This window comes from Streptosporangium sp. NPDC000396 (assembly GCF_042898655.1).
Lineage (GTDB): Bacteria > Actinomycetota > Actinomycetes > Streptosporangiales > Streptosporangiaceae > Streptosporangium.
Map to the genome: position 1 here is coordinate 57,672 of NZ_JBIAZA010000011.1, position 56,571 is coordinate 114,242.

The following is a 56,571-nucleotide window of genomic DNA, read 5'->3' on the forward strand; positions in this document are numbered from 1 at the left end:
AGACGATCCGGGAAGCCGCCGAGGTGCCCAGCACCTCCTTGGTCTGCCCCTCGAACTGCGGCTCGGGCACCCGGACGGTCACCACCGCGGTGAGACCCTCCAGGATGTCCTCCCGGGTGACCGGGGCGTCGCCGTTCTTCAGCAGGCGGGTCTCGCGCAGCTGCTCGTTCAGCGTGCGGACCAGGGCCCGCTCGAAGCCGTTGACGTGGGTGCCGCCCTTGGGGGTGGCGATCACGTTGACGAAGGACCGGACGGTGGTGTCGTAACCCTTGCCCCAGCGCAGCGCGACGTCCACGGTGAGCTCGCGCTGGACCTCGGTGGGGGTCATGTGCCCCAGATCGTCGAGGACCGGCACGGTCTCGTGGAAGTGGCCGACGCCCTGCAGGCGCAGCACCTCGCAGACGGCCTCGTCGCGGGCGAGGAACTCGGTGAACTCCGAGATGCCGCCGTCGAAGTGGAACTCGTCCTCGACGGCCTCCTCGCCACGGCTGTCCCGTACGGCCAGGGTCAGGCCGGGGACCAGGAACGCGGTCTGGCGGAGGCGGACGTGGATCTCGTCGAGGGAGACCTCGGCATCGGGCAGGAAGATCTGGCGGTCCGCCCAGAAGCGGACGCGGGTGCCGGTGACCTTGCGGGCGAGCTTGCCGCCGTCGCGCAGGCCGGACTTCTTCTTGAACTTGGCCGTGGGCCCGTCGCCGTCGAAGGCGCCGGGGACGCCCCTGCGGAAGCTGATCTCGTGGATCTTGCCGTCACGGTCGACCTCGACGTCCAGCCGGGAGGACAGGGCGTTGACCACGGAGGCGCCGACACCGTGCAGACCGCCCGAGGCGCCGTAGGAGCCGCCTCCGAACTTTCCGCCCGCGTGCAGCTTGGTGTAGACGAGCTCGACTCCGGCCAGACCGCTCTTGGGCTCGATGTCCACCGGGATGCCACGGCCGTTGTCGCGGACCTCGATCGAGCCGTCGGCGTAGAGCTCGACCTCGATGCGAGTGCAGTAACCGGCCAGGGCCTCGTCGACCCCGTTGTCCACGATCTCCCAGAGGCAATGCATGAGACCGCGACTGTCGGTGGACCCGATGTACATGCCCGGGCGCTTGCGGACGGCTTCGAGACCCTCCAGCACCGACAGATGACGAGCTGTGTAACTCGTCTCCGCGCTAACTGCGGTCACACCCACTCCCACTCTGCTCGAACACGTGTGCGCAGCTTACCGTTCTTCGCGCCGTGGCGCGTACAAGCTTGCCATCAGGTCGCTAACAGTGTTACTTCCGGCGTGCTCGCCGTTACCTCCGGCCACTTTCCGCTCTCGGCGTAGCGAGGGGCCGGTTGGGAACGTTCGCATCCGGTTAGATGTTCTCTCAAGTGACTGACGCCAGATCCTCCATACGGGGATGACCTGAAAGGCGATACGTGACTGGAACCCTCGCCCCCGCCAAGCAGCTGAAGGCCACGGACCGCTGTGACCGGTGCGGCGCCCAGGCTTACATCCGCGCGACCCTGCCCGTAGGTGGAGAGCTGCTTTTCTGCGCCCACCACGGGCGCCAGCACATAGCCGTGCTGAGAGACAAGGGCGCCGACATCCAGGACGAGTCGGCACGCCTCAGCGACACCCCTTCTACCGCGAGCAACGACGAACGGTAGGGGTCATCGGACCCGATAGTGATATCGGGCCGACACCGTGAACCCCTGCCGCTCGTAGAGCGACCGGGCCTCGGTGTTCGACTCCACCACAACCAAATATGCCTGCCGCGTGCCCTGCTCCCGTGCGTACGAGAGCAGGGCGCGCAGTATCTCCCGCCCGTGGCCCTGGCGCCGCGCGTGCGGCATTACGGCCATGCAGTAGATCCCGAACCACTCCCCCTGCACCACGCCCCGTCCTACGGCCTGCCGGCCCAGCGAGGCGTACACGCCGGGCACACCGGTGAGGATCCGGGCGGCCGTCGTCAGACCGTCGTCGCCATGCCTGCCGTCCACGCTCCACCAGGTGTCCAGCCATGCCTGTGACGGCGCCCGCGTGAGCGTGACCTCTTTTTCTTCGGCTTTCCCATCAGCCGGTACGGCGGGCCCCAACGGCGCCGTCATCACCAGCGTGGGGTCGACCATCCGATAACCGCGCACCCGCAGTGAGGCGTCCAGCCCGGTGGTCGCGCCCATGCCCATGGAGAACACGCACGGCAGCCCCCGGGCGGCGTAGAACCGCTCCGCCTCGTCGATGGCCGCTTCCATGTCTTCCCGCTCCCCGAGCGGCAGCACCGAGTTGGCGCGTTTGGTCACTCCGCCCGCGGCGCGCAGGGTCCAGCCGCCCGCATCCACCCGCTGGACGGCCGGCCACGCCTGGTCGACAAGCCTGTCGAAGGTTTCATCAGCCATGCCGGGGGATCCTAGCTCCCGGCTGCCGCACTACGCTCGGTGACCGTGCTTATTCTGCTACCCCCGTCGGAAGGGAAAGCCGGGCTGGGCAACGGCCCCTCCCTCGATCTGTCCCGTCTGAGCTCGCCATCTCTGACCCCCGCCAGGGAAACCGTCCTGGAGGCGCTCATCGCGCTGTGCGATGGGCCCGAGGCTCAGGCCGTGCTCGGGCTGTCGCAGGGGCAGCTCGGCGAGATCGGCAAAAATCGTGATCTGCGGACCGCGCCCACACTGACGGCCGCCGAGCTCTACACCGGAGTCCTCTACGACAATCTCGGCCTGGCCTCGCTGTCCCGCGAGGCGGCCGAACGCGCGGCGCGGAGCATCCGGATCTTCTCCGGGCTCTGGGGGCTGCTGCGGATCACCGACCGGGTACCGCCGTACCGGCTGTCCATGGGCGTGAAGCTGCCGCCGATCGGCGGGCTGGGGGCCTACTGGCGCCGATCGATCACCCCGGTCCTCGACGCCGAACCCGGCCTGGTCGTGGACCTGCGCTCCAGCACCTACGCGGCGGCCTGGCAGGCCGGCGACCGGTCGATCGCCGTGCGAGTGCTCAAGGACGGCAAGGTCGTCAGCCACATGGCCAAGGCCACCCGGGGTGCGATCGCCCGCTCCCTCCTGGAGGGAGGCTGCGATCCGCAGACGCCGGAGGAGTTGGTCAAAGTTCTGGACAGCCTTGGTCATGTTGTCGCCCTCGGCGCGCCGCCCGGCGGCAGGCGGCCGTGGACCCTCGACGTCATGGTCTGATCTTCGAGCGCGTTCCGGCCCGATCGCCCCCCGCAACGGCACAGGGCTCACGCCGTACGACGTGAGCCCTGTGCCGGAGGAGATATCTCAGTCCAGGTAGTCGCGCAGGACCTGGGACCGGGACGGGTGGCGCAGCTTGGACATGGTCTTGGACTCGATCTGCCGGATGCGCTCACGCGTCACCCCGTAGACCTTGCCGATCTCGTCCAGGGTCTTCGGCTGGCCGTCGGTGAGGCCGAACCGCATCGAGACCACGCCCGCCTCGCGCTCGGACAGCGTGTCCAGAACGGAGTGGAGCTGCTCCTGGAGGAGCGTGAAGCTGACCGCGTCGGCCGGGACGATCGCCTCGGAGTCCTCGATGAGGTCACCGAACTCGCTGTCGCCCTCCTCACCCAGGGGGGTGTGCAGGGAGATCGGCTCGCGGCCGTACTTCTGGACCTCGACGACCTTCTCGGGGGTCATGTCGAGCTCGCGGGCCAGCTCCTCCGGAGTGGGCTCGCGGCCGAGATCCTGCAGCATCTGCCGCTGCACGCGGGCCAGCTTGTTGATCACTTCGACCATGTGGACCGGGATGCGGATGGTCCGCGCCTGGTCGGCCATGGCACGGGTGATCGCCTGCCGGATCCACCAGGTGGCGTAGGTGGAGAACTTGTAACCCTTGGTGTAGTCGAACTTCTCGACCGCGCGGATCAGACCCAGGTTGCCCTCCTGGATCAGGTCCAGGAACAGCATGCCGCGGCCGGTGTAGCGCTTGGCCAGCGAGACCACCAGGCGGAGGTTGGCCTCCAGCAGGTGGTTCTTGGCCCGGCGGCCGTCCTCGGCGATCCACTCCAGCTCCGCGCGCACGTCCACCGGAAGCTTGTCGCCGTCGGAGCCGAGCTGCTCCTCGGCGAACAGGCCGGCCTCGATCCGCTTGGCCAGCTCGACCTCCTGCTCGGCGTTGAGCAGGGGGACCTTGCCGATCTGCTTGAGGTAGTCCTTGACCGGGTCGGCCGTGGCACCGGCGGCGGCGACCTGCGGCACGGGGGCGTCGTCATCGTCGTCGGAGAGGATGAGGACCTCGTCCTCGTTCTGCCCGACGGCCTCGGCCTTGGGCTCTTCCTCTTCGGCTTCGACCTCGATCTCGGCGTCGACCTCGACTTCGGCGTCGACCTCGGCTTCCAGGTCGAAGTCCTCGATCTCGACGTCCTCAAGATCGATGACCTCGTCGTCCTCACCCTCGGCCGGCTTGGGCTTCGGTTCGGACTTGAGCGTGGGCGAAGCGGCCTCGGGCCCGGCCTTCTTCGGCGGGGCGGGGACCGGCTTCTTGGCAGCCGGGGCGACCTTCTTGGCCGGGGCCGCCGGCTTCTTGGCCGCGGGGGCAGGCTCGGAGCCGCCGACGACCGCGGTGACGGTCTCCGGCTGCTCCTTTGCCGCCGCGGCGGTCTTGGTCTTCTTGACTGGGGCGGGAGCGGCGGGGGTACGGCGCTTGGTCGAAGTCCGAGACTTCTTGGGAGCCGCGGAGTCCTCAGCAGTCAGTCGTACGGTGATGCCCTCTTTGCTGAGGCTGCGCAGGATTCCAGCGACCTGCGCCATCGGAATGTCCGCTTCCTCGACGGCCTTGCGGACATCCTCGGACTCGAGGAACCCCTGCGAGCGTCCCCGCTCCATCAGCTGCTGAATGACGGGCTCGTTCAGCTCGGATGGCTTCGAGCGAGTCGAACTTGCAGGCGACACGAACACCTCTCGAAGGAAAGCGTGACGAGAATGGACCCAGATGCCCTCTAGGGGCAGCTACCTCTAGTTGTGATGGACGAGGCCGCGCGAACCGCGACGCACCTGTCCAGCATTGTGACACGACACCGTGATCCATACGGCCGCCTCCTGGCGGTTGCCCTCCACCCTAGGCCGACCAAGAGAGTAGTGCGTACGGAAGCGAGGCACCGATACCCGAAAGCAACCGTTATGACTGTTTCATTCAGTCACTCTTCGTGGTTGGAGGAACATGAATCGCTAGCACCGTGACGTCATCATCCTGCTCATATCCCGACAGCATCCGATCAACCAGGAAATCCAGCAACATATGAGGACTTCCAACAACTTCCGGCGGCGCTTCGGTAACAACAGAGCAAAGATCAGCGAGTCCGGCATCCAGCCCACGCTTCCGGTTCTCCACCAGACCATCCGAATACAGGACGGCGGTGTGTCCGGGCGGGACGCAGAACCGGAACTGCCTGCGGCTGGTCGGCCAGCCGAGCGGGGTGCCCGGCTCGCCCTCGCACAGCGAGGGCACGCCCTGCGGGGAGACCAGCAGGGGCGGCGGGTGACCCGCCAGCGCCAGCGTGCCCTCGCCCGTGCCGGGCTCCACGACCATGTAGGCGAGGGTGGTGACCTGCTCTTCCTCCTCCGTGGCCTCGAAGACCCTGTCCAGGCCGGTGAGAACGGCCGCGGGCGGCGGATTGGTCAGCGCCAGGGCCCGCATGGCGTTGCGGATGCGGCCCATCCCTGCCGCGGCCTTGACGCCCTTGCCCATGACGTCGCCGACCACCGCCGCGACCCGGCCGTCCTGCAGCACGAACGCGTCGTACCAGTCGCCGCCGACCTGCACGTGGCGGCTTCCCGAGCGGAAGCGCTGGGCCAGCACCAGGCCGCGCACCACCGGCAGGCGGTCGGGCAGCAGGCTGCGCTGGAGCGTCTCGGCGGTGCGGTGCTCCCGCTCGAACAGGGTGGCCCGCTCGACGGCCAGGGCGCACTGGCCCGCGAGCGCCTCCAGGAATACGCCGTCCTCCTGCGAGATCTTCTGCGGGCGGGTGAAGGAGAACCTCAGCGCGCCGAGCGCGCGTCCCGCGGCCAGCAGCGGCAGGCCCACCCAGGCTCGCTCGTCGCTGTGGTCGATGAAGCCGATGATGGCCTCGTCGTCGCCTCCGGCGTCCACGAGCTGGGAGCGCAGGCTTTCGGGCGACTCGGCGAAGACCGGACGGCGGCTGTTCACCGCCATGGTCATCACGCTGGAGTGCGACAGCGGGATCTCGTCGCCCGGCGCGCCGGGGACATCGGGTATGCCACCGCTGTTGACCAGCTTCAGAGCCGCCCGCTCGACGTCGAGCAGGGCCACGGCCGAACGGTCGGCGGCCAGCGCCGTACGGCCCACGTCGATGATGACCTGGACGACCTGCTCGACGGTGAGCGCCTCGGCGAGCAGCGCGGTGGCACCCTGCAACCGCGCCGTCCGCAGGGCGGCCGCGCCGAGCTGGTCGGTGAGCCGGCCGCGCATCTCCTCGGCCTCGCGCTGCGGGGTGACGTCGGTGTTGGCGCCCACCCACTCGACCACCCGGCCGTGCCGGATGATCGGAACCGCGCGCACCTCGAAGTGGCGATAGCCGCTGGCCCGGGTGCGGACCCGGTAGTTCCACTCGAACATGGTCCGGCCGCGCAGCGCCTCGCGCCAGGCTTCCTCGGTGTGCGGGCGCTCGTCGGGGTGGACGGCCTCCAGCCAGCCATGAGCGAGATATTCTTCCAGGCCCTGGCCGGTGATCGCGCGCCATTGCGGCGCGTCCTCCATCACGGCTCCGGTGGGAGCCGTGATCCACACGAGCTGGGACTGGGCTTCGACCAGGGAGCGGTAACGTTCTTCGCTGCGCCGCAGGTCTTCCTCGACCTGCCTGCTTTCGGTGATGTCGACGCCGACCAGGCAGATCGCGCGAAGCGCGCCTTTGTCATCGCGAACCGGGGAGAACGTGAGCGACCAGTGGTGGGTGCTTCCGTCGGCCGTGCGCACCCGGATCCGCTGGTCCGCCTCGACCTCGGCCCCCGCGGCGATGCCGCGGAGCGAACCCTCCAGGAGCGCGGCGAGGTCGGCGGAGAGCACCTCGCCCGGAGTCCGGCCGACCAGGCGCTCGGCGGGAAGGCCGACCACGCCGGCGAAGACCTCGTCAACCCGCTGGAAGCGGCCGTCAGGATCGAAGAACGCGAAGGCGAACGGCGACTGCAGCAGCAGGCCCTGTAACAGGTTGGAGTCCGAGATGTCCACACCCGACTCCCGGGGACGGGGCACGGAGGTCTCGGCGCTCATGGTCGGCACCTCCGTCGCGTGCCAGTGTCTCCCACGAGGCACATCTCCAAACTTGCGAATTGGCGTAGCGCAGCTCCGGGGGACCGGATCCTGCAGTACATCATCGGCGATGGGTACGTGCGGACGGAAGCCCCGCCCATGATGCGGTCAATGCATCCTGCGAACCTCTCCGGTCCGGAGGCCAGGGTCTCCACGCTAACGCGCCGGATGCCCGGTGCGGGCATCGCCCGACCGGCATCCCGCCGAAGCCGGAGGGGGGCGCCGTCCTTCGCCGACCGGAGCCCGACGTCGCTCCCACCGCCTTCCCGAAACGCCAGCCTGATCACCGCTGACGCCTTCGAACGTTTGCGGCCAGGACCCTAGCAGGATCAAGCCGGACCGTCCCGACAACTGCCCACCTCGTCTCCGCCGACGCCCCAAACAAGATCAGGCTACTGACTCGCCCCCGATTTGGCTTCCCCTTCGCGGACACTCGTTTACCGCCCTGTCGACAAATCCAGTCAAGGTATGGGTCAACCTGGCATGTCGCTCTTGGAAAGGGTTGACACTGGCGCGATAAGTTGTGGAATGAGAACGCACGTCCGCGCCGTCCATCCGGGGGATGTCCTCCCGGAAAACCGGAGGAAATGCGACGCCCATGCCCGCTCTCGCCATCCGCTTCACCGGCGGTACAACGACGTTCCATGATCCGGTGAGCGCCCGTTTGGCCGCCGAGTTCCTCACCGTTCCCTCCGGCACCGTGGCCCGGTGCGTGGCCGACGTATGGGCCTGCGCCGAGCACCTGGGCGTCGAGGCCACACCCGAGGTGGTCGAACGCGTCGCCCGCGAGCATCTGCTCGCCCTTGTCAACTCCGCGCCGCCACCGCGAAGTCCCCGGTAACATCGGGATCACCGGGCCGCGTCCTACGCACCGTTTAGCCCGGGAATGCGAGAAGGTTGGGACGTGAGCGAGCGGAGCGAGCGAGCCAATCAGCGCAGCGGCACTGGGCTCATACGGCCGACGGAGGAGGCTGCTTGAGCCGGCGACACCGTCGAGGCCCCAGAGAGAGCCAGTCTCCGGACGAGGTGTTCTCCGAGATGTTGCTCGCTGCTCGCGAGCTGCTGGCCGTGCGCAGCCCGCTGGACGCCGAGCTCATGGTCTCGGACATGGTCGGGGCCTGGTGGGGACGCCGGTTGAGGGGCGGGGACGCCGAGCAGGTCCTCGGTGAGGGTCTGGTCGACTACGCGGCCAAGGCCGGATCCCCGGCCGCGCTGACCCTGCTGATCGCGCTGGCCTATCTCGGCACCGCCCGCCAGGCCGCCAAGGCCGAGGGCGCGGCGCTGGCGCTCATGGAGCGAGACGTGGCCAGGCCCCGCTGGGCCGACCGGCTGGGTGTGGTCAAGCCGACCGGCTGCTTCGTCTCCCGCGACGCCTACGGCGACCAGGACACCGTGGTGTGCACTTTCGGCTACCGGGGCGCCGACAGCGGCGAGGAGCGGCACGCGCTGGTCATGGTCGTGGACTACAACATGCGGGGCATCGCCCGCGACACCTGGGTCTCCTCACACGTGGACAAGCTGCTGGCGCAGGCCAGGGCCGAGGCCGAGGCCAACCCGATGCTCAGGTTCGAGGAGATCGAGCCGCAGCAGGCCAGAGCGCTGCTCGAATCGGCCATGAAGGCCACCGTGGAGTACGGCAACCGCAAGACGACCGCGCCGGTCAGCGAGAGCTACAGCGCCTACCACGCCTTCGCCCGCTCCCGGATCAAAGCGCTGCCGCCCGGCCGTAAGCGCCCGGCCCCGCTGCACAGCGAGGCCCCCTACAGCCGCGACCGCAGGGCGATGCTGGCGGCGGAGTTCCTCTCCTCGGACGCGGCCGAGCACCTTTCGGACCCCTCTGCGGCCTCGCGATGCGCCGACCACATCATCGACTACGGCTGTGACCAGGATTTCGGCCGCCCGTTGCGGGTAAGCCCGACCAAGTGTGAGACGTTCCTGCTCGACTGGCTGCCGCGCAAGGTGATGCTCAGCCCCGCCGAGCAGGAGGCGATGCCGTACGTGCTGGGCGCCTGGGCGCGTTTCGCGGCGCGCCGGAGCGGGCTGTCCGACGAGGGCCTGCGCGCCACGCTCGACGGGATCTGGGAGGCGACGGCCCGGTTCGCCGAGGCCTACCGCGACCCGACCACCTTCGGTCTCGACCGCGACCTGCTGGAGCGGCTGCTGCCCGACGGCGACCTGTCGGCGCTGGCCCGGCGGGTGTTCGCGTTCCCGTTCCTGCAGGGCACGCACGGCGAGATCAAGCTCGACCTGCTCAACCCGGCCGACGAGGCGGACCGGCGGATCCTGCTGGGGATCGACCACGGCGGCGAGCTCGACCGGCCGGACTACGACGAGCACCTCGCCTGGCACGAGGAGATCGCCGGCCGGCTCTGGGAGGGCGACCCCCCGCAGCTGTGGGAGGCCGCCCAGCGGCTGCTGGATCTCGGTCACGACCGGCACGAGGTGCTGCACGTGCTGATCGAGATCGCCGAGCGGATCGGCGACGACCCCGAGGAGCTGGCCATCGCCCTCGACGACATCGCGGACATTCCCGACGAGCCTCCTGTGTAGGTGAGCCATGATGATCGACCTCAATGCTGACCTGGGTGAAAGCTTCGGCATCTGGCGACTGGGCGACGACATGGCCCTGCTCGACGTGGTGACCAGCGCGAACATCGCCTGCGGGTTCCACGCCGGTGACCCGTTGACCATCCGGCGCACCTGCGCGGCCGCGGTGGACCGGGGCGTGCTGATCGGGGCCCAGGTGTCCTACCGTGACCTGGCCGGATTCGGGCGGCGCGAGATGGAGATGGATCCCGAGGAGCTCTGCGCCGAGGTGCTGTACCAGCTGGCCGCGGTGGACGGGATCGCCAGGGCGATGGGCGACCGGGTCTCCTACGTCAAGCCGCACGGCGCCCTCTACAACCGGATCCACCGCGATCCCGAGCAGGCCGAGGCGGTCGTGGCGGCCGTGGCCGACTACGACCGCAGCCTCCCGGTGCTCGCCCTGCCAGGCTCGGCCGTCCACCACATCGCCGCCAGGGAAGGCGTCACCACCGTCGTCGAGGCCTTCGCCGACCGCGCCTACACCGCCACGGGCGCCCTGGTCTCCCGCCGCTCTCCCGGCGCGGTGCTGCACGACCCCGACACGGTCGCGGCCCGGGCCGTGCGCATGGCCACCGAGCGGATGGTGACCGCCGTGGACGGCTCCCAGGTCCCCGTGGAGGCCCGTTCGATCTGCGTGCACGGCGACACCCCTGGGGCCGTGCTGCTGGCGCAGGCCGTCCGTGACGGCCTCGTCGCGGCCGGGGTGACGCTCAAGGCGTTCGCTTGACGTCCCCGGAACATCCGGTGATCCGCCGAGCCGGCGAAGACGCCCTGCTGGTGGAGACCGGCTCGCTGGAGGTCTCCCACCGGCTGGACGCCCTCCTGCGGGCCGAGCGGCCGGCCGAGGTGGTCGAGATCGTGCCCGGGCCCGCGACCGTCCTCGTCACCGCGCCCGGTGCCGACCTGTCCGGGCTCCGGTCCCGGCTCTCCGGTCTCCTGGGTACGGCACGCGCCGCCGGCGCCGGGAGCGCCGCGCCCGGCAGGACCGTGACGATCCCGGTGGTCTACGACGGTGCCGACCTCGATGACGTGGCCGCGCTGAGCGGGCTGCCGGCGGAGGAGGTGGTCCGGCGGCACACGGGGCGGGAGCTCGTGGTGGGCTGGCTGGGCTTCGCCCCGGGGTTCGCCTATCTCGTCGGGCTGGATCCGGTGCTGCACGTGTCCCGGCTGCCCACCCCGCGGACCTCGGTGCCCGCCGGGGCCGTGGCGATCGCCGGGCCGTACTCGGCGGTCTACCCCTCGGCCTCGCCGGGCGGCTGGCGGCTGCTCGGCCGCTCCCTCATGACGGTGTGGGACGTGACGGCCGATCCGCCCGCCGTGCTCACCCCGGGCACGCGGGTGCGTTTCCAGGCGGTCACCGGCCCATGATCGAGATCATCTCGCCGGGACCGTACGCCACGGTGCAGGATCTCGGCCGCCCGGGCTACGGCCACCTGGGTGTGCCTCGCTCCGGGGCCGCCGACGCGCCGAGCCTGCGGCTGGCCAACCGGCTGGTCGGCAATCCGGAAAGCGCCGCCGGGATCGAACTGACCTTCGGCGGTGCCCGGTTGCGCTTCACCGCCGGGGCCTGGGTCGCCGTCACCGGCGCGCCCTGCCTCCTGGAGTCGCTGCCCGCCGGCCGGACCGCCTCACCCGGGATGGGCGCGCCGTTCTGGGTTCCGGCCGGTGGCGAACTCCTGACGGCGATCCCCTCCACCGGGCTGCGGACCTATGTCGCCGTCCGGGGCGGCGTCGACGTGCCCGTCGTCATGGGGAGCCGGTCGACCGACTCGCTCTCCGGTCTCGGCCCTCCCCCGCTCCGTCCCGGCACGATCCTGCCCGTGGGGCCGGCCGGCACCCTGCCTTCCATCATCGTGGACGCGGCGCCGCCGCCCGGAGCTCCGACGAACGTGCTGCGGGTCCTGCGGGGCCCCCGCGACGACTGGTTCGCCCCCGGCGCGCTGGCCGTCCTGTGCGCCGGGCCGTACGAGGTGAGCCAGGACAGCAACCGGGTCGGCGTACGGCTGAGCGGCGCCTGCCTTGAGCGCTCCCGCCAGGGGGAACTGCCCAGCGAGGGGATGGTCGCCGGGGCCGTGCAGGTGCCGCCCAGCGGTCAGCCGATCGTGTTTCTCGCCGATCACCCGCCGACGGGCGGTTATCCGGTCATCGCCGTCCTCATCTCGGCGGATCTCGCCAAAGCCGCTCAGCTCCGTCCCGGCGACCAGATCCGTTTCCACCTCGGCTGACCGGCCGGCGCCTTCGTGATCACATCGCCCGGCCATGGGGCGGATCAGGCGCGGCCGGGCTCCAGCAGCCGCTGTTCGTCCGCGACCCTGGTGTCGTAGTCGGACCGGGCGGCCGCGATCTCGTTCTGGTGCTCCTCGGTCCATATGACCAGCGACTTGATGACCTCATGCAGCGTCATGCCGAGCGGGGTCAGCTCGTAGTCCACCCGGGGCGGCACGACCGGGTAGACGGTCCGGCGCACGAGGCCGTCGCGCTCCAGCTGGCGCAGAGTGACCGTGAGCATGCGCTGGCTCACCCCGTCGATCTCGCGGCGCAGCTCGGTGAAGCGCATGGTACGGCGGTCCAGCAGGGCGATGACCAGAAGCGACCACTTGTCCGCGATGCGGTCGAGGATCTGGCGGACATCGCAGTCGGCCCTGGTGTCCCACTGAATGACCTGGTCGTTCTCGGTTCCCGTGCAGTAACTCGGTGCCTTCGAAGTGCCATCTTCCATGCTCATCAATGGTGACGCATGATGCTCTCGGTTACAAGAAAGAACCGACCTCATCTTCAGGAACTGGAAATCGAGCCATGTCCTCCATCGTGGAATCTCCACCGCTCCCCCGTATGACCGCGCGCACCTGGGGCATGCTTCTCGTGCTGTGCGGCGCGATCTTCCTCGAAGGCATCAACGTCGCCATGCTCAACGTCGCCCTCCCGGCGATCAGAGCCGATCTGGGCCTGTCCACCGGTGAGCTGCAGTGGGTGATGAGCGCCTACGTGCTCGGCTACGGCGGTTTCATGCTGCTCGGCGGCCGGGCCGCCGACCTGTTCGGCCGCCGCCGGATGTTCCTGCTCTGGCTGGCGGTCTTCCTCGTCGTCTCCGCTCTGGGCGGCCTGGCGAGCGAGGGCTGGATGCTCATCGCGGCCCGGTTCGTGGCGGGTGTCGCGGCGGCGGTCATGACTCCGGCCGGACTGTCGATCATCACCACGAGCTTCGAGGAGGGCCCGCAGCGCAACCAGGCACTCCTGGTCTACTCCGGCACCGCGGCCGGTGGCTTCTCGCTGGGGCTCGTGCTCGGCGGACTGCTCGCCGCGGCCGACTGGCGATGGGTGCTCTTCGCGCCCGCCGTACTCTCCCTGCTCATCCTGCTCGCCGCGATGCCGCTGATCCCCAGGACCGACCGCGAGCACCCCACAGAGCAGCGGGTCGACCTGGCGGGCGCGATCACCGTCACCGGCGCGATCATGCTGCTGGTCTTCGGCGTCGAGCGGGCCACCCACACGAGCGCGGGCTGGACCGCCGCCACGATCGTCTCCGGGCTCGCGCTGTTCCTGGCCTTCATCGCGATCGAGCGCAGGTCTCCGGCTCCGCTGGTACGGCTCGGCATCTTCCGCTCGGCACCGCTCCTCCGCGCCAACCTGGCCGGACTGCTGTTCGCCGCGAGTTTCTTCGGATTCCAGTTCGTCGCCGTGCTCTACCTGCAGGAGCTGCGCGGCTGGACCTCGCTGGAGACGAGCCTGGCCATGCTGGCGATCGGCGCCGACGCGATCCTCGCCCCCACCCTGACCCCCAGACTGGTCAACCGCTTCGGCAACCCCACGGTGATCCTGGGCGGCCTGCTGCTCGCCGCGCTGGCGTACGCGCTGTTCCTGCCGATCGGCCTGGACTGGACCTACGCCGCCATGTTCCCCACCATGATCATCCTCGGTCTCGCCTTCGCGCTGGCCTACGGACCGCTCACCATCGTCGCCACCGACGGCATCGACGAAAGCGAGCAGGGGCTCGCCGGCGGCCTGCTCTACACCTCCTTCCAGTTCGGTGCCGCCCTCGGCCTCGCCGCCACCACCGCCGTGATCGTCGCGGCCACCGGCGCGGGCGGCACCCCGCAGGACCTGCTCGGCGGCTACCGCGCCGCTCTCCTCGTGCCGCTCGCCGCGGCCGGCCTGGCCGTCCTGGTCAGCGCCTTCGGCCTGAGGAAGGGAGCCGGCCGATGACCGTCAAGGCGAAGTCCTTCGCCGAGTGCGCAGCAGGATCTGGCAGGTTCCGGTCTCACCGGATTGAGCGCCTGATCGAGCGCCGCCGGGCACGCCGGACCACGAGATCACCGCGCGGCGCGTCCGGCGTTCGGTGACCCATGTGACGGCACCTAGCCCAGCAGGTTCGCGACCCGCTCGGTTTCGGCGGCGAGGGCGGCGGTGGGCACGTCTTCCAGGAGATCGAAGGTGATCTCACCGTTCTTCGCCTCCCAGACTCCGGCCACCCTGCCCTGGTAGATCACGACCGGGGAGATCCAGCCGGCGGCGCGGCTGACCTTCGGCTTGGCCTCCTTGGGCAGAAGCGGTTCGAGATCGCGTGGGGCGCCGAGGATGTATTGGTCGAAGCCAGGCAGCAGGTGGACCCCGGTGGCGGGCGCGGTCGCGGCCAGATCGTCGAGATCGTCGGCGAGCAGGACCATCGGCCGGCCCTCGACCTCGACCTCGGCCAGCTCGGGAGTCAGGTCGCGGAACCAGCCGCGCAGGGTCGCCTTGCGGGCGCCGCCTCGGTAGAGCCAGGTGTCGAAGGCCTCGGGGGTGCCGGGGCCGTGGGCGCCGAGGAAGGAGCGGACGAGGCGCATGCCGCCCTCCTCTGCCGAGGGCAGCTCGGCCGGCCAGCCGGGCACCCAGTCACGGGGGCTGACGAAGGTCACCCGGCCCTCGCGGGGCGGGCCGTAGCAGAGCTCGCCCAGAAAGCTCAGCGGCTTGAGCAGGGCGCCCCAGCCGGAGGTGAGCGCCTCCTTCAGGTGAAGGTCGCCGGTGACCTCGATGACCCGCTCCACCAGCTCCTCACGGGTGAGCGTGCTGTCGCGGAGCGCCTTGGGGACCGCGTCGAGGATGGCGGCGACCTCCGCGGCGGTGACACCGTGGCCGCGCTGCCAGGAGCCCTTGTCCCAGTTGCGGAACGAGCCGAGGACCGCGGCGTAACAGGCCAGCTCGTCGGCGGGGACCAGGTGCAGGGTGCCGCGCGCCGTCCAGGTCTTGACCAGGGTGCGCTCCTGCCACAGGGCCCTGTCGATCTCGCCGGGGCGTGGATCCGTGCGCCGCACGGCCACGGCGAGCTCCGCGGAGGAGGCCACCTGGGCCTGCACCCCGGTGAGCCTCCGGACCACGGACACGGCGTCGGACCCTGCCACCGGGTCGACGAACTGCCGCTTCAACCTCCATGCGAGCACCTGGTGCCAGGTCACCGAGATAGTCATGAATCAACTTCTATACCTTCTCCCTGACATAACCCTCCCGGCGGAACTCCGCCGGCCCCGCGGGAGCGGCGCCCCGCCCGCCGATCGGGCTCCGGAGGTGTCCCCGCGGGCTACCGGGTGAAGCCGATGTCCTGATACTTCAGGTCATAGAAGCCGCGGGCACCGAAGTTGGCGATGGTCTTCTTGACGGCGACGTTCTGCGGGCGCTGGTAGAGCGTCACCACGTTCACCGCCTCCCAGATCAGCTTGTCGGCGACGTTGGTGGCGGCGACGGCCTGGGCGCCGTCGAGGGCGGCGGTCGCCTTGTCCATGGCCGCGTTGATCTGCGGGGAACCGATGCGGCCGAGGTTGGCGTTCCACTGCAGCTGGCCCTTGGAGTCCTTGACCGCGTTGGCGTACTGGCCGTAACCGCTGGAGACCGGGAAGGGCGTGCCCACGTAGGCGAACGCGGTGATGTCGTAGTTGCCGGGAATGATGTATCTGGTGAAGTAGTCGTCACCCGGCACCGCCTGAAGGGTGACCTTGACTCCGATCTGAGCCAGCATGTTCTGGATGAGTTCGGCTTCGGACTTGGTGAGCTGCAGGCCGGACGGCATGATGAAGCGCAGGTTCAGCTCTTTGCCCCCCTTCATTCGGGTCTGCCCGGAAAGCATCCAGCCTGCGGCATCCAGCAGCTTCTTGGCCTTTTCAGGGTTGTAGGTTCCGAGCTCTCCTGCGTTGTCCTGGTATCCCTCCTGGGTGTTCATGAAGAAGTGGTTGTTCAGCAGGACGATCGGCCAGTCCAGCCCCTGGAGGTCGGATTGGGCGATGGCCTGGCGGTTGATGCCCATCGCGATGGCCTGGCGGACCCTGACGTCGGAGAGCATCTCGCTCTCGCCGTTCATCGTGATGTGCCGGAAGTCGGGTCCGGCCGCCTGCCGTACGATCGCGTCCTGGCTGCTCTTGGCCCGCGCGTAGTCGGGCGCGGAGGGGCCGAGGTCGAAGGTGTCCAGCTCCCCGTTGCTGAAGGCGCCGACCAGCGCGTCGCTCTCCAGCGATCGGTAGATGATCCGGTCCAGCTTGGCCCTGTCCCCCCACCAGCTTTCGTCCCTGACAATGGTGATGGTCTTGGCCGTCTCGTCGAAGGAGTCGAACTTGAACGGGCCCGCGGTCACCGGGATCCGGTGCAGCCAGCCGTCGTTGAACCCCTCCGGGGTGGCGTTGGTGCTCTTGGGATACAGCGGCCCGAACAGTGACTGCCAGTCTCCGAAGGGCTTGGCGAAGGTGATGACGACCTCGTGGTCGTCCTTGCCCCTCGTCACGCTTTCGATGTCCTGGTATCCGGTGGTGCCGGCGACGCGGTAGTCGCCGTCCTTGCCGTTCATCGCTCCCCACTGGGCCTTGTAGTCCTCCCAGGTGATCGGCCTTCCGTCGGACCACCTGGCCCTGGGGTTGAGCGTCAGCGTGACGACCTGCCTGGGCCTGGTCGCGGTGACCGTTCCCTTCAGCAGGTAGTCGGTGTTCGCCGAGATCTCACCCTTCTCGTTGGAGCGGAAGGGCGAGGGCATGAGGGCGTCGATGACCTTCTTGACCATCGCCAGGTTGCCGTCGACGTGGTTGAGGTTCCAGTTGGCCGGATACTCGTTGAGCCCCCAGCGGAGCAGGCCCCCGTCCTTGATCCGATCGCGGGAGACCGGATTGATGTCGTAGGCCCTGATGCCGGTCGGCGACCTCTCGTCTCCCCCGCCGCCTCCGCCGCCTTCTCCCTGACCGCTGCAACCGGTCAGGGCCAACGAGCCGGCCACGGTCAGAGCGGCGGCGAACGCGCCCACGCGCCGGATTGATATCACGGTTCCTCCTGGGTCATACGACTTCGAGCTTCTCGGCGAAGTGGCACGAGGCGCCGTGGTCCTCTCCGAGCGGCCGGACCTGGGGTTCCTCGTTCACGCACCGCGCCCGGCCTGCCTCGTCGAGGGTCCTGAACTTGGGGCAGCGGGTGCGGAAACGGCAGCCGGTGGGAGGATCGGCCGGACTGGGCAGGTCGCCCTCGAGCAGGATCCGCCTTCTGGAACGTTCCTTCTCGGGGTCGGGCAGCGGGATCGCCGACAGCAGCGCCTGCGTGTAGGGGTGCATCGGAGTGTCGTAGACCTGGCCGACCTGCCCGATCTCGGCGATCTTCCCGAGATACATGACCGCGACCCGGTCGGCGATGTGCCGGACCACGGCCAGGTCGTGCGCCACGAACAGATAGGACAGGCCCAGACGGCTCTTCAGGTCCTCCAGCAGGTTGATCACACCCGCCTGGATGGACACGTCGAGCGCCGAGACCGGTTCGTCCAGCACGATCAGCCGGGGCTCCAGGGCGAGCGCGCGGGCGATGCCGATGCGCTGGCGCTGGCCGCCGGAGAAGTCCTGGGGGTAGCGGGCGGCGTGGCCGGCGTCCAGGCCGACCAGATCGAGCAGTTCCCGGACCCTCAGCCCCGGGGCTCTGATCCCGTGCGTGCGCAACGGCTCGGCGATGATGTCGTAGACGGTCATCCTCGGATCCAGCGAGGCCAGCGGATCCTGGAAGACGACCTGCATGTCCCGCCGGATCGCCATCTGGTCGCGGGCACGCAGCTCCGACGTGTCGTGCCCCAGCACCACGATCGTGCCGCGCTGCGGTTTGGCCAGCTCCAGGATCTCCATCAGCGTGGTCGTCTTGCCGCAGCCCGACTCGCCGACCAGGCCGAGTGTCTCTCTCGTGCGGATGTCGAAGCTGATGCCGTCCACCGCGTAGACCGTGCCGACCCGCCGTCTGAAGAACGCCCCCTTCATCAGGGGGTGGTGCTTGGCCAGGTCGTTCACCGCCAGGACGACGTCGCGCTCGTCGCGCGGCAGCCGTACCGGCCGCTCGTGGGCCGCCGGTCCGGCTCCGGGCCCGCGACGGTCGCCGGTTCCGGCTTGGTAGATCTGGGCGGGCGACCAGCCGGCCGCCTCGATCTCACCCGAGCGGATGCACGCGGCCTGGTGCCCGGGGAGACCGACCGGCTCCAGTGCCGGCTCCGCCTCCGCGCAGGCCGGGACGGCCATCGGGCAGCGCGGCTCGAACGGGCAGCCGGGCGGCAGCGCCGCGGGCGACGGCGGGTTTCCCTCGATCGGAACCAGCGGCTGCCCGCCGTCCCGGTCCAGGCGCGGGACCGAGGCGAGCAGGCCCATGGTGTACGGCATGCGCGGGCGGTAGTAGACGTCGTCCACCGACCCGACCTCGACGGGCCGCCCCGCGTACATGACCAGGACCCGGTCGGCGAACCCGGCCACCACCCCCAGGTCGTGGGTGATCAGGATGATCGCCGCGCCGGTCTCCCGCTGTGCCTTCTTCAGCACCTCCAGCACCTGGGCCTGGATGGTGACGTCGAGCGCGGTGGTCGGCTCGTCACAGATGATCACGTCGGGGTCGTTCGCGATCGCCATCGCGATCACGGCGCGCTGGCGCATGCCGCCGGAGAACTCGTGCGGGAACGCCTTGGCACGCTGCGCGGCGTTGGGGATGCCGACCAGGTCGAGCAGCTCGACGGCCCGTTTCGCGGCCTGCTCCCTGCTGACCTTCTGGTGGATCCGGACCGCCTCGGCGATCTGGTCTCCCACCCGGTAGACCGGGGTGAGCGCGGAAAGCGGGTCCTGGAAGACCATGGAGATCGTCTTTCCCCGGAAGGCGGTGAGCGTCTTCTCCGCCGCGCCCAGGATCTCCTGGCCCCACAGCCGCACCGAGCCGGCGACGCGGGCGTGCGGCGGGAGCAGGCCCATCACGGCCAGCGAGGTGACCGACTTGCCGGACCCGGACTCGCCGACGATGCCGAGCACCTCGCCCGGACGGACCGCGTAGCTCACCCCCCGGACGGCGTGCACCGCGCCAGGACCGGAGCCGAAGGTGACGTTGAGGTCGGTCACCTCCAGCACCGGGACGGCCTGGCCGATCCGGGACCTCACACCTGCCGAGCGTTCGTCACACTCTCTCATTGTCCGCCCCTCTTCGCGGTGGGGTCGAAGGCGTCTCTCAGAGCGTCACCGACCAGATTCACCGCGAGCACGGTGACGATCAGCAGCCCGGCGCAGAACCAGAACGTCCACGGGGCGTAGACGGCCGTCTTGGCGCCGTCGGCGATGAGGCTGCCCAGCGACACGTCGGGAGGCTGGATGCCGAAGCCGAAATAGGACAGGGAGGTCTCGGTGAGGATCGCGGCGCTGACGTTCAGCGTGGCGTCCACGATCAGCAGCGAGGACATGTTGGGGATGACATGCCGAAAGATGATCTTCACTGGTGAGACGCCCATGAACCTGGCGGCGTGGATGAACTCCCGCTCCTTGAGCGAGATGGTCATGCTTCGAACGATCTTCGAGGTGACCATCCAGAGGAACAGCGCCAGCACGAGCACGAACAGCGGCCACTGACCGCCGGCGAAGAGCGGCGACATGATCGCCAGGATCAGGAAGGCCGGCAGGACCAGCATCAGGTCGGTGACCCAGGTGAGAGACCGGTCGGCCCAGCCTGGGAAGTATCCGGCGAAGGCGCCGACCAGTGCCGCCAGCACGGTGCCGACCACTGCGGCGAGCAGGCCGACGATCAGCGACTTCTGCATGCCGCGCAGCGTGACCGCGTAGACGTCGGCACCGGTCTGCAGGGTGCCCCACCAGTGCTCGGCGGAGGGCGGCTGGAGGAACGCCATGAAGTCCTTGTCGGTGTAGGTCCACCTGCCGAGATGCGGCCCGGCGAACGCCAGCAGGAACATCAGCCCGAGCAGCGCGAACCCGATCAGGCCCTGGAGCGAGCCGAAGAAGCGGCCCGTGACCACCCGGAGCCGCGAAGGGGCCCTGAACCTGTCGGCGTCCGCCCGCTGCTCGGTGAACTCCTCGTCAGTGATGCTCATCTCCTTGCTCATCCGACCCGGACCCGCGGGTCGAGAACGGCGTGGAACACGTCGGAGGCCAGGGACGCCACCAGCACCGCCAAGGCCGCGAAGCAGCTGATGGCGGCCACGGTGTTCACGTCGTTGGTGGAGATGGAGTTGACCAGCTGCTCACCCATGCCGTGCCAGCCGAAGATCTTTTCGGTGAAGGTGGTGCCGACCAGCAGCGCCCCGAAGGTGAAGGCGAAGTAGGTGACCGCCGGGATCAGCGCGGTGCGCAACGCGTGCTTGACCAGCGCGGTACGGCGGCGCAATCCCTTGGCCATGGCCGTGCGGACGAAGTCGGCGCCGAGCACGTCGAGCATCATGTTGCGCTGGTAGCGGCTGTAGACGGCGATCAGCCCCAGCGAGAGCGAGAGCGAAGGCAGGATCAGGTGCTGGAGCCGGTCCACCGCCTGCGTGAGGAATCCGCCCTGCAGGCCAGGGGTCGCCTCACCGCTGACCAGGAAGATCTGGGTGCCGGTCAACTCGTTGAACCAGACCCCGCCGATGATCAGGATGTTGGCCAGCACGACGGTGGGGACCGCGAGGACGACGAAGGAGGCGCCGGTCGACAGCCGGTCGAACAGGCCGTACTGCTTGACCGCCGCGTAAGCGCCGACCAGCACACCGGCGACGCTGCCGACGATCAGCCCGATGGTGATCAGGCGGAGGGTGACACCGATCCGCCGCCCGAGGTCCTCGCTGACCGCGCCGCCGGTCACCGTCTTGCCGAAGTCGCCGTGGACGACGCCGCCCGCCCACGTCAGGTAGCGCTCCAGCACCGGGGTGTTGTCGTTCAGGTTCAGCTCGGTGAGGCGCGCGTCGATGACCGCCGGCGGAATCGGCGGGTAACGACCCTCGTAGTTCGATCGGGGATTGAGCGCGGTGGCCGCCAGCATGTAAGCCAGGCTCGTGGCAACGACGATCAGCACCAGATAGTTGAGCAGCCTGCGGAAAAGGAATCCCGCCATCGTCCCCCCTTCCGCGATTCCCTTCTGTCGGTGGCCATCCTGCTACATAATGCAGCCACTCAACTACAGGGGGTGCTCAATCGGGGGTTCGATCTCGGTCAAAGGCTGTGCTCAGCATGCTCGCCGCACTCGCGGTACTCACCGTGCTCCCGCGCTCCCGCGCGCGAGATGGGGTCAGCGTGGAGTCATCGCCCGGCGAGCTCGTCGACGGCCGCGCGCAGGTCGGCGCTGGTGATCGTGGTCAGCTCGGCGGCACTGGCCGTGCCTCCGCCCAGGGCGGCCAGCCGCACGTCCCGGCGCATCGCGGCGCGCTCGAACAGCGAGCGCGCGAACCGGCCGTTACCGAGGCCGTCGATCAGGCCGTCGTCGCAGACCCACGTGAAGACCTCGGTCAGGTCCCGGCGGGCGGCCTCGTCGAAGCGGTCACCCGAGCCTTCCGCGAGCAGCTCGGCGATCTCCGCGAGCTCACCCGGCGCGTAGGAGGGAAACCGCACGAGCTGGTTGAACCTGCTGGCCAGGCCGGGATTGGTCGACAGGAACCGGTCCATCTCGTGCTCGTATCCGGCCAGGATGACGACCAGCCGGTCACGGTCGTCCTCGGCCCGCTTGAGCAGCGTCTGCACCGCCTCGGCGCCGAAGGCGTCACCCCCGGCGTACCCGGTGTTGACCAGGCTGTAGGCCTCGTCGATGAACAGCACCCCGCCGAGCGCCCGGTCCACCAGCTCGTTCGTCTTGATGGCGGTGGCCCCGAGGTGCTGGCCGACCAGGTCGGCCCGCTGGGCCTCCACCACGTCGGCCTGGGCGAGCAGGCCCAGGGCGGCGAAGATGCGCCCCAGGATGCGAGCCACCGTGGTCTTGCCGGTGCCCGGCGGCCCGGTGAAGACGAAGTGCCGCATCTGCGGCGGGGTCGGCAGGCCGCGCTCCTGGCGCATCCTGGCCACCCTGAGCTGCGCGGTGATCGCGTGCACCTGGCGCTTGACCGGCTCCAGACCGGCCATCCGGTCCAGGTCGGCGAGCGCCTCCTCCAGGCTGGGGGCGGCCTGGTAACCCCGGTAGCGGGCGGTGAGCTCGTCGAACGCCTTGGCGACGTCCTGGACGCCGGTGGTCACCAGATCCTCGGTGGTGGGTGAGCCTCCGGCGCCCACCACCCGCACGTCACGGGCCTGGGCCGAGGCCTCCACAAGGCTGCGGACGAAGCGTGCGTTGCCCAGTTCGTCCACGATCGTGCGCCGGTGCACGTCCTCGAACCGGGCGAGCAGCGCGGGCTTGGCGTCCTCCGCCATCCGGTCGCCGCGCCGCCGCTGCAGCAGGTGGGTGATCTGGAGCAGCTCGTCCGGCGTGTAGCTGGGGAAGCGGACCCGGCTGGCGAACCGGCTCGCCAGGCCGGGGTTGGAGGCCAGGAAGGCGGTCATCTCCTTGTCGTATCCGGCCAGGATGATGATCAGCCGGTCACGGTCGTCCTCGGCCCGCTTGAGCAGCGTCTGCACCGCCTCGGCGCCGAACCGGTCGAGCTGGCCGTCACCGGAGTTGATCAGGCTGTAGGCCTCGTCGATGAACAGCACCCCGCCGAGCGCCCGGTCCACCAGCTCGTTCGTCTTGATGGCGGTGGCCCCGAGGTACTCCCCTACGAGGTCGGCGCGCTGGGCCTCCACCACGTAGGGCGTCTCCAACAGCCCGAACGCGTAAAAGATCTTCGCGACGGTCCTGGCCACGCTGGTCTTGCCCGTGCCCGGAGGGCCGACGAACACGAAGTGGCGCATCGGGGGATCGGCGGAGTAACCGGCCTCCCTGCGCAGCCGGGCCGCCTCGATGGAGGCGGCGATCGAGCGCACCTGCTCCTTCACCGGGGCCAGGCCGATCATGCCTTCCAGCTCGGCGAGGGCCTCCTCCACCGAGATCGGCGGCGGCGCGGGCCGTTCGCCGGGCGTGTGGGCCGGCTGGCCCCCCTCGCGGACCCGCAGCCTGGCCTGCTGCTCTCCGGCCGTCAGCGCGGTCCTGACCTGGCGGGCCCGGACGAAGCGGTAGACCAGCATCGCGGCGGCCACGCCGTACGCGGCCCACAGCGCGATGTCCGGCGACACCACCGCGATCGCGGCGGCCACCAGGCCCGCCGGGACCAGCGCCATGAGCGTCGTCAGCCATGGGGGGACCCAGCGGATGAGATGCGCGGCTCCGGCCACCAGAAAGGCCAGGAGCGTCATCCCCGCCGAGGCGGGTGCCTGCCTGCCGTACAGGCTCTGGAGGATCGGCAGCAGGAGCAGCCACCCGGCCACCACGACGAGGGTGGCCGCGGCGCGGGGGAAGCGGAGGGTCAGCGCCATGAAGCCGAGCAGGGCGATCGTGACGAAGAAGGCGCTGAACGGCGACCAGCCCATGCCCAGCGCCAGCCCGACCGCCCCGACCAGCACAGCGGCGTAGATCACCCTGCGCAGGGATGGAGAAAGCCGGAAATAGCGCGATCGCACCTGTTCGAAGACATCCCGTGCCGCCGCGCGCCCCGCCGGCCTGGCCCTGTCGGGTTCCCGCATCATGCCTCCCCGGTCCGCCCCCGGTTATACCGCACCCGGCAGACGTTTGCGCGTGGCTGAGCGCCGCGCCACGCCGTCACACCGACACGATCAGATAAAACGGGCTTAGAACGGATGAATACCATGATCCTGGCGCCACATCCTGCTCCCGTCCTCCCACGGGAAACGGCTCGATCCGCGCGGGAGGTTCGCACGGGGGCGCTCAGCCAAGGGGGAAGCGAATCCGGTCGTGGCCGGGATATTCGCCGACCACGACCTGTTTGGGAGTGACCCGGAGCACGTCGGCCTCGGTGTCGCCGACCGCGACACCGCGAACCTCCGCCCAGAACTGGCGGTCCAGCGGATCGGTGACGAACACCGCCACCCTCGGGTCGCGCTCGGCCGCCTCCCACGCGTCGTCGCCGGCGATCAGGCGGAGCTCCCCGTTCGGGCTGACCGAGCTGACCGCGCCGACCGCGAGCGCCCGCGGCCCGGTGGGGTCGGCGTAGGCGAGCACCACGCCGCGAGCGCAGGCGAGAGCCTGGCGCACCTCGCCACTGAGGCCGACCGTCGGCCCCGCGTCGCCCGGCAGGCGGCGGCCGCAGCTCTCACACATGACCAGGGAAGCCCGCCAGGGTCCAGGCTCGCCTCGCCACCACGCCTGCGCCGACCTCGCGGCGAACACGGCCACCAGGGCGCCCAGCACCGCGGCACCGGCCTGCCCCGCCTCGCCGCCCGTCACCCGGAGGAGCCCGAGCGCCGGCAGGACCGCCGCCCCGCCGAGCACGAGGGAGGCGGTGGCCAGCAGGACCAGCGCCGTCACGAGCCAGCGGTCGGCGGCGAGCACCCGGCGGAGGCGAGGGGCCGGCCCGCCCCGGCCGCACGCCCAGCCGAGCGCGAGCGGGACGGCCGGCGCGGCGAAGGCCCATCCGGGCTCGTCCGCGACCAGGACGAGCCCGGCGATCACGGCCAGTGCGGACCACGCGCGGCCCACCACCAGCCAGAGGGTCACGCCGATGTTCCGCAGGGCCGTACGGTCCTCGTGGGCCGCGGCGAATTCGGCCAGCGCCTTGACCGGCCGCCCCTGCCAGGCCTCGACCAGCACGCGCAGGACGAGTACGGCCGCGCCGTTGAGGAGGACCAGCCCCGCGAGGCAGGCCCACACCCCGCTCGACGGCCCCTGTGCCGCGCCCGCAGCGAACACGGAGGCCGCCCGGGGAAGGGTGGCGATCGCCGCGACATAGGCGGCGACGGCGACCAGGGTGGCCGCGACGGACGTGCCGAGCCACAGGTCCCGGGCGAGCATGCCGGGAACGTAGGGCCAGAGCCTGACCCGGTGCGCCTGCCTGAGGGTGATCAGCAGGACGACGGCCAGCATCGCCGCACCGCCGTCCCTGGCTCCGGCGGTCAGGCCGAGACCGAAGGCCGCCGCCCCGACCACCGAGAGCGTCACGGCCAGCAGGACGCGGGTCTCCCGGCACCACGTCTCCATGACGTGCCGGGCCCGGCCGGTCTCCCGGGGGTCGATCGGCCAGGCGGGATCGTGATGGCCCCGGGGGCGTTCCCAGCGCAGGAGGGCGAGACCGAGGTTGATCCTGGCTCCGGGGTGGTCGTCCAGGCGACGCAACGCGTCGCGATAGGCGGCCTCGGCTCGGCGGTGCTCACCGCGCAACAGCGCGAGGTCACCGATGAGGGCGTGCGGATCGGGCTCCTCCGGCGCGTAGCGGACGGCCCTGGCCGTCTGCGCCCACGACTCCCGCCAGCGTCCCGGCACCCGGCGCAGGGCCGCGCCCAGGCGCAGCCGCGCGGCCCAGGAGCCCGGCGCCAGCCGTACGGCCTCCTCGGCGGCGGCCACGGCCTCCGCGACGCGGCCGAGCCGTTCGAAGGCGAGGCTGGCGAGGCGGTATCCCCAGTCGGCACCGGACTCGGCCCGGGGGTCGCGCTCCACCGCCTGGCGGGCGGCCTCCAGAGCGGCCTCCGGCCGGTCGCGGCTCAGCCAGGCGGCGGCAGTGGCACACCATTCGCGCGGGTCGTCCGAGTCGGGTGGGGGCGGGACCCTGGCGGGGGCCTGCTGGCCCAGACCGCTCACCGAGCACCCGCGATGTGGATGTCCCGTCCTTCGGGGAGGAGAGGAAGCGCGGAACGGTCCTTGATCGTGGCCTCCACGTTTGCGGCGGGATGTCGGACATGATGGTCATGGTCCGGGCGGGCTCGTCCTTTGCCTAGAGAGCAGCTACATGCCTGTATCTCTCTAGAGAGGTCACACATATCTCTCTAGAGAAGACGCACGCCTCTCCTCGGAGAGACGCGGGAGAGGAGACCCACGCCATCACGAGATGCGCGTATCGGTCTGAACCGATCGTCCGATCATGGCTCGCCCACCGCCCGACTTCGCCTAAGCTGCGACGCATGTTCGTCCAGGCCGACAGCTCCGCGAGCGGCCTATGACCATCACGGGGGTCGTGACCGGCGCCAGACGCGCCGCACCCGATCCACGAGAGCGAAGGACCGGCCGCTGGTCGGTCCTCGTGTTGCTGTGCTTCAGCCTTCTGCTGATCGCGGTGGACGCGACGGTGCTGCACATCGCGGTCCCGGCGCTGACCGCCGCGCTTGAGCCGACCTCGGTGCAGCTCCTGTGGATCATCGACGTCTACTCGCTGGTGGTCGCGCCGCTGCTGCTGACCTTCGGCACGCTCGGCGACCGCTACGGGCGCAAACGCCTGGTGCTCGCCGGATATCTGGTGTTCGGCGCCGCCTCGGCGGCGGCCGCGTTCGCTCCGACCCCGCCGGCCCTCATCACCGCGCGGGCGTTCCTCGGCGTCGGCGGCGCAATGATCATGCCTGCCACGCTCTCCATCATCCGGCAGGTCTTCACCGACCGGCGCGAGCGCGCGATCGCCCTGGGCGTGTGGAGCGCGGTTGCGGCGGCCGGCGCCGCGATCGGGCCGCTCATCGGCGGCGTGCTCGTCGAGCACTTCTGGTGGGGTGCCGTCTTCCTGATCAACGTGCCGATCCTGCTGGTGCTGCTGCCCGCGGCGGCCAGGATCCTGCCGGAGTGCCGCCCGCGCGCCTCGCATCCGTGGGACGCGCCCAGCGCGCTGCTGTCCGTGCTCGGCATCCTCGCCCTGGCCTTCGGGGTGAAGGAGGCGGGCTCCGGACATCTGGGCGGGGTGGCGGCGTTCCTGTGCGGGGCCGGGCTGCTGGCCTGGTTCGTGCGCAGGCAGCGGCGGATCCCCTCGCCCCTGCTCGACCTCGCCCTGTTCCGGAACAGGGCGTTCTCCGTCGGTGTGGCCGCCGTGCTGCTGACGGTCTTCTCCCTGGTCGGGCTGGAGCTGATGCTCGCCCAGTATCTCCAGCTCGTGATCGGCGACAGCCCGCTCGGCGCCGCGATCCGCATGCTGCCCTTGATGATCGCCTCCGTCGCGGGCGGCCTCGCCGGCGCGCAGCTGCTGCGCTGGATCGGACTGCGGGCCACGATGAGCGGCGGGCTGGCGCTGACCGCCCTGTCCCTGACCCCCACGCTGACGTGGGGCACCGAGCACCACTCGCTGGTGCTCGTGCTCTGCTTCGTCGGCGTCGGCTTCGGCATCCAGGTCACCCTGCTGGCCGCCTCCGACACGATCATGTCGTCCGCCCCCGAGTCGCGGGCGGGCGGCGCCGCCGCCGTCGAGGAGACCGCATACGAGCTCGGCGCCGGGCTCGGGGTCGCGGTTCTGGGCACGATCACCACCGTCGTCTACGCCCCCTCCCTGGTCTCGGTGCCGGGTGTCGCTCCCCCGCTGATGTCCCAGGCCCGCCAGTCGCTCGCCGCCGCCGCCCACGTGGCGAACGAGGTCGGCGGCGACACCGGGGTGGCCCTGCTGAACGCCGCCCGCGTCGCGTTCGTCTCCGGACTGCACTCCACGATCGTGGTGAGCGCGCTCCTGCTGGGCGCGACCGCCGGGGCCGTGGCGCTCCTGATCCCCCGCCGGCAGGCTGACCAGGGTGACTCCGGCTGACGAGTTTCGGCGATCCTCGACCGGTCAGCTATGGGCAAGAACGGTGAATCTCACCAGAATGAGGAACCGTGCGACGAACCCTCCACGATCTCGCCGCCCTGGCCGCCAGGTTGGGGGTGGGCGGGATCTTCTTCGCCAACGGCTGGCACAAGCTGGAGGCGGGTCTGACCGCCACCGCCGCCCAGTTCGCGACCCTGGGCGCCCCCGCCCCCGGGGTCTGGGCCGGCGCCACGATGCTGACGGAACTCATCGGCGGTGCCCTGCTCGTCGTGGGGCTTGCCGTACCGGCCTGCGGGCTGCTGCTGTTCGCCGAGGCCGTGGCCGTGTTCGTCCTGGCGAGCGGTGAGCAGGGGCTGCCGCTGACCGGTGGCGACGTCAAGCTGGTCGTGGCGCTCGGCGCGGCCTCCGTCCTGCTCGCGGTCGGCGGCGCGGGCCGCCTTTCCGCCGACCACATGGTGGTGATCAGGCGGCGTGAGGCCGAGGCCGCGGAGGACTTCGCCGCCGAGACCGAGGCCGATGACGTCATCGCCGCGTTGCGCGAGCCAGAGGCCGCCGAACTCGCCCCCAAGGAGCAGGCCCAGGCTGAAAAGCCCGTCCAGGAGGAGAAGACGGCCCGGCCCGCGGAGGGAAACCCCGAGACCGGCTCCGGGACCGGCGGGGACACCGCGGAGTTTCCCGCCGACCGCCCCCGGGCGGGCCGCCGGGGCACGGCGGGCGCCCCGGAGAGCACGCCTTCCTCCGGCAAGGGCGGCGACATCCTGGTGGCCGGGCAGAAGGAGGAATCCGCCGGGGACTGAGCTCCCGATCACGACACGGACTGGAGTTTCTCCTGCCGTGTGCGCGAACGGCTCAGCCGGCCCTGGGTCAGGGCGATCGCCAGCAGGACGACCGCCGCCCCGGCAGGCTGGTTCCAGGTGAGGTGCTCGCCCAGGACGAGCACTCCGGAGATCACGGCGAAGATCGGAATCAGGTAGGTGACGGTCGAGGTCGTGGTGACCCCCGCGACGGACTGGACCCGGTAGAGCAACAGGTAGGCGAGGCCGGTGCCGAGTCCGCCGAGCCCGGCCATGCTCCACCACACCTCGGCGGGGACCGAGGTGTCGACCAGCGGAACCCCCGCCAGCAGGGTGATCACCGCCAGCTGGACGGTGCCGGTCAGCAGCTGGCCGGTGGCCAGCACCACCGGTGCCTCGCCCCTGTTGCTGAGGAACCGTCCCATGTAGGCACCGCCGACGCCGTAGCAGAGCGCCGCGCCGAAACAGGCCAGGCTCCCCTGGAGCTGTCCCCCGCCAAGGGGCTGCCAGACGCCCAGAACGATCATCACTCCGGCGAATCCGACACCGAGCCCGGCCATCCGCGCCGGAGTGGGCCGCTCGGTGCGCAGCAGCAGGGTGAAGGCGAGTGTGCACAGGGGGGTGGTGGCGTTCCAGATCGCGGCCAGGACCGAGGAGACGTACTGCTCGCCGTACGCGAACAGGGTGAACGGCAATGTGGTCAGCACGATGGAGGCGACGGCGAAGTGCCCCCAGAGCCGGGGCTCGCCGGGGAGGGACCGGCGTGACAGCACGAGCACGAGGAGGAGCGTCGCGGCGCCGATGGCCATCCTGAGGAACGACACCTGCAGCGGGTGCAGCTCCTCCACCGCCACTTTGATGAAGAAGAAGCTGTTTCCCCAGATGGCCGCAAGTAGGACATATCCGGGCAACCACAGTTTCACATTGAGCTCCTCAGTAGATCTGGTAAGGAGCGTAACCACATTTCACCACGTAATCGATGGTTTATCCCTTCAACCCTGGCCACTCGGTAGATGACAATGAGCCCATGCGTCTGCCCGGTTGGTTCCGAGAGCGGATCGAATCCGCCCCGGTGGAGGGCGAACTTCGCGTCTCCACACTTGAGCTCTTCTTCGACCTGGTCTTCGTCTTCACCGTCACCCAGCTCACCAGCCTGCTGGTGAGCGGAGTACAGGAGGGAAAACCCGTAGAGGGCGCGTTACGCGCCCTGCTGGTGTTCGGCGTCATCTGGTGGATGTACGCGGGCTATGCCTGGTTGACCAACGCGGTTCCCCCGGTGCGAGCCGCCCGTCGGGTGCTGATGCTGCTGGGCATGGCCGGATTCATGATCGTGGCACTGGCGATCCCGTCGGTGTTCGAGCGCGACGGCATGGCGTTCGCGATCGGATACCTGCTGCTCGTCGCCGTCCACGCCGGACTGTATCTGCAGGCCACCGAGGCCTTCGCCCGGGTGATCCCGTTCAATCTCGCGGGGGTCACCCTGGTCGGCGTGGCGAGCTTCCTCGACGGGCCGTACAACCTTCTGCTCTGGGGCGCCGCGGTGGTGATGCTCTGGGGTAGCCCGTACTTCATCGGCCAGAAGGGCTTCGCCCTCAAGGCCGACCACATCGTCGAGCGCCACGGCCTGCTGGTGATCATCGTGCTCGGGGAGTCCGTCGTGGCGATCGGCATCGGCGCCCAGGGGCTTCACATCGACTTCACCCTCGGGCTGGCGGCGGTGCTCGGCCTGGCGCTGGCGGCCGGTCTGTGGTGGCTCTACTTCGGCGGCGACGACGAGGAGCGCGCCGAGGAGGCCCTGGCGGAGGCCGAGCCGATCCGGCGCGCCCGGATGATCCTCGGCGGCTACTTCTACGCGCACATCCCGATGCTGCTGGGCGTCGTCGCGGTGGCCACCGGGGTCAAGAAGCTGATCGGCCACCCGATGGACCCGCTGAAGCTGAGCGCCGCCGTCACCCTGACCCTGGGCGTCGCCCTGTTCATGGCGGGCAACGCCTGGTTCCGCCAGGTCATGGGCATCGAGGGCAACCTGCTGAGGGGCATCGGCGCGCTGATCACGCTCGCGACGATCCCTCTCGGGCTCTGGTCGGCCATGGCGCAGCTCGTCGTGCTGGTCGCGCTGGTGGCCGCGGTCATCGTGCTGGAGCGGCGCCTGACCTTCGCCCCGGAGCAACTCTCCGCCGAGCCGGCGGAATAGGCCGGGAGGGAACGGCGGGCCGTACGGCCGGCGGCCGCGGAGGGTCCGCGGCCGCCGCGGCCGCCTCAGGCGAGGCGCCCGCCGCCGTCGACGTGCAGCACCGTGCCGGTGACGTACGGGTTGCCGATGGCGAACAGGACGGCCTGGACCAGGTCTTCGGGGGTTCCCACGCGGCGGGCCGGATTCCGCTCCGCGACACCGCGCAGGAAGGCCTCCTTGTCTGCTCCCATCGCGTCCCAGGAGCCGGAGTCGACGATGCCGGGCGAGACGGCGTTCACCCGGATCGGCGCGAGCTCGACGGCCAGCGCCTCGACGAGGAAGGCCAGAGCGCCGTTGGTGGTGGCCATCACGGTGCGCCCGGGGGCGGGCCTCCAGGCCGCGACGCCGGAGAAGAAGGTGAAGGACCCCCCGTCGCGCACCTGCCCGGCCAGGTGCTTGGCGAGCAGCAGCGGTCCGATCACCTTGGCCGCGAACGCGCGCCGTACGGCGTCGAGGTCGAGCTGGGTCACCGGGCCGTTGGCGGGCATCGCCGCGGTCGACACCAGGTGGTCGAAGCCGCCGACCTCGACGGCGAGCTTGGCGATCGACTCCTCGTCCGAGAGGTCGACCGGCACCACCCGCGCCGGGCCGGCCATCTCACCGGCGGTCTGCTCCAGCGCGCGGAGGTCGGGACCGGCCAGGACGAGGTCGGCGCCCGCGGCGGACGCCGTCACCGCGAGCGAGCGGCCGGTGTGGGCACCGGCGCCGATGACGACCAGCCGGCTTCCCCGCAGGGAGGTGGAGACGGGTGCGAGAGGCGCGGAGGTCGGAACGGACATGGGAATTCCTTAGCAATAGACGATCATCGCCGTCGGCGACGGCCTTTTCACTCTGCGGGCAGGCCCGTTGATAAGTCCAATGCTTGTTTTATGCGCTTCCCATAAAAAACGCTCATACCAATGTTCTTCCGGCTTCCCGCCGGGGTCCCGCTTTACGCCCGCGCCGCGAGATCGATCGGTAACGTGACGTCGTTGGTAAGCACACTACTGATAACGAGCGATCTGCCCGAAGTGGGAGTGGAGATGACGGCGACGGTGGACTCACCGCATCCAGTGCCTTTCAACGCGGTCTGCCCGCTCATGGGGGTGGAGGAGGAATACCTGGTCGTCGATCCGGTGACGCGGGCGGTGGTGCCGCGGGCGGCCGCGGTGGTGGGGCGCGCCGCCGCCGGGCTGGGCGAGCGGGTGGGCGCCGAGATCACCCGGTTTCAGGTGGAGGCCAAGACGTCGCCGTGTGCCCGCGTCTCCGAACTGGAGGAGCAGCTGCGGCAGATGCGGTCGGCGGTGGCCTCGGCCGCACGGGACGAGGGGCTGGCCGCGGTTGCCTCGGGCACGCCCGTGCTGGGTGAGTTCGTCCCGCCGCCGATCACCGATCATCCGCGATACGACGTGGGAATCGCCACCTATCGGGCGTTGCATGACGAGCAGAGCATCTGCGCCGGTCACGTCCACGTGCACCTGCCGGATCGGGAGCGGGCGGTGCTGGTGGGCAACCACCTGCGGCCGTGGCTGCCGGTGCTGATCGCGATGACGGCCAACTCCCCGCTGTGGGCGGGCCGCGACACCGGATACGCCAGCTGGCGGACGCTGTGCTGGGGCAAGTGGCCGGTGGCCGGGCCTCCACCGTACTTCGCCTCCCTGGCCGAGTTCGAGGAGCTGGTCGGCTCGCTGACCGAGACCGGGGCGCTGGTGGATCCGGGGACGATCTTCTGGGACGTCCGGCCGTCGGCGCGGCTGCCGACGCTGGAGGTCCGGGTGACCGACGTGCCCGCCACCGCCGAGGAGTCCGCGCTGCTCGCGGCCGTGGTCCGGGCTCTGGTGGTGGTGTCCCTGGAGCGGGTGGAGCGCGGCGATCCGGGTCCGCGCCCGCCCGCGGAGCTGCTGCGGGCGGCGTACTGGCGGGCGGCTCGCGACGGCCTGGAGGGGCACGGCTTCGACCTGCTCACCGGCGAGCTGCGGCCGGCCGCCGACCTGGTCGCCGCCCTGCTGCGGCACATCCGCCCGGCTCTGGAGGAAACCGGCGACCTCGAGACGGTGACCCGGCGGCTGGAGCGGCTGCGCGTCGTCGGCACCGGGGCGGCACGCCAGCGGGCCGCCCACGACCTGCGTGGACGGCCCGCCGATGTGGTCGACTACCTGATAGAGCGGCTGGTGGACCGCGACGGCTCAGGGGCGTGGGGCTGACCCTCCCGCCGGCGACCGGTCAGGCGCGCCGCCGAGCTGCGCGGCCAGGAACGCGCGCAGCGGCTCGACGTGCCTGACGGGGTCGCGCCACTGCGCCAGGAGGTCTTCCAGCAGGTGCTGCTCGGCGATCATCTCGCCGTGCCGCCAGGCCCGGATGACCGGGTGGAGGAAGGCGCTCTCGTGCGCCCGCTCGGGGGTCGGGTGCCGCTGGATGGCGAACACGTCACCGTAGTCCTGGCGCCCCCAGCGCAGGGTGACGGTGAAGCAGAGGGAGTCGCCGGCGAACCGCTCGACCGCGTAGTCCTCCGGCAGGTCCGTGTGGTGCCGGATCTGCCCGGCCGCCTCGTCGACCACATACGCGTCACAGAGGTATTCGAACTGGGTCCACAGCGCCGAGCTGTAGTTCACCCGCTCCACCATGCCGGCGGTCAGCTGGCCCACGTCGATCGGCAACACCTGCTGGTCGAGCGGGACTCCGTCGTAACGCTCGGCGAGCAGGGCGGCCATGGCGCGCAGGTTGTAGCGGAACCCGTCGATGAAGGCCGAGGAGGCGCGTTTGAAGTCACGGGCCTGCATGAGCGTGCCGGCGAAGTAAAGACCGTCGACGTTCACCGACTGGAAGTCGGGGCGGATCGCCGGAATCCGCCCGTTCGGGGCGAGTTCCGGCCGGCAGGAGGGGTCGAAGATCGCGGTGTTCATGGTGAAGCCGGTGCAGCGCAGCACCCTGTCATATTCCAGCAGCGCCTGCTCCCCCTCGGCGAGGGTGTAGGTGATCGCCACCTTGTAGCGGTCACCCTCGCGCCAGATCCTGTCGACCTGGCATTCCAGCACGCCGTGCAGGGTCTTGAACCAGTAGCTGTCCAGCAGCGCGCCGTACTGGCCGCGCACGTGACCGGGGTGTTTGCTCGTCCACGCGAACCGGACCGGGCTCGGGCTGGCCAGGTGGATGACGGCGGCGTGGCCGAGCATGGCCTGGGCGACCTCGAACGCCGAGTTGCCCTTGCCGATGACCAGCACCCGCTGGTCGGTGAAATCCTCCCCGGAGACCGGCAGGTCCTCGTATCCCACGGCCAGCTCGATTCCGGGGATGTCGGGGATGTACGGCCCGCCCCAACCGGTCGCCATGATCAGGCATTCGGCGTGGAACACCTGACCGGCGGCGTGCACGACGAAGCGCCCGTCCACCTTCTCGACCCGGTCGACGGGCGTGGAGAAGCGCACGTTGAGCGCGTGCTCTCGCTGGAAGTCGGCGAGGTAGCGCAGCAGGTCGTCCGCGTGCGGGAAATACTCCTGCGAGTAGCGGGGGAACAGCAGCCCGGGCTCGTCGTTGAGCAGGGAGTTCCAGTCCCAGCGCAGGGCGATCTCCGGGTCCTTCTCGCTGATGTGGACCTTGTTCAGCGAGATCAGCCTGCGGTGGCGCGGGTAGCGGCGGAAGAAGCCTCCCGGGGCGGCCTCGCGTTCCAGGGTGAGGTAGTCGGCGCCGGCGCGCTGCAGGAAGTAGCTGAGCTGCAACCCGCCGGGCCCGGCACCGATGATCAGGTAGCGATGAGTACGCTCGCCGGGTCCCGTCACCGTCATCCCCGGTGCTCCGCCTCGGCGGGCGCGCCCGTGTAGCCGGCCGTGACGATCCGCTCGGCCGCCGTCGCGTAGACGGCCGGGTCGTCGGGGGCGATCGTGGCCAGTCCGTCGACGTAGCGGTTGTACATGCAGAACGCCGCCGCGATCAGCACCGTGTCGTGGATCTCCAGATCCGTCGCGCCCGCCTCCCGGGCGGCGGCGACGTCCTGTTCGGAGACCTTCTGCCCGCTCTCCTGCACCGCGCCTGCGATGACCAGCAACGCCCTGAGCTTGTCCGAGACCGGCGCGGCCCCCAGGTCGGCGCGGACCTGCTCCACCAACGCCATTCCCTCCGGCAGCTGCGCGGCGGCGAAGGCCGCGTGCGAGGAGAAGCAGAACCGGCACTGGTTCAGCGCCGACACGTACGCCGCGATCAGCTCCCGCTCCCCGCGCGACAGGGTGCTCTCCTCGAACAGCAGCACCTGGGCCAGTTCGTTCAGCGGCTTGGCGGTCTGCGGCCGGTAGCGGAGCAGGCCACGGATTCCCGGCTCGTCGGTGTTCAACGCGATATGCGGCATGTATTTCCTTCTGTGCCTTTGTGCCTTTGTGCCTTCTGTGGCCTTCTGTGGCCTTCTGTGGCCTTCTGTGGCCTTCTGCGGTCAGGGTGTGCCCGGACGATCCGGCGGAGACGGAGAGGTCACGCCGCTCCGGTCGGGGCGGGGGCGCAGCGGCAGGTCATCGCCGCCCGCTCGGCCCGGTTCGGCCTGCGGTGCAGCCACATGGCCACCACCATGGGCGCGAACACGACCGCGTTGTAGAACAGGTGCAGCTCGACGCGGGGCACCAGGAGCTGGATCAGGCTGGTCGGCACCGGCCGGCCAAGCAGGTTGTTGCCGGTCAACGCCTGGATGAGCAGCAGCAGGTGTTCCAGGTGGTGCCAGACCTGGATGCCCAGCGAGATGGTCCACCAGGTGCGGGCGCGCCCGGTGAAGCCCCGCCGGAGCAGGAGCAGCCCGGCGAGCATGACCAGCGCGTAGCCGTAGTGCATCCACTCGGAGGTCACCAGCCACGGGAACGGCCGCCCGAGCACTCCGCGCGCCTCCCGGAGCGGCCAGCCCAGGACGTAGATCTGTACGGCCTGCGCCACGTGCTCCGCCCAGTGCGCCAGCACGATCACCAGGAAGACGTTCAGCCCGGCCCGGTGGTAGTCCGTGTTCATCGAAGTGATCAGGCCCGCGCTGGGCGGCAACGCGCTCGACTGGCTCGCCATGGGTGTTCTCCACGCTGGTCGGGGGGTGCCGGGCAACCGGCGTACGTCTTCTTCTCCGCACTCCTCAAGAGCGCGGGTGTGCGTCTACGGCCACCGTCCGGAACCGGAGCAGGCCATTAGTTTCGGACATGTATAAATTGGTGTGAGAGGAGCGAGGCATGGACGAATCTCTTACCGGCACGGACCGGAACCGTTCATATAGTCGCGGCGAACAAATCCATCCGACAAACGCACATGATCGCCATGTCATCGCCCGGCTGTCAACGGCCAGTTTTCTGGTGGCCGCCTCATTCGATAGCCCCCGGCCAGTTCCCGTAAAGGCCATGACCATATGACCTTGCGGTAAGTCTGTTCTCACTCCCCTGTCCACTCACCTTGATCAGGCGTAGCGTCACCGACACCACGCAAAAAGGGCCGTTCGCCATAAGGAGGTCATTCATGTCCGAACACCCCAACGTTGCCCTCGCTCGTGACAGCTACGACGCCCTCGCCAAGGGCGACCTGGATTACATCCGCGACCACCTGCTCACCGATGACGTGATCTTTCACATTCCGGGCCGAGGTTCATTGGCCGGCGATTATCAGGGTAAGGAGCAGGTAATAAACTATCTCTCGCGCTTCACCGAAGCGGCCGGAAAGTCGATGAGGTTCGAGCCTGATTCGTTCCTGGCCAGCGAGGAGCAGGTCGCGGCGCTGCTCCGCATCCGGGGAGAGCGCGGCGACCGGGTTCTGGACGAGCGCGGCGTTCACGTGTTCCGCATCACCGACGGCAAGATCAGCGAGCGCTGGAGCTACCCGCACGACTCCCAGATCATCGACGAGTTCTTCGCCTGACCGCATCGCCATAGTCCCGCACCGCCGGGCGTTCAGGGCCGGCACCGGGCCGCCTCCCGTGACGGAGAACGCGCCACCGATCGGAAGAACCGGGTGTGGCCGCCTCATGGGTGTGGCCGCCGCAGAAGAACCGCGGCGGCCCGGGTGCCTGGTTTGCGTTGTTCCGATAAGGGCGGGTGTTTCCGATAAGAGCGGGTGTGCGTTCCCCGATGCCGCCATCAGGCCTGGCGCTGCGATTCGGCCAGCATCACCCGATACCCTCCGGTCATCCGCGCCCGCGCGGCGTAGTGGGCGGGGTCGTCGGAGGCAAGCGTGGCCAGGCCGTCGACATAGCGGTTGTACATGCAGAACGCCGCCGCGATCAGCACCGCGTCATGGATCTCCACATCCGTCGCGCCCGCCTCCCGGGCCGCGGTCACCTGCTGCCTGGACACCTTCTTCCCACCCTGTTGGACGGCGGCCGCGATGGCCAGCAGCGCCTTCATCTTGTCCGAGACCGGTGCCGCGTCCAGATCGGCCCGGACCTGATCCACCACCGCCATCCCCTCGGGCAGTCGCATGGCCGCGAAGGCCGCGTGCGTGAAAAAGCAGAACCGGCACTCGTTCAACGCCGACACATACGCCGCGATCAGCTCCCGCTCCCCACGGGTCAGAGTGCTCTCCCCGCACAACAACACCTCTGACAGCTCGTTCAACGGCAAAGCCGTCTCCGGGCGATATCGGAACAGGCCGCGAATTCCCGGCTCGTCGGTGTCCAAAGTGATGTGCGGTGCGAACTCCCCCGCATGATTGAACTGCCCCGGCCGAGCCGCCCCCGGCCATTCCACAGCGCATGAGGAAGCATCGGAAACAGGCACGTCCGGCAGCGTGACAGCACCGTTCGCGCTGGGCAAAGAGACAACTATGCTGGTCATGTCCTAACTCCTCTTCTCGGGTTGTCAACGCGTCCTCGCACAACCAACTTTGCGCGTCCCGTGGCCCGTGAAGTAGGAAAATCGAAGTCAGCAAGCTGCTCCCCGGCTGCCGCTTCCTGTCAATCCGGCACTTGACAGCTCCATATGTGCCGGCCAATCCATCCCGGCACCGGCAGGCGCGGCAGGCGAAAAAGAATCATCGGCGACCATCCGGCCGCGGCGATTGCGGAGACGACCGCGAAATCAATCCGCTCCACAGGGGGAAACCGGAAACAAGCCGCGCCGCGGCCGCAGGCGTGCCCCGGTCCGGATTCCTCCGGGAGCCCGGCTCCGGGAGGGAGCGATACGGCCTCCGGTCACAGCTCGGCCGTCAGCCGGGCGATCGCCCGCATCTTGTTCATCGCGTCGAGCGCGGCGACCTTGTAGGACTCGGCCAGCGTCGGGTAGTTGAACACGGCGTTGACCAGGTAGTCGATCGTCCCGCCGCAGCCCATCACCGTCTGCCCGATGTGCACCAGCTCGGTGGCCCCCGTACCGAACACATGGACGCCGAGCAGCCGCCGGTCCTCGGAGGAGACGAGCAGCTTGAGCATGCCGTACGAGTCACCGATGATCTGCCCGCGGGCCAGCTCACGGTAGCGCGAGATGCCCACCTCGAACGGGATCTTGTCACGGGTCAGGTCGTCCTCCGACTTTCCGACGAAGCTGATCTCCGGGATGGTGTAGATCCCGATCGGCTGTAGTTCATGCAGGTCCGTAACCGGTTCGCCGCACGCGTGCTGGGCCGCCAGACGGCCCTGCTCCATCGAGGTGGCCGCGAGCGCGGGGAAGCCGATCACGTCGCCGACGGCGTAGATGTGCGGGACGACGGTGGCGTAGTTCGCGTCCACCTCGATCCGGCCCCGGTCGTCGGCGGCGAGCCCCGCCATCTCCAGGCAGAGCTCGTTCGTCTGGCCCTGCCGTCCCGCCGAGTACATGACGCAGTCGGCGGGGATCTTCTTGCCGCTCTCCAGAACGGTCAGGGCCCCGCGCGGCCGTCGCTCGACCGCGGCGACGCTCTCGCCGAAGCGGAACGTCACGGCCAGATCCCGCAGATGGTATTTGAGCGCCTCGACGATCTCCAGATCGCAGAACTCCAGCATCCGCTCGCGCCGCTCCACCACGGTGACCTTGGTGCCGAGCGCCGCGAACATCGAGGCGTACTCGATGCCGATGACCCCGGCCCCGACGACGATGAGGGTTTCGGGCACCCGGTCGAGATGCAGGATCGCGTCCGAGTCGATGACCGTCCTGTCGTCGAACTCCACGCTGGACGGGCGTGCCGGTGACGTCCCCGTGGCAATCACGATCTTGTCGGCCGTGACCCTCCTCTCCTGGTCACCGACCACCCCGATCGTGTGGGAGTCCAGGAACCGCCCTGTCCCCTGCAGCATCGTCACGTGGTTGCGGCCCAGCTGGCTCCGGATCACCTGGATCTCACGGCCGATCACATGCTGGGTGCGCATCCCGAGGTCCGCGACCGTGATCTCTTCCTTCACCCGGTAACTCGCCCCGTACAGCTCCCGCTGGTTGAGCCCCGTGAGATAGAGGACCGCCTCGCGCAGCGTCTTCGACGGGATCGTCCCGGTGTTGATGCACACCCCGCCGATCATGTGTCTTTTCTCGACCACCGCGACCCGTTTGCCAAGCTTGGCCGCGGCGATCGCCGCCTTCTGCCCGCCAGGGCCGGAGCCCAGGACGAGAACGTCGAAGTCCCACATAAACCCAGTCTGAACGCCTTGGGCGCGCTCAGCCAGGCCCGTGGTGATTCACCCGTCCCGCAGGGTTCACGCCGGGACCCCGACCCGGTCCACGATCGCGTTCGCGCCCTCCTGGCGAGCGCAGTGCGCGCAGCAGAACCAGCGCCGGTCGGCCTGCACCCCGTGCCCGACGATCCTGACCCCGCAGTGCTCGCAGAGCGGTGCCATCCGCTGGATGGCGCACTCGAAGCTGTCGAAAACGTGCACCGCCCCCTGGGCGTGCACCTCGAAGCTCATGTCGTAGTCGTTACCGCAAACCTCACACTGAGCCATGTCTTCCCCCCGAAACTCACGGCGATTCCCGTTTGGGTCTACCCGTATCGGGCCTCGCTCAGTCCCATTCCCCACCCGGCTCAGGCGAGCATTCCCGCGACCAGCACCACGGCGACCAGGGCGAACACCACCAGCGCGGCCAGAGCCAGCGGGGCCAGCCGGGCGCGGACGTCACGCATGACGAGCAGGCGCCGGTTGGTCTCGATCCACCCACGCAACCGGGGCCAGGCGTACGGCAGCGCAGGATGAGCCAGTCGCGCCTCCCTCCCGCTCCGGACGATCAAGGAGCCGAAGGCCTCGATGATCCGGTCCTCCGGAACCCTGGCCTGCCGGAGCCCCGTCCCGCCGTCGGCGGAGACGGTGACGAGCCGGAGGAACACCTCCGACGCGAGCTCGCGCCCGGCCGGGTCCAGCGCGGCGTAGGCCTCCTCGGCAAGAGTGCCCAGCCCGGGATCGTCGCACTCCGTGCACAGCCTCGCCGCCATGTCCCTGCCCGCGGCGAGGAGCCCGTCCGCGGCGGGCGGAACGTTCACGACGCCCGGTCCCATCCTGCCGTTCCCCTCACCGAACGAGACCTCCGGCTCACCGGACGAGACTTCCGGGGCGCCGGACGAGACCTCCGGCTCACCGGACGGGACCTCCGGGTCACCGGACGAGGCCTCCGTGGCGGAACCGCCGTGGCCGCCGCCCTCCACGGGCGAGGAGCCCGCGTGAGCGTCCTCCTCGATCAGGGCGAGCAGCAGCTCGCGGGACGTGGGCCGGGCTCGCGGGTCCTTGTCCAGTGCGGCGGCGACCAGGGTGCGCAGGCCGCCGGGGAGCGGGCTCAGATCGGGGTCCACCGACAGAACCCGCTGCATGACGGCGCCCAGGCTCGCCGCCCTGAACGGATCCTTGCCGGTCGCGGCATAGAGCACGACCGCGCCCCAGGCGAACACGTCGGCCGCGGCGTTCCCCTCGTCCCCGGTGAACACCTCCGGCGCCGTGTAGGCGGGGGCGACGACCTCGAACCTGGGCGAGGCGGGCGCCATCCACAGAGCCCCCGCCACTCCGAAACCGACCACCCGGGGACCGCCTGGACCGAGCAGCACGTTGTCGGGCTTGAGGTCGCGGTGGACCACGCCCGCGTCGTGGATCGCGGTCAGCGCCGTGACCACGGCCGTGGCCAGGCAGCTCAGATCGTCCCCGGTGAAGATCCGGCCGGCCCGGCGCAGGCTGGGGCCCTGCACGTATTCGCTGACGATGTACGGCCTCGGCCCGTCGCAGTCGGCGTCGATCACGCCTGCCGTGCAGAAGGGGGCGACCCGCCGGGCCGCGGCCGTCTCCCCCGCCAGCCGCTCCCGCAGCTCCGGGCCGCCGTGCGGCACCTTCACGACCACCCGCCGCCCACCGGGATCATAGGCCTCGTAGACCACACCCCGGCCGCCAGCGCCCAGGCGTCCGGCCAGCCGGTAGTCCCCCAGGCGCTGCGGATCCCCCTCGATCAGACTCGCCGCGACTCTCATGTGGCTTTGGACGTGATCTCCGGAGAGAAAGTTCTAATTAACCAGGACATATATCGCGATACGGCACTTCGCCCAGATATGTCTTCCACTCCTCGGGCGACAGGGTCCGGTCTGCCCGCGCGCACACCTCGGCCGCCACCCGCTCCGGGGCGACCGGATGCTCGGCCAGGGTGCCGGCCGAGTCGACGGTGATGAGCCGGGACCCGTCGGCCGTGAACGCCAGCGCCCGGAGGTCCCCGGTTCCCGTGGTGATCGGCTGGCCGAGGCGGCGTCCGGTCGCGAGGTCCCACAGCGCCACCGACCGATCGTCGACCGTGGCGGCGACCACGTCTCCTCTCGGGGAGTAGGCCAGCCCGACCTCTGTCCTTCCACGGGTGCCGGACCGGATCAGGGAGCCCACCCGCCTCCTGCCGCCGGTCTCCCACGCCGAGATCCGCCCGCCCAGGTCGGCGGTGGCGAAGCGGGAGCCGTCCTTGCTGAAGGCCAGCGAGGTCACCGGGACGCTGACGGTCGGCGAGCCGTACGTGTCACCGAACGCCTTCCCGGTCGCCACGTCCAGCATCCTCTGCTCACCTCCGGCGATCGCCAGCGCCTTGCCGTCCGGGGTGAACCTCACCGCCTCGACGTACTGCTGGGCTCGGGCCCAGCGGTGACGGCCGCTGGGCACGTCCCACAGGTGGACTTCTCCGTCGGGCTCGTTCTCGGCGTCGTAGTAGAGGACGTAGGAGGCCACGGCGGTTCCGTCGGCGTTCAACGCCAGGGCGGGCACCTGCCCTCCCCTGCCGGTCTCGACGGCGGCGACGCGCTCGAAGGTCGCGGTGTCCCAGATCGTGATCCTGGAGCTCTCCCCGCCGGTGTTGATCGCCAGCCGTTTCCCGTCGCCGCTGAAGGCCATCTCGAAGTAGCCGTCGGCTCCCTTGGGACCGATGTTCAGGGCCGCGAGGGGCACGCGCCGCCGGACGTCCCAGAGCCGGACCTCGCCGGCCTGCTCGTCCCTGGAGGCGAGCAGACGCCCGTCGGGACTCAGCGCCGCCCAGTGGGTGCCGGCGTTCTTGAGCGTGACGGGCCCGGTCGCGGCGGAGATGTCGAGGGTGGTGACCGAGTCCTCCGTCAGATAGCGCAGCGTGCGCCCGTCCGGGTCGAAGGCCATGACGGGCATGAACGTGTCGATCTTCTGGGTGATCAGGAGCCGGCGGTCCTCGACCCGCCAGAGCTTGATGCTCATATCGCTCGCCGCCGCCAGGAAGCGCCCGTCGGGGCTGAACAGCAGCGTGCCGTCGTTACCGTCGAGGAACGGGAGGTCCGAGCCCAACTCCGCTCCGGTGGCCGCGTCGTACAACCGGACGGTGTTTCCCCTGCCGACCGCGATCCTCTTTCCGTCGGGGCTGTAGGCCACGTGTATCGCGCAGCTGGTGCACCGCTTGCCTAGCGGGATCCTGCCCAGGTTGGCGAGGGTCCAGGCCGTCGCCTCACCGTCGAGGCTGCCGGCGGCCAGCCCGCGCCCGTCGGCCGACGTGTCGAGGTTGATGCCCGCGACGGGCGGGGACTGCTTGCTTCCGGTCGTGAGGTTCCAGACGGTGAAGCCCTGCCCCTGCGTGACCAGGACCAGGTTCTCTGCCTGGCCGAAGAAGGCGTTGGTGTCGCCGCCGCCGTTGCGTCCCTGGACGGGGAAGGTGGCGCCGGTCGGTCTGCCCTTCGCCATGTCCCAGATCTTCAGCTCCCGTCCGCTGATCACGGCGAGCAGCTTGCCGCTCGGGCTCAGCGCGACCCCTCGCAGGTCGTCGCCGATGCCCTTGAACCCCCCGGCGCGTTTGCCGGTCCGCACGTCCCAGACCCGCACCTCGCCCTCACCCGCGCTGACGAGTGTGCGCCCGTCACGGCTCAGCGCCCGGAGCGTCTGCACCGCGGTGGCCGGGTCGTGGAAGGTGGCCGTCTCCCGCTGCGCCAGCGAGCCGGTCATGCTCGCCCTCGCCTCGGTCACCGGGGCGAGCCGCCAGGCGGCCACGCTGAGCAGCATGGCCCTGACCGGATCGCCGACCCGAAGCGAGTCGGCCGTGGCGGCGAGCTGGCGGGCCTCCGCCTGGTCACGCTGGAGCGCGATGGTGACGCTGCGCGCGTCGGCCACCCTGCTCTGCTGTACGGCGAGCGCCCCGGCGGCCAGCGCCACCACCAGCAGCACGGCCAGTGTCATGGAGACCAGCCGGCCCCGGCGGGCACGGCGCCTGGTGAGGGCGGCGCCCGCCTCCAGGAAGTCGCGCTCGACCGGGCTGAGCGTGATGTTGCGGCGGCCGGTGGCCGCCCAGTTCATGGCGTTCTCCAGGGTGCTGCCCTGGAACAGGTCGCCGTCCCGGCGGCCCTGTGTCTCCCAGTGCCGCGCGGCGGCGAGAATCCCCCGGTGCACGGCCAGGCCGTCCCGGTTGGCCTGGACCCACAGGCGCAACCGGGGCCAGGCCTGCGGCAGCGCGGGCCGCGACAGCCAGACCTCCTGGTCGTCGTGCGCGACGAGATAGGTGAAGACTTCGAGCAGTCGCCGGACGGCGGCCACCTCGCCCTCCGGCCGCCCGTCGAGGAACTCGGCCCAGCGCGCCCGCCGTACGGTCTGCTGGTCGTCGTCGGTCACGGTGACCAGCCGCAGGAACACCTCGGGGGCCAGCTCTCGCTCGGCCTGGCCGAGCACGGCGTAGGCCTCCTCCGCGAGGGTGCCGAGCGCGGGGTCGGCGGAGGCGGCGCGGACCTGGGCTCCGGCGTTGCTGCCCGCCGCGAGCAGCCGCGGGGTGTCGAGGCGGCCGTCCCCGCTGACCAGGGCGAGCAGCAGTTCCCTGGCCGACGGCCGATCCTGGGGGTCCTTGGCGAGCGAGGCGGCGATGAGCGGGCGCAGTTGCTCGGGCAGCATGTCCAGCTGGGGCTGGACGGAGAGCACGCGGTGCATGACGCCGCCCAGGCTTTCGGCCCGGAACGGGTCCGTCCCGGTCGCGGCGAAGACCATGATCCCGCCCCAGGCGAACACGTCGGCGGGCATGCCCGCGCGCTGGCCCATGAAGATCTCGGGAGCCATGTAGGTCGGGGTGCCCGCCACCATGCCGGTCGCGGTCAGGGACATGTCCACCGTGCGGGCGATACCGAAGTCGATAACCCGGGGCCCGTCCGGGCCGAGCAGCACGTTGTCGGGCTTGAGGTCGCGGTGGATGACCCCCGCGTCGTGGATGGCGGTCAGCGCGGTGGCGATCGCGGTCGCGAGGCGGTGCAGGTCGCCGCCGTTGAAGCGGCGCCCGTCGGCGACGGCCTTGCGCAGGCTGGGGCCCTCGACGTATTCGGAGACGATGTACGGCCTGGGCCCCTCGAGATCGGCACCGATCACGGCCGCCGTGCAGAACGAGGAGACCCTCCGGGCGGCGACGGCCTCGCGTCCGAACCGGTCGCGCAGTTCGGGGTCGGCCCCCGCGTCGCTGTGCAGCACCTTGATCGCGACACGTCTGCCCTCGGCGTCGTAGGCCTCGTAGACCACGCCCTGGCCGCCCGCGCCCAGCCGCCCGGCCAGCCAGTAACCACCCAGCCGCTGCGGATCCCCATCGATCAGTCCGGTGCTCATCTCACTCTCCGTTCACCGGCTTGTTGGACGCACCGGTGGACAACATAGTTCGCCCGATGTCACACACTCGGGAGATGTCTCGTCCTCCTTACGTGAACAACGATGAAGGTCTCGCGGCCGAGTTCGCCGTCATCCGGCCGCGGCTGGTGGGCGTGGCCTACGGGCTGCTCGGCAGCCTCGACGAGGCCGAGGACGTGGTCCAGGACGCCTGGTTCCGGCTGGGCCGGGCCGGCCACGCGGAGATCCAGGACATCACCGGCTGGCTGGTGGTCACGGTGTCCAGGCTCGCCCTGGACGTGCTGCGCTCGGCACGCGTGCGCCGGGAGGACTACGTCGGGCCGTGGCTGCCCGAACCGGTGGTGGCCGAGGCCGAGGCCGACCCGGCGGACAGGGTGACGCTGGCCGAGTCGATGAGCCTGGCCATGCTGGTGGTGCTGGAGTCGCTCAGCCCGGCCGAGCGCACCGCGTTCGTGCTGCACGACGTGTTCGGGCTGGCCTTCGACGAGGTGGCGCAGGCGGTCGGGCGCTCCGCCGCCGCCTGCCGCCAGCTCGCCGCCCGTGCCCGCAAGCACGTCGCCGCCCGGGCTCCCCGGTTCGAGGTGGACGCGGCCGAGCACCGCCGGGTCGTGGACGCGTTCGCCCGCGCCAGCGTGGGAGGCGACATCGACACCCTGCTGGCGCTGCTCGACCCGGACGTGGTGCTGCGCAGCGACGGCGGCGGCCTGGTGACCGCGGCCAGGCGGCCGATCTACGGCGCCGACCGGGTGGCCCGCTTCGTGATCGGGGTGGTCGAGCGGTTCGGCACGGCCGCCGACCGGATCATGCCGACCACGGTCAACGGCTGGCCTGGGCTGTTGGGGTTCAGAGGCGGGGAACTTCGCGCCGTCTACGGGCTGACCGTGGCCGGCGGCAGGATCACCGGGATCGACATCGTGATGAATCCAAAGAAACTGAGGAGTGTTCGATGAAGGCACGGATGAACATCGGAGAGCTCGCCCCTGAGGGCTACCAGGCCATGCTCGGCCTGGAGAAGTATCTGGCCGGCTGCGGCCTGCCGCACGCCACGCTGGAGCTGGTGAAGCTGCGGGCCAGCCAGATCAACGGCTGCGGCTTCTGCGTGGACATGCACAGCCACGACGCCAAGAAGGCCGGTGAGAGCGACGAGCGCCTGTTCTCGGTGGCCGCCTGGCGGGAGGCGCCGTACTACACCGACGCCGAGCGCGCGGCGCTGGCGCTGGCGGAGGAGGCCACCCGGCTCGCCGACCGGGGGGAGACGGTGCCCGACCACGTGTGGGACGAGGCCGCCAGGCATTACGAGCCGGAGGTGCTGGCCGCGCTGGTGATCGCGATCGCGACGATCAACGCGTGGAACCGGATCGCCGTCACCACGCGCGCGGTCGCCGGTTCATTGCGCAATCCAAAAGGTTGATCCGGGCCTTGACACGGAGCTAGGTTGGCTCGCATGGGCATCCGTGCGAGCCGGCCTCCACCGGCCGGATGCACCGTGACGTGGAGCGCACCCGAGGAAAGGGGGGCAGACCCATGCGACGTTCCAGGGTTATCCGGTCGCGGAACCAGCGCCGTCACACCCACACGTTCGGCCTGGACCTGAGAACTCCGTCGGGCCGCCGACTCCCTTACTGATGACCCCATCTTTACGATGGTTTTATGCGGTGATCTGTAGATATCTCGTGTAACGAAATCATCACGCCGGGGGGGCCAATGAGGAGACTTGCGGTCGTGCCGCCACGCGTCGCGCGGCTCAAGATCAGGGATATCCGTTCCGCGCCACATCGCAGGACCGCCGGTGACGCCAAGGTCGTCGATCTGCGCGCCTACACCGGGCGGAACGTCATACGTTTCCCGAACCCGGGCGGCCCCACCTCCGCCGCCTGACACTCCTCGAAAAGACCCGGCGAGAAGAGCCACCGAGAAAGGCCCGCCACCGCGGGCCTTTCTCCGTTTCCGGCCTCTGGTTGAATGTCGCCCCTTGGCCTCCTCCCCACGACCGAGGCCGAGGCGTTACAGCCCTCATGAGGCTGGATCTTGCTCAAGGAGTTTCGATGAATGAGTTGTCCGTGACGGAGCGCACCCGGCACCGCCGTTTCAGGGAGAAGGGCCGGACCGACAGGACCGCTCTTTACGAGGTGCTGAACGCCGGGTTCGTCTGCCACCTCGGTGTGATCGCCGACGGCGTGCCGATGGTGGTGCCCACGGTTTACGGCTTCGACGCCGACCACCTCTACGTCCACGGTTCGGTGGCCAGCCGGAGCCTGACCGGACCGGAGAGCACGGGGCGGGTCCTGCCGCGAGCCGGGGACGACGTGGTCGCGGACACGGTCTGCGTGACGGTCACCCACGTGGACGGTCTGGTTCTGGCCAGATCGGTGTTCGAACACGGGGTCAACTACCGCTCCGCCATGGTGTACGGCGTGCCCCGGACGCTGCAAGGCGAGCAGAAGCTGGAGGCTCTTCGGATCCTGACCGAGCACGCCGCCCCGGGCCAGTGGGACTACGCCCGGCAGCCCAGCCGCAAGGAGCTGGCCGCGACGACCATTCTGGCGATCTCCCTGGCGGAGGCGTCGGTCAAGGTGAGCGCGGGTCCGCCCGACGACGGGGACGGGCCGGACGCCGAGCTGGGCCTCTGGGCGGGCGTGCTGCCGCTGGCCACCACCTGGCTGGCTCCGGTCCCCGACCCCTTGCTGCCGGAGGGCGTCGCGCTGCCCGATCACATCGGCGAGCGCGCGGGCACACGGCTGTCCTGAGCCGCGGCGCGGCGGCCGGTCCGCCGCGCGTGACGCCACGCCGTCAGGACGAGCCCGGCGAGGACGAGGCCGGTGAGGATCGCGGCGAGCGTCAGGGCGCGTGAGGTGCCGCCGGCCATGCCGTGGGCGATGACGCCCATCACCGCCACGCCGAGGATCGCGCCCACCTGACGGGCCGCGTTGAGCAGGCCGCCCGCCGTGCCCGCCGTACCCGCGGGGGCCGTTGCGACGACGTCGGCGACCAGGGCGGGGAGGCAGCACGACAGACCGAAGCCAATCATGATCATGCCGGGGATCGAGGGGGCCGCGAGCAGGCCCCCGGTCAGCAGGACAAGGCCGGCGAGGACGGACGGCCTGGGGCCGTACCGGGCGACGACACGGCCGGTGAGAAGCGCGTTGAAGGTCATCGGGACGGTCAGCGGCAGGAACGCCAGCCCCGCCTCCATCGGTGTGAGGTTCCGCTCCCCCTGGAGGAGGATGGTGATCACGAAGAGCGCGCCGGAGAAGGCGAAGTTCACTACTCCTCCGGTGAGCAGACCGGGCCAGGAGGCGCGGAGCAGGCCGTTCGGCAGGGTGGGCGCGGGGCCGCGCCGCTCCAGCATGATCAGTACGGCGAGCGTCACGAGGGCGAGCACGGCCACGGCGGCGGAGGCGTCGGTGATCGCCGCAGCCAGCAGGGCGAGGAAGGCGCAGGCCATGATCTGTGTCCGCCAGCCGATCCGGCGCGATCCCGCGGCGGAGACCAGGCCCCGGACGCTGAGGAGGCTCAGGGCGGCGAGCGGCGGGTTGACGAGGAAGACGGCGCGCCAGCCGTACGACTCCACGAGCAGGCCGCCGAGGAGCGGGCCCGCCGCGAGCGCGGTGCCGGTGAGCCCCGCCCACACTCCCATGGCCCGCGCCCGCCGCGCGGGGTCGGGGTAGAGCTGGGCGATCAGCCCGAGAGAGCCGCCCAGGCAGAGCGCGCCCGCGAGGCCCAGCAGCGCCCGCAGGGCGACGAGGATCTCCAGGTTCGGCGCGAAAGCGCACACCAGGGAGGTCACCACGAACCCGGCGACGCCCAGCCGGAACACCCGGGCCGCGCCGTACCGGTCGGAGACCGCCCCGCCGGTCAGAAGCGACGCGGCGAACGCGATCGTGTACCCGTTGACGGCCCATTGCTGCCCGGCGAACGATCCGCCCAGGGAGGCACGCAGGTCAGGCAGGGCGATCGTGAGGACGGTGGTGTCGAGGAGGACGAGGAAGTAGGCAAGGGAGATCCCGGTGAGCCGCCGGGAGGATGCTGTCACGGACATGCGGGTTACTCTGCGGAACCGGGCATCCCACCTCAACAGCCGCAGCCGTACGGGGCGTTCGGGAAAACCGTATGCTCGCCGCATGGATTTGCGGCAGTTACGGGGATTCGTCGCGGTCGCCGGGGCAGGCACGATCACCGGGGCGGCGCACCTGCTGGGCCTTGCGCCGGCGTCGGCGTCGGAACAGATCCGCAGGCTGGAGAAGTCCCTCGGCGTCACGCTCTTCGAGCGCACCCCGCAGGGCATGCGGCTCACCGAGCCGGGACGGATCCTGCTCGCCGAGGCCCGCGGGCTGCTCGACCACGCCGAGGCGGTGCGCCTGGCCGTCACCGGGCAGCGGCGGAAGGTCAGGGTGGGCGCTCTGGAGATGCTGGTCGCCACCCGCCTGCCCGGCATCACGCAACGCCTGGCCGAGCGCCGTCCCGACATCGACCTCGACGTCACCGCGCTCCCCCGGCACCTGATACTCGACGGGGTCGCCCAGGGCACCCTCGACGCCGGGCTGCTGCTCGACTCCGGCGTGCAGGTCGGCGCCCTCGGTTTCGCGCCACCGCCCGAGCTGGACTTCCTCGACGTGGGAGAGGTACGGCTGGCGCTGGTCGCGGCCCCGGCCGGGCAGGCCGGCACCCTGCTGGTGACCGGGCCCCTCTGCTCGATCCGGATGGCCACCGACCGGGTGTTCGGTCCCGGCGGCGAGCGCCGGGAGCTGTCCAGCATCGTCGCCGTCAGGGAGTGGGCCAAGCAGGGGCTGGGCAGGGCCGTGCTGCCCGACTTCGCGATCGCCGACGACCTGGCGGCAGGCACCCTGGTCCCGATGGAACCCCAGGTCCCCAGCCTGGCCCTGCGCGTGGTCTGGCTCGGCGGGCGGGAGGAGGGGCTGCGCGACGTGCTCTACGCGATGAGCTCGTGAACCTCCGGGCGATCCGCTCTAACGAACCTCTAACGGACAGCGTGTCCACATATACCCTGAGGACATGGAGAGAGCAGACGCCGCGCGCAATCGGGCGCGCATCCTGGAGGCCGCGGGGGAACTGTTCGCGGCCAAGGGCGCGCCGAACGTCACCATGGACGACATCGCCCGGGCGGCCGGGGTGGGGCGCGGCACGTTGTACCGCCGCTATCCCGACCGGGCCGCGATCGCGATCGCGATGCTCGACGAGCACGAGAAGGCACTGCAGCAGAAACTGATCGGCGGCCAGGCGCCCCTGGGCCCGGGGGCGCCCCCCGCCGAGCGGCTGGCCGCGTTCTACGCGGCGATGGTGGAACTGCTGGAGTCCCACGCCCACCTGGTGCTGGGCGCCGAGACAGGGCGACCGCGGTTCGCCACCGGCGCCTACGGCTTCTGGCGGGTGCACGTGCGCTCGCTGCTGGTCGCCGCCGAGGTGCCCGACCCCGACGCGCTGGTCGAGATCGCGCTCGCCCCCCTGGCCCCCGAGGTCTACACCCACCAGCGGACCGAGCGGGGCCTCAGCCCCGAGCGGATCGCGACGGCTCTGGGCGAGCTCGCCCACCGGCTGCTCGCAGGAGCCCGGCCAGTTCCTCAGGGTGCGTGATCTGGGGATAGTGCCCGGCACCCCGGATCAGGGTGACGGGCCTGTCCACGACCAGCGGATCGGCCGCCCCCGTGACGATCGTCACCGGCACCTCGATCCGGTCGAGCAGCCGGCGCAGCTCGTCCCGCGCGGCGTAGGCCGCGCGCATCGCCTCGACCACCCGGCGCGCGGCCCCGGGGCGGCGCAGCTCCGCGACCGCGCCCGCAGGAATGCCGAGGCTCTCCCCCAGGCGGGCTCTCGGCATCCGGCGCAGCGCCGGAACGGCCATCCTTGAGCGGGGGAACCAGCCGGAGGGCTTCTGCAGGAATGCCGGCGCGACCAGGACGACGGCCGCCACCCGGCCGGGATGGGAGTGCGCGTACCGCAGGACGGGCCCGCAGCCGAAGGAGTGGCCGACCAGCACCGGCCGTGTCCCGACCGGTTCCAGCAGGGCCGACGTCCAGTCGCCGAGCGAGCGGGCGGGCGCGGAACGGCCCAGGCCCGGCAGGTCGGCGGCCAGGACCGGGGCGTCCAGCCGCTCGCTCACGGCCGCCCACGAGTCCGCGTCCAGCGGCAGCCCGTGCAGCAGCACGTACTCGGGGTTCTCCCGCTCACCCGTCACCCAGGTCCTGCTTCCCGCCACATCCGTGAACCCGTACGGCCCGCGCGGCGGGACCCCTTCGCCGAACCGGGCGCCGACCAGCCCGTCGGCCCACCGCCTGAGCGTTTCCCCGACCGGGGGCATGCTCAGCCCGGCCCGCTCCGCGAACGCCAGGGCCGGGGCGGTGTCGTAGCGGTCGCCGGACATGAACGACAGCGTCTCGGCGTCGGCCCCGGTGATCGCGCGAGGCAGGCGCCGTACCACCGGGACCGGGATCGTCCAGCGGGGCGCGGGCACACCCATGTGCCCGGCGAGCAGCCCGACCAGGTCCGGCAGGTTGGGCGTCTCGTCGTCGAGGACCCAGTAGGCCTTGCCCTCCGTCTCCTCGTGCTCGGGCAGGGCGGCCATGAAGCGGGCGAAGTAGTCGCCGTCCACGACGGGCAGGAAGACATCCGGCCCGCCCGGCAGGGCGGGAAGCCGCCCCTGCCAGAGGTCCCGCACCAGTGATGCCAGGCCGATGAACTGGTCGGGGCCGATCACGGTGCTGGGGTTGGCGATCGTCAGCGGGACGCCCAGCTCGCGGGCCCGGGCCCGCACGGCCGCGTCGGCCTCCCTTTTGGACGCCTCGTAGGCGCCGTGACGGTAGTCCGCGGAGCCGCCGCTGACGCGGTAGCCGCTGATGTGGACCAGGCGGCGCAGGCCGGGCCGGGTGGCGGCCCAGTCCGCCACGTTGAGCGCCCCGGTCACGTTGACCCTCCGCGCCTCCTCGACGCCGAGCCCGAAGGCGAAGCGGGCCGCGGCGTTGTAGACGTCGCGCACCCCGTCCAGGCCTTCGAGGCCGAGGCCGGGCACGGTGATGTCGGCGGTGACGACGGTCAGCCCCGCCGTGTCCACCTGCTGCCCGGCGAGCCAGGACGTGAGCCGGTCTCCCGGACCGCGTACGGCGGCGGCCACGCGGCGCCCCTGGCGGAGCAGCTCCGCGACCAGGGAACGCCCGATGAATCCCGCCGCGCCGAAGACGATGGAGTCGGGGGTCACACGATCACCTCATAATAGATCGGTCTACATATTTTATGGGCATGCGAAGGCCGAGGCCCGCCGGAGCGGGCCCCGTCAGAGCAGCGCCAGGATCCGGCGGGCCACCCGGTCGAGCGGCTCCCGGCTGCGGTGGGCCCGCGCCAGCAGCAGCGCCCCCTCGATCAGGGCGAGGACGGTGACCGCCACGTCGCCGGCCTCCGCGTGCCCGTCGGCGGCCAGCCGCTCGCGCAACATGTCCTCCCAGGAGCCGTAGACCTCCGAGCAAACCTCCTGCAGCGCGTCGTTGACGGCCGCCATCTCCAGCGCGACCGTGGCCACCGGGCAGCCCCGGCGCCACCCGGACGCCTCCAGCCGGTCGCCGAGCAGCGTCAGCACGCCCTGGATCAGGCTCGCGGTGTCGGGCGCGGTCTCGGCCAGGTCCCGCACGAGAAGGCCGATCTCGTGACCGGCCCGCCGTACGGACTCCCCGACCAACTGGTCCTTGCCACCGGGGAAGTGGAAGTAGAGCGAACCGCGTGGCGCCCCGCTCGCCGCGACCACCTGGTTCAGCCCGGCCCCGAAGTAGCCGCCGCCCTCGATCAGATCCTGCGTCGCGTCCAGCAACCGGCCGCGGGTCTCCTCACCTTTCCGTCCCATGACTAAAAAGTAGACCGGTCTTCTTATTATTGGCAAGCCCTCTGGTGAGAAACAGCAGAACCAGGGGAAATCACCACGCCGAAAGCGAGCGTGACGACCTGGCCGGCCACGACCGCCGATGACAAGGATGTTCTCTGTCATGCATCCAGGAACCGGCGAGCCCCGGGAAACGCGACAACCTGTCCTTCTGAAATTCGTTTTCAGAACGGAATAGTTTGTTCCATGAGCTATATTGATGGCATGGAGACAACGACCACGGCACCCATGAGCGGCCGGAAAGCCCAGGCCGCCCGTAACGACCAGGTGATCCTCGAAGCCGCGCGCGCGGTCTTCGTCGCCGACCCCGGCGCCCCGATCTCGGCCGTCGCCGAACGCGCCGGAGTGGGCATCAGCGCGCTCTACCGCCGCTACGCCAGCAAGGAAGACCTGCTCCGCAAGCTCTGCTCGGACGGCCTGAAGATCTACATCGCCGAAGCCGAGGCGGCCCTGGCCGACGAAGGCGACCCGTGGAGCGCGTTCACCGGCTTCATGCGCCGCATCGTGGACGCCGACACCCACTCCCTGACACTCAACCTGGCCGGCACCTTCACTCCTGACGAGGGCCTCCACAGGGACGCCGTCTACGCGGGCGAACTCTCCACCCAGATCTTCCGGCGCGCCGAGGAGGCCGGCGCCCTCCGCCCCGGCCTGGAAGTCGCCGACATGACGATGGTCTTCGAGCAGCTGGCCGCCATCCAGCTCGGCGACGAGACCCGGACCTCCCAGATGAGGCACCGATACCTGGCCCTGATGCTCGACGCCATGCACCTGGCCTCGGCCTCCCCCCTGCCCGGCCCGCCCCCCGGCGTCGAGGAGGTCAACCGGCGCTGGACCGTCCACTGAGGTGACCCGTTCCCGGAGTGCCGGGCCGGACGTGCCGCGCGGGCGGAACCGGGGCGGGCGGCGAGGAAGCCGCCCCGCTCTCAGGCGGACGCGCGGAAGGCCCTGCGGTAGGCCGAGGGCGAGGTGCGCATCGTCCTGGTGAAGTGGTGGCGGAAGGTCACCGGGCTGTCGAAGCCCACCGCGACCGCGATCTCCTCGACGGGAGCGGCGGTGGACTCCAGCAGCGGCAGGCTGGCCGCGACCCGCTGAGAGATCACCCAGCGCAGCGGGCTGGTCCCGGTCTGGCGGCCGAAGTGCCTGATGAAGGTGCGCTGCGACATGTGAGCGACCCTGGCCAGCTCGGCGACCGTGATCGGCTCGGCCAGGTGGTCCAGCGCCCAGGCCATCGCGGTGGCCACCGCGTCGTCGTCCTCCACCGGCGTGACCGCCGCCTGGATGAACTGGGCCTGGCCCCCCTCCCTGTGGGGAGGGATGACGAGCCTGCGCGCGACCGAGTTGGCCACGGTCGGCCCGTGGTCCTTGCGGACCAGATGGACCAGCAGATCCAGCCCGGCCGCGCTGCCCGCGCTGGTCAGCACGTCGTCGCCGTCCACGTAGAGCACGTCGGGATCCACCAGGACCCGCGGGAACCTGCGCTGCAGCAGTTCGGCGTACTTCCAGTGGGTGGTCGCCCGGCGGCCGTCCAGCAGCCCGGCGGCGGCCAGTGCGAACGCCCCCGAACAGATCGAGACGATCCTCGCCCCCCGGGAGTGCGCCGTTCTCAGCGCCGCGAGGAGGTCCGGCGACATCGCGTCGCGCACGTCCGGGACCCCGGGCACGATCACCGTGTCCGCCTCCGCGACGACGTCGAGCCCGTGCTCGGCCCGCATGGTGAAACCGCCGATGATCCGCAGGTCGGCCGGGGTCTCGGCGCAGACCGTGAGGTCGTACCAGGGCACGTCCAGCTCGGGCCGGGGGATGCCGAAGATCTCCACGACACAGCTCAGTTCGAAGGGCGTCATTCCGTCGAAGGCGAGCACGGAGACGGTACGGCGCGTCGGCGGCGAAATCGACATGGCGGGATCTTAGCGATAAGCGGCATTCACGCCACTGTTGAGCCGCATGCCGGGACAGGCACCATTTCCTCATCGCCGCCGCACACGATCGAAAGGCCGCCGAGATGCCCGCCACCACCGCAGTCCGCTCCGCCGTCACCGCGGTCCCCGCCGCCGCCAACGCCGCCGCGCTCGCCCACTTCGCCGCCCGCCTGGCGTTCGAGACCGATGTGGCCGACGTGGCCGCCGACCTGACTTCGGGGGCCCCGGGGGTCGTCGTGGTCGACTCGCGCAGCCTGGCCGGCTGGGAGCAGGGCCACATCGAGGGCGCGGTACACCTGCCCACCGCCGAGATCGCCGCCCGCGCCGCCGAGGTGATCCCCGCGGGTGCGACCGTGGTGACCTACTGCTGGGGTCCCGGCTGCAACGGCGCCACCCGCGCCGCCCTGGAGTTCGCCAAGCTCGGCTACCCGGTCAAGGAGATGCTCGGCGGTTTCGAATACTGGGCGAGGGAGGGCTTCCCGGTGGAGACCGCCGACGGCGTCTCCCGCGGCGGGGTGGACCCGCTGACCGCTCCGGTCTCCGGCATCTCCTGCTCCTGCTGACCGGTTTCCCTCGGATTTCCCGGATTTCCCGGCCCGAGGCGTACGCCCTGGCGAGATCTGCCCCGCACCCGGCTCCAGCTCCGGAAACGCGCTCGGGCAGGGTTGGCGCGCGAATGATCACAACCGGAAGTACGCGTACAAACTGACCGAAATTTCTGACATAGCGGTTATCTTCCAGCGATCAACGGTGCAAAATGATCGTGCCCGACGCCACTCGATCAGCGGGTGGCGACCGACGATGGGACGAGTGAGTGCTCAAGTCCACAAAGACGATCATTCTTGCCGCGGCACTGGCCACCGGTGGAATCATGGCGAACCCGGCGTACGCCGCAGCGGCCTCCTACACCCCCGAAGGCATCTGCGGTGCCGGATTCGCCCGGGTGGACGGCGGCGTTCAGCCGGTCAAGACCTCCTCCGGCAGCGTGTACGGCCATGTCTACCTGCTCTACAACAGCAGCACCGGATACAACTGCGTGACCACCATCAAGACGAGCTTCGTGGGGCTCCCCACTCACGTCTCGGCTTGGGTGCAGGTGAAGCGCCCCAAGACGAAGCCGGTGGATGACTCCGGGAGCTTCAAGTACTACGCGGGTCCGGCGAAGATCTACGGCAAGGGTCTCTGCGTGAAGTTCTGGGGAAGCATCAAGCCCAGCGGCCATGACCCGAAAGTCGCGACCGGCGGGCGGAACACCTGGGGCAACTGCGACTAGCGCGCCTCTTACGAGGGTGTGACCCGGGCCGCTCGGCCCGGGTCATCCGTCTGCTGTTCGACCCGCCCCGGCCGTCCGCGGTCGCGAACGCGACGCCGCGGGCGCCTCCGGCGGCGAAGGGACAGCCGGTCAGTAGGAGGTGGTGCGGTAGCGGGCGCGGAACTCGGCGAGGAGTTCGTCGGTCACCTCGGCACCCGCGGCCACGGCGGCGTGCACCTCGCGGAAATACCCCTCGTATCCCGAGGGAGTGTAGAGGCACAGGGCGCGCACGGTCTCCGCGCTCGCGTTGCGGAACCCGTGCGGTGTCCCGCGCACCGCGGACAGCAGGTTCCCGGGGCCCACCGTCACCTCCCCGTCCCCGTTGTGCAGGGTCAGCTCGCCTTCCAGGACGTAGAAATATTCGTCGTGCCCTTCGTGCACGTGCGGCCGGGCCCCCATGACGCCCGCCGCCAAAGTGAACTCCTCGAACGCGAAGCGCCCGCCGGTGTGCTCGCCGGTCAGCCGGAAGAAGTGCTCCACCCCCGCGACATCGATCAGTTCGCCCTCCTCGGGACGGCGCAGCAGCGGACGTGGGCCAGGCATCGCTTTCTCGATCATCCCCGCATTCTGGCAGAGCGGCTCCGCCCATGATCCGAATCTCGCTCACCACGCTACGCGAGGAAACCGCCAGATCAACACCGCGAGGGCCGCGCTTCCCCACCGTCCCGGCGTACCCACCCGGTTACGGCGTTCCTTTTCACCGAGAAGGTGCTGGTGACCAAGGTCCGGCAGCGGTCTCGTCACGAAGGCGCTTCTCGCAAGCGACGGCTTCGCCGCGGGTGACCCCAAGATTCGCGGTCAGGTGGCAGGAGTGACGGGCAGCAGGTTCC

At 70.3% G+C, this 56,571-nt stretch carries 50 protein-coding genes (2 of these 50 running past the window's edge); 22 read left to right on the forward strand and 28 right to left on the reverse strand.

Translation table 11 applies throughout. The annotated features are described in order from the left end of the window. Positions 1-1,171, reverse strand: the 5' portion of a protein-coding gene (locus ACFY2X_RS19090; RefSeq protein WP_389939789.1) for a type IIA DNA topoisomerase subunit B. 902 nt of this gene lie to the left of the window's left edge; the window shows 1,171 of its 2,073 coding nt (coding positions 1-1,171); the start codon lies at positions 1,169-1,171; its stop codon lies beyond the left edge, outside the window. A gap of 239 nt (positions 1,172-1,410) precedes the next feature. On the opposite strand from ACFY2X_RS19090, the gene ACFY2X_RS19095 reads away from it, so the two are divergent. Next, entirely contained in the window at positions 1,411-1,641 is a 231-nt protein-coding gene (locus ACFY2X_RS19095; RefSeq protein WP_389939790.1) for a hypothetical protein, read from the forward strand. A 3-nt stretch (positions 1,642-1,644) separates the two neighbouring features. Here ACFY2X_RS19095 and ACFY2X_RS19100 read toward each other — a convergent pair whose 3' ends face one another. Next, complete coding sequence (locus ACFY2X_RS19100) at positions 1,645-2,370, reverse strand: GNAT family N-acetyltransferase (RefSeq protein ID WP_389939791.1); 726 nt, start codon at positions 2,368-2,370, stop codon at positions 1,645-1,647. Positions 2,371-2,415: 45 nt separating this feature from the next. Between ACFY2X_RS19100 and yaaA the strand changes: the two genes are divergently transcribed. Beyond that, positions 2,416-3,156 carry a peroxide stress protein YaaA gene (yaaA, locus tag ACFY2X_RS19105; RefSeq protein WP_389939792.1) on the forward strand — a complete coding sequence of 247 codons (741 nt, stop codon included), beginning with the start codon at positions 2,416-2,418 and terminating at the stop codon, positions 3,154-3,156. Between the two features lie 87 nt (positions 3,157-3,243). Here yaaA and ACFY2X_RS19110 read toward each other — a convergent pair whose 3' ends face one another. Both ACFY2X_RS19110 and ACFY2X_RS19115 read right to left on the reverse strand, forming a co-directional pair. Then, entirely contained in the window at positions 3,244-4,872 is a 1,629-nt protein-coding gene (locus ACFY2X_RS19110) for an RNA polymerase sigma factor (protein WP_389939793.1), read from the reverse strand. Between the two features lie 241 nt (positions 4,873-5,113). Continuing rightward, positions 5,114-7,207 carry a SpoIIE family protein phosphatase gene (locus tag ACFY2X_RS19115; protein WP_389939794.1) on the reverse strand — a complete coding sequence of 698 codons (2,094 nt, stop codon included), beginning with the start codon at positions 7,205-7,207 and terminating at the stop codon, positions 5,114-5,116. A 637-nt stretch (positions 7,208-7,844) separates the two neighbouring features. Here ACFY2X_RS19115 and ACFY2X_RS19120 point away from each other — a divergent pair. The 5 genes from ACFY2X_RS19120 (at position 7,845) to ACFY2X_RS19140 (ending at position 12,057) form a co-directional block, all read left to right on the forward strand. Next, positions 7,845-8,087, forward strand: a complete 243-nt coding sequence (locus ACFY2X_RS19120) for a hypothetical protein (protein ID WP_389939795.1) — start codon at positions 7,845-7,847, stop codon at positions 8,085-8,087. Between the two features lie 197 nt (positions 8,088-8,284). Beyond that, on the forward strand, positions 8,285-9,796 hold the full coding sequence (locus ACFY2X_RS19125; protein ID WP_389939796.1) for a hypothetical protein: 1,512 nt from the start codon (positions 8,285-8,287) through the stop codon (positions 9,794-9,796). Positions 9,797-9,803: 7 nt separating this feature from the next. After that, positions 9,804-10,559 carry a LamB/YcsF family protein gene (locus tag ACFY2X_RS19130; RefSeq protein WP_389939797.1) on the forward strand — a complete coding sequence of 252 codons (756 nt, stop codon included), beginning with the start codon at positions 9,804-9,806 and terminating at the stop codon, positions 10,557-10,559. Further along, positions 10,556-11,200: an allophanate hydrolase subunit 1 gene (locus ACFY2X_RS19135; protein WP_389939798.1), complete on the forward strand. Its 645-nt coding sequence runs from the start codon at positions 10,556-10,558 to the stop codon at positions 11,198-11,200. Before ACFY2X_RS19130 ends, ACFY2X_RS19135 begins: the two co-directional genes overlap by 4 nt. Next, the gene (locus tag ACFY2X_RS19140) at positions 11,197-12,057 is read left to right on the forward strand and encodes a biotin-dependent carboxyltransferase family protein (RefSeq protein ID WP_389939799.1); all 861 of its coding nucleotides are present in this window, start codon (positions 11,197-11,199) and stop codon (positions 12,055-12,057) included. Before ACFY2X_RS19135 ends, ACFY2X_RS19140 begins: the two co-directional genes overlap by 4 nt. A 44-nt stretch (positions 12,058-12,101) precedes the next feature. Here ACFY2X_RS19140 and ACFY2X_RS19145 read toward each other — a convergent pair whose 3' ends face one another. After that, positions 12,102-12,551, reverse strand: coding sequence for a winged helix-turn-helix transcriptional regulator (locus ACFY2X_RS19145; protein WP_389939800.1), 450 nt, complete (start codon positions 12,549-12,551; stop codon positions 12,102-12,104). Between the two features lie 113 nt (positions 12,552-12,664). Between ACFY2X_RS19145 and ACFY2X_RS19150 the strand changes: the two genes are divergently transcribed. Beyond that, entirely contained in the window at positions 12,665-14,035 is a 1,371-nt protein-coding gene (locus ACFY2X_RS19150; protein ID WP_389939801.1) for an MFS transporter, read from the forward strand. A 152-nt stretch (positions 14,036-14,187) separates the two neighbouring features. On the opposite strand, the gene ACFY2X_RS19155 is transcribed toward ACFY2X_RS19150, so the two are convergent. The 7 genes from ACFY2X_RS19155 to ACFY2X_RS19185 form a co-directional block, all read right to left on the reverse strand. Beyond that, the gene (locus ACFY2X_RS19155; RefSeq protein ID WP_389939802.1) at positions 14,188-15,276 is read right to left on the reverse strand and encodes a winged helix DNA-binding domain-containing protein; all 1,089 of its coding nucleotides are present in this window, start codon (positions 15,274-15,276) and stop codon (positions 14,188-14,190) included. A 110-nt stretch (positions 15,277-15,386) separates the two neighbouring features. Continuing rightward, positions 15,387-17,105 carry an ABC transporter family substrate-binding protein gene (locus tag ACFY2X_RS19160; protein ID WP_389939803.1) on the reverse strand — a complete coding sequence of 573 codons (1,719 nt, stop codon included), beginning with the start codon at positions 17,103-17,105 and terminating at the stop codon, positions 15,387-15,389. Between the two features lie 13 nt (positions 17,106-17,118). Further along, the gene (locus ACFY2X_RS19165) at positions 17,119-19,254 is read right to left on the reverse strand and encodes a dipeptide ABC transporter ATP-binding protein (RefSeq protein ID WP_389939804.1); all 2,136 of its coding nucleotides are present in this window, start codon (positions 19,252-19,254) and stop codon (positions 17,119-17,121) included. After that, the gene (locus ACFY2X_RS19170; RefSeq protein ID WP_389939805.1) at positions 19,251-20,162 is read right to left on the reverse strand and encodes an ABC transporter permease; all 912 of its coding nucleotides are present in this window, start codon (positions 20,160-20,162) and stop codon (positions 19,251-19,253) included. Before ACFY2X_RS19170 ends, ACFY2X_RS19165 begins: the two co-directional genes overlap by 4 nt. Before the next feature lie 8 nt (positions 20,163-20,170). Beyond that, positions 20,171-21,154, reverse strand: a complete 984-nt coding sequence (locus tag ACFY2X_RS19175) for an ABC transporter permease (protein ID WP_389939806.1) — start codon at positions 21,152-21,154, stop codon at positions 20,171-20,173. Between the two features lie 185 nt (positions 21,155-21,339). Continuing rightward, entirely contained in the window at positions 21,340-23,682 is a 2,343-nt protein-coding gene (locus ACFY2X_RS19180; protein ID WP_389939807.1) for an AAA family ATPase, read from the reverse strand. 202 nt (positions 23,683-23,884) lie between these two features. Continuing rightward, positions 23,885-25,750: a hypothetical protein gene (locus tag ACFY2X_RS19185; RefSeq protein WP_389939808.1), complete on the reverse strand. Its 1,866-nt coding sequence runs from the start codon at positions 25,748-25,750 to the stop codon at positions 23,885-23,887. Between the two features lie 355 nt (positions 25,751-26,105). Between ACFY2X_RS19185 and ACFY2X_RS19190 the strand changes: the two genes are divergently transcribed. Both ACFY2X_RS19190 and ACFY2X_RS19195 read left to right on the forward strand, forming a co-directional pair. Next, entirely contained in the window at positions 26,106-27,659 is a 1,554-nt protein-coding gene (locus ACFY2X_RS19190) for an MFS transporter (RefSeq protein WP_389939809.1), read from the forward strand. A 68-nt stretch (positions 27,660-27,727) separates the two neighbouring features. After that, a complete protein-coding gene (locus ACFY2X_RS19195; RefSeq protein ID WP_389939810.1) occupies positions 27,728-28,456 on the forward strand; it encodes a DoxX family protein in 729 nt (242 codons plus the stop codon). A gap of 8 nt (positions 28,457-28,464) precedes the next feature. Here the strand turns inward: ACFY2X_RS19195 and ACFY2X_RS19200 are convergent, their stop codons facing one another. After that, positions 28,465-29,376, reverse strand: coding sequence for a DMT family transporter (locus ACFY2X_RS19200; protein ID WP_389939811.1), 912 nt, complete (start codon positions 29,374-29,376; stop codon positions 28,465-28,467). A 104-nt stretch (positions 29,377-29,480) separates the two neighbouring features. On the opposite strand from ACFY2X_RS19200, the gene ACFY2X_RS19205 reads away from it, so the two are divergent. Beyond that, positions 29,481-30,647 carry a low temperature requirement protein A gene (locus ACFY2X_RS19205; protein ID WP_389939812.1) on the forward strand — a complete coding sequence of 389 codons (1,167 nt, stop codon included), beginning with the start codon at positions 29,481-29,483 and terminating at the stop codon, positions 30,645-30,647. Positions 30,648-30,712: 65 nt separating this feature from the next. Here the strand turns inward: ACFY2X_RS19205 and ACFY2X_RS19210 are convergent, their stop codons facing one another. Next, positions 30,713-31,465 (reverse strand): SDR family oxidoreductase, encoded by a 753-nt coding sequence (locus tag ACFY2X_RS19210; RefSeq protein ID WP_389939813.1) that lies wholly within the window; start codon positions 31,463-31,465, stop codon positions 30,713-30,715. Between the two features lie 243 nt (positions 31,466-31,708). On the opposite strand from ACFY2X_RS19210, the gene ACFY2X_RS19215 reads away from it, so the two are divergent. Next, the gene (locus ACFY2X_RS19215) at positions 31,709-32,869 is read left to right on the forward strand and encodes a glutamate--cysteine ligase (protein ID WP_389939814.1); all 1,161 of its coding nucleotides are present in this window, start codon (positions 31,709-31,711) and stop codon (positions 32,867-32,869) included. Here ACFY2X_RS19215 and ACFY2X_RS19220 read toward each other — a convergent pair. The 3 genes from ACFY2X_RS19220 to ACFY2X_RS19230 all read right to left on the reverse strand — a co-directional run bounded on the left by ACFY2X_RS19220 (position 32,852) and on the right by ACFY2X_RS19230 (position 35,696). Continuing rightward, positions 32,852-34,447: an NAD(P)-binding domain-containing protein gene (locus ACFY2X_RS19220; RefSeq protein WP_389939815.1), complete on the reverse strand. Its 1,596-nt coding sequence runs from the start codon at positions 34,445-34,447 to the stop codon at positions 32,852-32,854. The two genes, ACFY2X_RS19215 and ACFY2X_RS19220, sit on opposite strands and share 18 nt — an antisense overlap. Beyond that, the gene (locus ACFY2X_RS19225) at positions 34,444-35,004 is read right to left on the reverse strand and encodes a carboxymuconolactone decarboxylase family protein (RefSeq protein ID WP_389939816.1); all 561 of its coding nucleotides are present in this window, start codon (positions 35,002-35,004) and stop codon (positions 34,444-34,446) included. Before ACFY2X_RS19225 ends, ACFY2X_RS19220 begins: the two co-directional genes overlap by 4 nt. Positions 35,005-35,123: 119 nt before the next feature. Continuing rightward, positions 35,124-35,696, reverse strand: a complete 573-nt coding sequence (locus ACFY2X_RS19230) for a hypothetical protein (protein WP_389939817.1) — start codon at positions 35,694-35,696, stop codon at positions 35,124-35,126. A 438-nt stretch (positions 35,697-36,134) separates the two neighbouring features. On the opposite strand from ACFY2X_RS19230, the gene ACFY2X_RS19235 reads away from it, so the two are divergent. Next, on the forward strand, positions 36,135-36,530 hold the full coding sequence (locus tag ACFY2X_RS19235) for a nuclear transport factor 2 family protein (RefSeq protein ID WP_389939818.1): 396 nt from the start codon (positions 36,135-36,137) through the stop codon (positions 36,528-36,530). Positions 36,531-36,748: 218 nt separating this feature from the next. Here the strand turns inward: ACFY2X_RS19235 and ACFY2X_RS19240 are convergent, their stop codons facing one another. The 5 genes from ACFY2X_RS19240 to ACFY2X_RS19260 all read right to left on the reverse strand — a co-directional run bounded on the left by ACFY2X_RS19240 (position 36,749) and on the right by ACFY2X_RS19260 (position 44,607). After that, positions 36,749-37,357: a carboxymuconolactone decarboxylase family protein gene (locus ACFY2X_RS19240; RefSeq protein WP_389940008.1), complete on the reverse strand. Its 609-nt coding sequence runs from the start codon at positions 37,355-37,357 to the stop codon at positions 36,749-36,751. Between the two features lie 443 nt (positions 37,358-37,800). After that, entirely contained in the window at positions 37,801-39,204 is a 1,404-nt protein-coding gene (sthA, locus tag ACFY2X_RS19245; RefSeq protein ID WP_389939819.1) for a Si-specific NAD(P)(+) transhydrogenase, read from the reverse strand. A 66-nt stretch (positions 39,205-39,270) separates the two neighbouring features. Further along, complete coding sequence (locus tag ACFY2X_RS19250; RefSeq protein WP_389939820.1) at positions 39,271-39,516, reverse strand: hypothetical protein; 246 nt, start codon at positions 39,514-39,516, stop codon at positions 39,271-39,273. Positions 39,517-39,596: 80 nt separating this feature from the next. Then, positions 39,597-41,018 carry a serine/threonine-protein kinase gene (locus ACFY2X_RS19255; protein WP_389939821.1) on the reverse strand — a complete coding sequence of 474 codons (1,422 nt, stop codon included), beginning with the start codon at positions 41,016-41,018 and terminating at the stop codon, positions 39,597-39,599. 37 nt (positions 41,019-41,055) lie between these two features. After that, complete coding sequence (locus tag ACFY2X_RS19260) at positions 41,056-44,607, reverse strand: protein kinase (protein WP_389939822.1); 3,552 nt, start codon at positions 44,605-44,607, stop codon at positions 41,056-41,058. Positions 44,608-44,681: 74 nt separating this feature from the next. On the opposite strand from ACFY2X_RS19260, the gene sigJ reads away from it, so the two are divergent. From sigJ to ACFY2X_RS19280, 4 genes are all read left to right on the forward strand, one after another. Further along, the gene (sigJ, locus tag ACFY2X_RS19265; RefSeq protein WP_389939823.1) at positions 44,682-45,575 is read left to right on the forward strand and encodes an RNA polymerase sigma factor SigJ; all 894 of its coding nucleotides are present in this window, start codon (positions 44,682-44,684) and stop codon (positions 45,573-45,575) included. Next, a complete protein-coding gene (locus ACFY2X_RS19270) occupies positions 45,572-46,036 on the forward strand; it encodes a carboxymuconolactone decarboxylase family protein (RefSeq protein WP_389939824.1) in 465 nt (154 codons plus the stop codon). Before sigJ ends, ACFY2X_RS19270 begins: the two co-directional genes overlap by 4 nt. A 311-nt stretch (positions 46,037-46,347) precedes the next feature. After that, positions 46,348-46,503 carry a hypothetical protein gene (locus ACFY2X_RS19275; RefSeq protein WP_389939825.1) on the forward strand — a complete coding sequence of 52 codons (156 nt, stop codon included), beginning with the start codon at positions 46,348-46,350 and terminating at the stop codon, positions 46,501-46,503. A gap of 167 nt (positions 46,504-46,670) precedes the next feature. Next, positions 46,671-47,372, forward strand: a complete 702-nt coding sequence (locus tag ACFY2X_RS19280; RefSeq protein ID WP_389939826.1) for a pyridoxamine 5'-phosphate oxidase family protein — start codon at positions 46,671-46,673, stop codon at positions 47,370-47,372. Here the strand turns inward: ACFY2X_RS19280 and ACFY2X_RS19285 are convergent. Further along, entirely contained in the window at positions 47,336-48,664 is a 1,329-nt protein-coding gene (locus ACFY2X_RS19285) for an MFS transporter (RefSeq protein WP_389939827.1), read from the reverse strand. The two genes, ACFY2X_RS19280 and ACFY2X_RS19285, sit on opposite strands and share 37 nt — an antisense overlap. A gap of 82 nt (positions 48,665-48,746) precedes the next feature. Here ACFY2X_RS19285 and ACFY2X_RS19290 point away from each other — a divergent pair, with 82 nt between their 5' ends. Further along, positions 48,747-49,574 carry a LysR family transcriptional regulator gene (locus ACFY2X_RS19290; RefSeq protein WP_389939828.1) on the forward strand — a complete coding sequence of 276 codons (828 nt, stop codon included), beginning with the start codon at positions 48,747-48,749 and terminating at the stop codon, positions 49,572-49,574. A gap of 64 nt (positions 49,575-49,638) precedes the next feature. Continuing rightward, a complete protein-coding gene (locus tag ACFY2X_RS19295) occupies positions 49,639-50,217 on the forward strand; it encodes a TetR/AcrR family transcriptional regulator (protein ID WP_389939829.1) in 579 nt (192 codons plus the stop codon). Here the strand turns inward: ACFY2X_RS19295 and ACFY2X_RS19300 are convergent. Both ACFY2X_RS19300 and ACFY2X_RS19305 read right to left on the reverse strand, forming a co-directional pair. Next, positions 50,132-51,835: an alpha/beta fold hydrolase gene (locus ACFY2X_RS19300; RefSeq protein WP_389939830.1), complete on the reverse strand. Its 1,704-nt coding sequence runs from the start codon at positions 51,833-51,835 to the stop codon at positions 50,132-50,134. The two genes, ACFY2X_RS19295 and ACFY2X_RS19300, sit on opposite strands and share 86 nt — an antisense overlap. Before the next feature lie 75 nt (positions 51,836-51,910). After that, on the reverse strand, positions 51,911-52,471 hold the full coding sequence (locus ACFY2X_RS19305; protein ID WP_389939831.1) for a TetR/AcrR family transcriptional regulator: 561 nt from the start codon (positions 52,469-52,471) through the stop codon (positions 51,911-51,913). Between the two features lie 240 nt (positions 52,472-52,711). Between ACFY2X_RS19305 and ACFY2X_RS19310 the strand changes: the two genes are divergently transcribed. After that, positions 52,712-53,353 carry a TetR/AcrR family transcriptional regulator gene (locus ACFY2X_RS19310; RefSeq protein ID WP_389939832.1) on the forward strand — a complete coding sequence of 214 codons (642 nt, stop codon included), beginning with the start codon at positions 52,712-52,714 and terminating at the stop codon, positions 53,351-53,353. Between the two features lie 80 nt (positions 53,354-53,433). On the opposite strand, the gene ACFY2X_RS19315 is transcribed toward ACFY2X_RS19310, so the two are convergent. After that, the gene (locus tag ACFY2X_RS19315; protein WP_389939833.1) at positions 53,434-54,408 is read right to left on the reverse strand and encodes a helix-turn-helix domain-containing protein; all 975 of its coding nucleotides are present in this window, start codon (positions 54,406-54,408) and stop codon (positions 53,434-53,436) included. 104 nt (positions 54,409-54,512) lie between these two features. Between ACFY2X_RS19315 and ACFY2X_RS19320 the strand changes: the two genes are divergently transcribed. Both ACFY2X_RS19320 and ACFY2X_RS19325 read left to right on the forward strand, forming a co-directional pair. Further along, positions 54,513-54,992, forward strand: coding sequence for a rhodanese-like domain-containing protein (locus ACFY2X_RS19320; protein ID WP_389939834.1), 480 nt, complete (start codon positions 54,513-54,515; stop codon positions 54,990-54,992). A gap of 251 nt (positions 54,993-55,243) precedes the next feature. Then, positions 55,244-55,702 carry a hypothetical protein gene (locus ACFY2X_RS19325; protein ID WP_389939835.1) on the forward strand — a complete coding sequence of 153 codons (459 nt, stop codon included), beginning with the start codon at positions 55,244-55,246 and terminating at the stop codon, positions 55,700-55,702. Between the two features lie 129 nt (positions 55,703-55,831). On the opposite strand, the gene ACFY2X_RS19330 is transcribed toward ACFY2X_RS19325, so the two are convergent. Further along, positions 55,832-56,299: a cupin domain-containing protein gene (locus ACFY2X_RS19330; RefSeq protein WP_389939836.1), complete on the reverse strand. Its 468-nt coding sequence runs from the start codon at positions 56,297-56,299 to the stop codon at positions 55,832-55,834. 240 nt (positions 56,300-56,539) lie between these two features. Continuing rightward, positions 56,540-56,571, reverse strand: partial view of a carboxymuconolactone decarboxylase family protein gene (locus ACFY2X_RS19335; RefSeq protein WP_389939837.1) — the final stretch only. The gene runs 370 nt beyond the window's last position; 32 of the gene's 402 nt are visible here — the last part of the coding sequence; the start codon falls outside the window, past its right edge; the stop codon is at positions 56,540-56,542.

Coding starts and splice junctions, on each gene's coding strand:
- ACFY2X_RS19100 (WP_389939791.1), bottom strand. CDS start 2,370: ATGGCTGATGAAACCTTCGACAGGCTTGTCGACCAGGCGTGGCCGGCC.
- ACFY2X_RS19115 (WP_389939794.1), bottom strand. CDS start 7,207: ATGAGCGCCGAGACCTCCGTGCCCCGTCCCCGGGAGTCGGGTGTGGAC.
- ACFY2X_RS19120 (WP_389939795.1), top strand. CDS start 7,845: ATGCCCGCTCTCGCCATCCGCTTCACCGGCGGTACAACGACGTTCCAT.
- ACFY2X_RS19125 (WP_389939796.1), top strand. CDS start 8,285: ATGTTGCTCGCTGCTCGCGAGCTGCTGGCCGTGCGCAGCCCGCTGGAC.
- ACFY2X_RS19130 (WP_389939797.1), top strand. CDS start 9,804: ATGATGATCGACCTCAATGCTGACCTGGGTGAAAGCTTCGGCATCTGG.
- ACFY2X_RS19140 (WP_389939799.1), top strand. CDS start 11,197: ATGATCGAGATCATCTCGCCGGGACCGTACGCCACGGTGCAGGATCTC.
- ACFY2X_RS19145 (WP_389939800.1), bottom strand. CDS start 12,551: ATGGAAGATGGCACTTCGAAGGCACCGAGTTACTGCACGGGAACCGAG.
- ACFY2X_RS19150 (WP_389939801.1), top strand. CDS start 12,665: ATGACCGCGCGCACCTGGGGCATGCTTCTCGTGCTGTGCGGCGCGATC.
- ACFY2X_RS19155 (WP_389939802.1), bottom strand. CDS start 15,276: ATGACTATCTCGGTGACCTGGCACCAGGTGCTCGCATGGAGGTTGAAG.
- ACFY2X_RS19165 (WP_389939804.1), bottom strand. CDS start 19,254: ATGAGAGAGTGTGACGAACGCTCGGCAGGTGTGAGGTCCCGGATCGGC.
- ACFY2X_RS19170 (WP_389939805.1), bottom strand. CDS start 20,162: ATGAGCATCACTGACGAGGAGTTCACCGAGCAGCGGGCGGACGCCGAC.
- ACFY2X_RS19175 (WP_389939806.1), bottom strand. CDS start 21,154: ATGGCGGGATTCCTTTTCCGCAGGCTGCTCAACTATCTGGTGCTGATC.
- ACFY2X_RS19180 (WP_389939807.1), bottom strand. CDS start 23,682: ATGCGGGAACCCGACAGGGCCAGGCCGGCGGGGCGCGCGGCGGCACGG.
- ACFY2X_RS19190 (WP_389939809.1), top strand. CDS start 26,106: ATGACCATCACGGGGGTCGTGACCGGCGCCAGACGCGCCGCACCCGAT.
- ACFY2X_RS19205 (WP_389939812.1), top strand. CDS start 29,481: ATGCGTCTGCCCGGTTGGTTCCGAGAGCGGATCGAATCCGCCCCGGTG.
- ACFY2X_RS19210 (WP_389939813.1), bottom strand. CDS start 31,465: ATGTCCGTTCCGACCTCCGCGCCTCTCGCACCCGTCTCCACCTCCCTG.
- ACFY2X_RS19215 (WP_389939814.1), top strand. CDS start 31,709: ATGACGGCGACGGTGGACTCACCGCATCCAGTGCCTTTCAACGCGGTC.
- ACFY2X_RS19220 (WP_389939815.1), bottom strand. CDS start 34,447: ATGACGGTGACGGGACCCGGCGAGCGTACTCATCGCTACCTGATCATC.
- ACFY2X_RS19225 (WP_389939816.1), bottom strand. CDS start 35,004: ATGCCGCATATCGCGTTGAACACCGACGAGCCGGGAATCCGTGGCCTG.
- ACFY2X_RS19230 (WP_389939817.1), bottom strand. CDS start 35,696: ATGGCGAGCCAGTCGAGCGCGTTGCCGCCCAGCGCGGGCCTGATCACT.
- ACFY2X_RS19235 (WP_389939818.1), top strand. CDS start 36,135: ATGTCCGAACACCCCAACGTTGCCCTCGCTCGTGACAGCTACGACGCC.
- sthA (WP_389939819.1), bottom strand. CDS start 39,204: ATGTGGGACTTCGACGTTCTCGTCCTGGGCTCCGGCCCTGGCGGGCAG.
- ACFY2X_RS19250 (WP_389939820.1), bottom strand. CDS start 39,516: ATGGCTCAGTGTGAGGTTTGCGGTAACGACTACGACATGAGCTTCGAG.
- ACFY2X_RS19255 (WP_389939821.1), bottom strand. CDS start 41,018: ATGAGAGTCGCGGCGAGTCTGATCGAGGGGGATCCGCAGCGCCTGGGG.
- ACFY2X_RS19260 (WP_389939822.1), bottom strand. CDS start 44,607: ATGAGCACCGGACTGATCGATGGGGATCCGCAGCGGCTGGGTGGTTAC.
- sigJ (WP_389939823.1), top strand. CDS start 44,682: ATGTCTCGTCCTCCTTACGTGAACAACGATGAAGGTCTCGCGGCCGAG.
- ACFY2X_RS19270 (WP_389939824.1), top strand. CDS start 45,572: ATGAAGGCACGGATGAACATCGGAGAGCTCGCCCCTGAGGGCTACCAG.
- ACFY2X_RS19280 (WP_389939826.1), top strand. CDS start 46,671: ATGAATGAGTTGTCCGTGACGGAGCGCACCCGGCACCGCCGTTTCAGG.
- ACFY2X_RS19285 (WP_389939827.1), bottom strand. CDS start 48,664: ATGTCCGTGACAGCATCCTCCCGGCGGCTCACCGGGATCTCCCTTGCC.
- ACFY2X_RS19290 (WP_389939828.1), top strand. CDS start 48,747: ATGGATTTGCGGCAGTTACGGGGATTCGTCGCGGTCGCCGGGGCAGGC.
- ACFY2X_RS19295 (WP_389939829.1), top strand. CDS start 49,639: ATGGAGAGAGCAGACGCCGCGCGCAATCGGGCGCGCATCCTGGAGGCC.
- ACFY2X_RS19305 (WP_389939831.1), bottom strand. CDS start 52,471: ATGGGACGGAAAGGTGAGGAGACCCGCGGCCGGTTGCTGGACGCGACG.
- ACFY2X_RS19310 (WP_389939832.1), top strand. CDS start 52,712: ATGGAGACAACGACCACGGCACCCATGAGCGGCCGGAAAGCCCAGGCC.
- ACFY2X_RS19315 (WP_389939833.1), bottom strand. CDS start 54,408: ATGTCGATTTCGCCGCCGACGCGCCGTACCGTCTCCGTGCTCGCCTTC.
- ACFY2X_RS19320 (WP_389939834.1), top strand. CDS start 54,513: ATGCCCGCCACCACCGCAGTCCGCTCCGCCGTCACCGCGGTCCCCGCC.
- ACFY2X_RS19330 (WP_389939836.1), bottom strand. CDS start 56,299: ATGATCGAGAAAGCGATGCCTGGCCCACGTCCGCTGCTGCGCCGTCCC.